We start from the raw sequence: 57,671 nt of genomic DNA on the forward strand, positions 1-57,671 counted from the left end.
CGGGAACATCCCGCCAGCCGAGGCAGAGGCCAACTTCTACGCGGCTCTGGAAACTGAGAACATGGCCGCGTAACTAGTCAAAATCAGCCTCCGGAAAAACCCGGCGCGGTTCACTGCGCAGGATCTGCGACGCACGTGGTCTCGGGCGGAGCGGCACTGTGGCGATGTGGATCACAAGGCCGATATGTATAAGAAACGCGACCCTGAGGCCGCGCAACTTTGTAGCAAATCCCGGGATGGGGCGAACAGCGGGCTGACCCTAGTCCTCATCCTCGTTCGAGACATCGGCAATCTCGTCCAGGGAAACGTCGCCGTCATCATCATCATCGTCCAGCAGATCATCATCGAGATCGCCGCTGTCGTTGTCGATGTCGTCATCTCCATCGAGATTGCCGGAATTCTTGGATGAATTCTTTTCGGCGACCAGAGTCTTGCCGCGCCCATCATTCAGGCTTTCCAGCGTGAACTGGTTGCCGCATGCCGGGCAGGCCATCGGATTGTTGTTCAGATCGTAGAAACGGGTTGAACAATGCGGGCACAGACGTTTCGTGCCCCATTCCTCTTTGGGCATGGTATTCTCCTTCCGCCGTGTTTAGGAAATTGGCGACCCCCTGCCACAGCGTTGGCGGGCTGTCAAAGGGTTTTGTAATTTGATGGGGCAGGGCGGCATGTCCGACAGCATCGTTCTGGGCAATGGAATCGAAGTGCGCTTGCGGCGTTCCTCGCGTGCCCGGCGCATGACCTTGCGGGTGCCGCGAGCCGGAGGAGAGGCGGTTTTGACCTTGCCGGACTCGGCCTCGCTGACGGATGGCCGTCGCTTTGCCGAGGAAAAGCGCGATTGGCTGCAATATGCGATCGCGCGGCGCCCGCTGGAACGCCGGGTCGCGCCTGGCGTCGCGGTGCCGGTGGCGGGCAGGCCGCGTGTCGTGACGCCCGCCGAATTGCCCTGTCCACGGCTTCAGGAGGACAGGCTGCTATGCCCCGCGCGCAAATCGGTTGGGCCAGTCGTAAGGGCCTTTCTGCGCCACTACGCACATCAGCAATTGCAGGGGGCCTGTGATCGCCATTCGGCGGCACTGGGGCGCGGCTATCGGGTGATCGCCCTGCGCGATACAAGATCGCGCTGGGGAAGCTGTTCGTCGGATGGCCGGTTGATGTTTTCCTGGCGGCTGGCCATGGCGCCGCCAGAGGTGCTGGATTATGTTGCTGCCCATGAGGTCGCACATCTGGCGCATATGGATCACTCGGCCCGGTTCTGGGCGCAGGTCGCGGCGCTGATGCCGGATTTCCAGGCCAGTCGCAGCTGGTTGCGCAATCATGGCAATGATCTGATGATCTGGAAATTCCGAGATTGACGGGCGCCGGATTTGTGATCACGTAAGGGCCATGACCACCACCAGATCCACGGACCCCGCCGCGCATGAGCGCCTGTATCGCAACCTGCGAAGCCGTATCATGCTGGGCGAGCTGTCGCCGGGGGTTGCGCTGACCTTGCGGGGGCTGGCGCAGGAATATCACATGTCCATGACCCCCGCGCGCGAGGCTGTGCGGCGGCTGGTGGCGGAAGGCGCGCTGACCCTGTCCGGTTCGGGACGCGTGTCGACGCCCGAATTGTCGGATGAACGGATCGAAGAGCTTGCCGCGCTCAGGGCGCTGATTGAACCGGAACTGGCGGCCCGCGCTTTGCCTCGGGCGCATTTCGCGCTGATCGAGCGTTTGGCGCAGATGAACGCACGGATTGCGGATGCGGTCGAACGTCATGATGCCGTTGGCTATATCCGCTGCAATCTGGAATTTCATCGCATGCTGTATCTGCGTGCGCAGGCACCGGCGATGTTGGCGATGTTGGAAACCATCTGGCTGCAACTGGGGCCAACGATGCGCGCCTTGTATGGTCGCGTGAAACGCAATGAGCCGCCACGTCATCACCGGATGATTCTGGCGGCCCTGAGGGCGGGGGACGAACCCGCCTTGCGTCTGGCTGTCCGGGCCGATGTCACGCATGGTTTGCGGCATTTGACATCGGCCTGACTGTATCTGCGGTGATGCTGTCGGGTGGTGGGCTTTACGGTGCCAGGTTCGACGGGATGACTCGGGCATATTTGGTGCCCTCGATCGAAGCGCCGGCCATCAGACCGGACTGGCCGAAGATCATTGCGACCACCGGATACTGAGCGGTGATCGAATCCGCGCCGACATTCAGGCCGCCACGCGGAATGGCGTAATAGGCATCCGCCCCCGCAACCCAGCCCGATGCTGCGCGGAAGGACGCAAGCGCCTGATCGGTCTGGAACACCAGCACATGGGAATATTGCTGCGCGCCGGCCTGAAAGCCGAAGGTCGCCTGCGTGGCCGAGTAATAATCGACGGTCGCGCCATTGATGCGCAACGCGCCCTGACCATATGCGCCACCCACGCCAAGTGCCGCTTCGGTCATCAGCGGCATGTACAACACGCCCTTGGAGTTCTGGATCAAGGATTCAGAGTTTGGGTAATTCTGCAAAAGGAACTGATGTGTCTGGTCGACGCGGGCGTCAAGGCGCGATGCTGCGTTATTGCCCACACCATTGCTGCAGCCCGCAAGGGCCAGTGCCGCGCCACCCGAAGCCAGCAGCGTGCGCCGGTTCATCATGTTGTATTTGCTCATTTTGTTGCCTCATACTCAGGAATGGGTTCTGCGGACCCTTTGGCGCGCAAGATACGCCAGCTTGCCATATCATGCCAGCATTTCGGCGACCGCAGGCGCGAAATAGCTGAGGATGCCGTCACAACCCGCCCGCCGGAACGACAACAGGCTTTCAAACATCGCGTCCCGCGACAGCCAGCCATTGCGGATCGCACCTTCCAGCATCGCGTATTCTCCGCTGACCTGATAGGCGAAGGTCGGCGCACCGAATTCGTCTTTGACGGCCCGGCAGATATCCAGATAGGGTTGGCCGGGCTTGACCATGACCATGTCCGCCCCCTCGGCCAGATCGCGCGCGACACAGCGCAGCGCCTCGCCGCGATTGGCGGGATTGATCTGATAAGTTTTCTTGTCGCCGACCAGTCGCCCCGAGGCCCCGACCGCATCGCGAAACGGGCCATAGAAGGCGCTGGCGAACTTGGCCGCATAGGAAAGAATGGCGACATCCTTGTGTCCGTCGGCTTCCAGCGCCATGCGTAGCGCCATGATGCGCCCGTCCATCATGTCCGACGGCCCCAGGATGTCAGCGCCGGATTCAGCCTGAACCAGCGCCATTTTCACCAATGCCTCGACAGTTTCGTCGTTCAGGATCTGGCCGTCCTTGACGATGCCGTCATGTCCGTTGGCGTTATAGGGGTCCAGTGCGATATCGGTCATGACGGCGAGGTCAGGCACGGCCTGCTTGATCGCGCGGATGGCGCGGTTGCCGATATTCTCGGGGTCCCATGCACGTTCGCAAGCCTCAGTCCTGAGGCCCTGATCCGAATGCGGAAAGACGCAGATCGCGGGAATACCCAGCCGCGCGGCCCGTTCGGCCGCCCGTTGCACGCCGTCCAGCGTCACACGTTCAACACCCGGCATCGACGCGATCTCGCCTTCGGCGCCGGCGACTTCGGTGACGAAAACCGGCCAGATCAGATTGGCGGCTGTCAGGTTCACTTCGCTGACCATCGCGCGCAGGTTTTCGGTGCGCCGCAACCGGCGCAGGCGTGTGGCGGGGAAGGGGGCGATGATCGGGCTGGCCATGTGGGCATCCTTTCGCGGCAGATATGGGAATGCGGCTGGTGCTTTCCCTTGGCGTGCTGTCGTTCTAAGGTCGTGCGCGATCAAGAACAAGGAACTGCCTCGTGCCTGAATTTGACGGTTGGATCCGACTGCTGGACAGTCGTTCGTTCGGGACGATCTGGTTCTGGCTTGCGCTGCTTGGCATGTGGTCGGCGACCGGGCGCAATGTGCTGGGCGTGCCGAGCGAAGTATTGCAGCAGGCGCGGCGGGCCCAATCCGCCGGCGAACCGGAACATCCGGCCGTGATCACTCTGCTGGACTGGCTGTCGCTGACTTTGCCGCGCTGGCTGCTGGGCGCGCAAGAGGGAACGTTTTTCCTGGCCGTGACCTCTTTCCTGATGACAAGCATCGCGATCCTTGGTTTTGGCTATGGTCTTGAATTGGCCCAGGCATTGACGTTGCTGCTGTTGCCATTCCTGATTCTGTTCTGGTTGCGGGTGCGTCTGGCGCGCAGCCTTGCTCCCTTGCTGGAATCCGGGCAATCCGGCGACCGGCCATTGTCCGGGGTCGCCGCGGATGCCGCACAGCGCATGACCCGCCATCGCAGGCTGGTTTCGATGATGTCGGTGCTTTCGGTCGCACTGACGGCGGCATGGGGTACTTTGTGGGCTTTGACCCATCCCAACGGGCTGTAACGCTTGACACCGGCGCGGTTGGCTTTACCTCAACCGTCATGGCAGACCAATTGATCCTCTCCGGTGCCCCCGAAGGCTATGATGCGGCCCTGATCGCGAATGAGGCCGCCCGCGGCCAGCCGGTCATACATATCGCCCGCGATGATCGTCGCATGGCGGCGATGCGCGCGGCACTGGGTTTCCTTGCGCCATCTCTGGCGGTGCTCGACTTTCCGTCATGGGATACCACGCCCTATGACCGTGTTTCACCCGCCCCCGAGGTTCAGGCCGCGCGGATGGCCACGCTTGCGGGTTTGGCGCAGGGTGTCATCAAGGGACCATTTGTCCTGTTGACCACGTTGAACGGCGCAATGCAGCGGGTGCCGGCCCGAAATCTGGTTACGGGGGCAAGTTTCGCGGCAAGGGTCGGTGATCGCATTGATGAATCCGGCCTGCGATCCTTTCTGGTGCGGATGGGTTTTGTACAGTCGCCCACGGTGACCGAACCCGGCGATTATGCCGTGCGGGGCGGGATCATCGACATCTATCCCCCCGGCGAAGCGGGACCGGTGCGGTTGGATCTGTTCGGCGATGTTCTGGACGGGGCGCGCCGATTTGATCCGGTGACGCAGCGCACCACGGAAAAACTGTCGCGTGTCGAAATCGCCCCAATGTCCGAGGTGATTCTGGACGAACCGGCCATCACACGGTTTCGCCAGAATTATCGGGCGGAATATGGCGGTGGCACCAATGACCCGCTGTACGAAGGCGTCAGTGCCGGCCAGAAAATGGCCGGGATGGAGCATTGGTTGCCCTGGTTTCATGAGCAGATGGAAAGCCTGTTCGACTACCTGCCCGACGCGTCCGTCGTTCTGGATGACCACGTCAATCAGGTCATCACCGCGCGCCGTGAGATGATCGAAGAGCAATATGGCGCGCGCCGTGCTGCCATGGCCGCCAAAGGGCGCAATGATACAGTGTACAAGCCGGTTCCGCCGGATCAGATGTTCCCGCCGGAAGATGAATGGCAGGCGTGGCTGGCCAATCATCGCCGCCTCAGGCTGTCGGTTCTGGCCCAGCCGCCGGGGCCGGCGGTTCTGGACGCCGGTGGGCGACCGGGACGAAATTTCGCCCCTGAACGACAGGCGGAATCAATCAACCTGTTCAAAGAATTATCTGATCATATTAAGGCAGTTTCAAAGGACGGGCGGGTCGTCATCGCCAGCTTTTCCGAAGGTGCCAGAGACAGGCTGAGCGGATTGCTGGCCGATGAGGGGCTTGGGGGGCTTCGGAAGATTTCCGATATTCGCGACCTTCCCGACGCACCCGGCAGTATCGGGTTGTCGGTCTGGCCGCTTGAAGAAGGTTTTGTCGCTTCGGGACGGGCGCTTGGCAGGATCGCGGTGATTTCCGAACAGGATGTTCTGGGCGATCGCTTGATCCGTGGCGCCAGAAAACGCCGCCGCGCCGAGAACTTCCTTCAAGACACGACCAGCCTGACACCTGGCGATCTGGTCGTTCATGTCGAACATGGGATCGGTCGCTATAACGGGTTGGAGACGATCACGGCGGCTGGTGTGCCCCATGATTGCGTTGCGCTGGAATATGCCGGAGGGGACAGGCTGTTCCTGCCGGTCGAAAATATCGAACTGCTCAGCCGATATGGACATGAAGCGGGGCTGTTGGACAAGCTTGGCGGCGGTGCGTGGCAGGCTCGCAAGGCCCGGCTGAAGGAACGCATCCGCCTGATTGCCGACAAGCTGATGCGGGTCGCCGCCGAACGCCTGTTGCGCCCCGCGCCGGTGCTTGAACCCGAAGAACATGACTGGCAAGCGTTTTCCGCGCGCTTCCCATATAGTGAAACCGAAGATCAGGCCGCTGCGATCGAGGACGTCCTGGAAGATCTTTCTGTTGGGCGGCCGATGGACAGGCTGGTCGTGGGGGATGTGGGCTTTGGCAAGACCGAGGTCGCGATGCGCGCGGCTTTTGTCGCGGCGTCACAGGGCAAGCAGGTGGCGGTGGTCGCGCCAACGACCTTGTTGGCCCGGCAGCATTTCAAGTCATTCGCTGACCGTTTTCGCGGCACCGCCATCAATGTCCGTGCGTTGTCGCGATTCGTTCCGGCTAAGGAAGCTGCGCAAACCCGTGCGGGCCTGGCTGACGGTTCGGTAGATGTCGTTGTGGGCACGCATGCCGTGCTGGCCAAGCAGGTGCGTTTCAAGGATCTGGGCCTGCTGGTCATCGACGAAGAGCAGCATTTCGGGGTTGCCCACAAGGAACGGCTCAAGGAGTTGCGCAGCGATATTCACGTTCTGACCCTGACGGCGACCCCGATCCCGCGAACATTGCAACTGTCGTTGACCGGCGTGCGCGATCTTTCGGTCATCGGCACACCTCCGGTCGATCGATTGGCAATTCGCACCTATTCCAGTGAATACGATTCGGTCACCATCCGCGAGGCCCTGCTGCGCGAGAAGTTTCGCGGTGGGCAAAGCTTCTTCGTGGTTCCCCGTCTGTCGGATCTGCCAGAGGTTCAGGACTGGCTGGCCGAGAACGTGCCCGAGGTCAGCTTTATCGTTGCCCATGGCCAGCTGGCCGCCGGTGATCTGGATCAGCGGATGAACGCGTTCTACGATGGCAGCCATGATGTGTTGCTGGCCACGACGATTGTCGAATCGGGGCTGGATATTCCGACTGCGAACACAATGGTCGTCTGGCGCGCCGATATGTTCGGTCTGTCGCAACTGTATCAGATTCGCGGTCGGGTCGGGCGTTCGAAAACGCGTGCTTATTGCTACCTGACGACAAAGCCGCGCAGCCCGTTGACGCCGCAGGCCATTCGGCGGCTGAAATTCCTGGGATCGATTGACGGTCTGGGCGCAGGGTTCAATCTGGCTTCGCAGGATCTTGATCTGCGCGGGGCAGGGAACCTGTTGGGCGAGGAACAGTCGGGCCATATTAAGGAGGTCGGTTTCGAACTGTATCAGGCCATGCTTGAGGAAACGATTGCCAAGCTGAAATCGGGTGAAATCGAAGGCACGCCCGAAGATGAATGGGCACCTCAGCTGAATCTGGGCGTTCCGGTGACGATCCCGGAAAGCTTTGTTCCGGATCTGGATGTCCGGCTTGGCCTGTATCGGCGGCTGGCCGAGTTGACCACCAAGGTCGAGCTGGAAGGCTTCGCCGCCGAATTGATCGACCGCTTTGGCGCATTGCCAAAAGAGGTCAATACCTTGTTGCTGGTGATCAGGATCAAGGCGATGGCCAAGCGTGCCTGTATTGCGCGGTTGGATGCTGGGCCGAAGGGGGCGACAATTCAGTTCCACGGCGATAAGTTCCCCAATCCTGCGGGCCTGGTCGAGTTTCTGACCGATCAGCGCGGACAGGCGAAGGTGACCGACAACAAGATCGTTGTGCGCCGCGATTGGGCAACGGATGCAGATCGGATCAAGGGGGCGTTTGCTATTGCACGCGATCTGGCGGTCAAGGCCAAGGGCAAGGGCAAGGCGAAGGCAAAAACGTGAGCGGGCTTATCCGGTTCGATCGGGGACCATTGCCCGAGGGCAGTGAGTTCGTCGCCCCTCAGGCGATCATCCGCGCCGATACCCCGGCGGGCGTCCTGCCGGCCCTTGCCGCCATGGAAGCCGCGCAGGCAAGAGGGGCCTGGCTGGCGGGATATCTGTCTTACGAACTGGGATACACGCTTTCGCCCAAGCTTGCCCATCTGATGCCACCGGCCAATGACATGCCGTTGATTCTGATGGGGGTGTTTGATGGCCCGCGGGCGGCATCCGTCTTGCCGTCGCCACAAAAGGTTCGGATTGGTCCGGCGACTCCGACCTGGTCGCGCGCCCGATATGACAGTGCGATTGCACAGGTGCATCGCTATATCGAGGCCGGTGATACCTATCAGATCAACCTGACCTTCCCGATGACGGCCAAGGTCCACGGTGCGCCGCTGGCGATTTATGCGGCCCTGGGCGCGCGGCAGCCGGTGGGCGAGGGCGCATATATCGATCTGGGCGGGCCGATCGTGCTGTCACGCAGTCCGGAACTGTTCTTTTCGGTGGACGATCAACGCCGTATTCGCACGCGCCCGATGAAAGGTACGGCAGCACGCGGAACCACACCCGCGTCTGACCTTGCTGCCGCCCAGGCGCTTGCGTCCTCGGAAAAGGACCGGGCCGAGAATCTGATGATCGTGGATCTGCTGCGCAATGATATCAGCCGCGTCTGCGAACCCGGCAGCGTGCGGGTGCCATCGCTGTTTCGCATCGAAAAATACGCGACTGTCCATCAGATGACATCGACGGTCGAGGGGCAATTGACGCATAGCGCAACCTTGATTGATATTTTGCGGGCGTTGTTTCCTTGCGGCTCTATCACGGGGGCACCAAAAATCAGGTCGATGCAGATCATCGCCGAGTTGGAACAACAGCCGCGCGGGGTGTATTGTGGGGCAATCGGTTGGGTGGATCCGGCCGGACCCATGCGGTTCAGCGTCGCGATCAGGACACCTGTGCTTTCTGGCGATGGGGTATTGCGCCTGAATGTCGGTGGCGGGATAACCCATGACAGCGCTGCCGGTTCCGAATGGAGTGAAGCATTGTGCAAATCGCAATTCCTGAACCTGTCCCCGAATCCCTGACAATCATAGAGACGATGCGAGGAGAGCCGGATGGTTCGATCCGCTTACTTGATCTGCATCTGGCCCGATTGCAACATGGCTGTTCCTCGGTCGACTTTCCGCTGGATATGGCAGATTTGCATGCGGCGATCGCCGCAAATCCGTGGACATGCCTGTCGCGCGTGCGTCTGACCGTGGACATCACGGGCCGAATCGAGATTTCGGTGCAGCCATTGCCGGACAATCCGCCCGTGTGGCATGTCGCGATCTCTTCCCATCGGTTGAACAGTGCAGATCCCTGGCTGCGCATCAAATCCAGTCAACGACCGGTTTATGATGCGGCGCGGCGGGACATGGACGGCAACATTCACGAGGTTCTGTTGCTTAACGAACATGGCGAAATCTGTGAAGGCAGCATCACCAACCTGTTCGTGTGTCGCGGCGATGAATTTCTGACCCCACCCGTAAGATGCGGGCTGTTGCCCGGCGTGCTGCGACAATCACTTTTGCGGCGTGGACTGGTCCGCGAAGCGGTTCTGCGGCCCGAGGATCTGCAGGCGGGTTTTTATGTCGGGAATGCATTGCGCGGTCTGATCGCCGCAAAATTGCACAGCTGAAGAAACTGGAACCCGCCCTGATTTTTTGGGCGGGTTCCGTACAGTCAGTCAGCGGTCAGCAATGGGGTGTTCGATTTGCCGATCCGGGGGGCGTCCGGGCCCGAGATATCGAAGACGGGCTTGTCATCCTTGATCATCACGCGCACGACACCGCCTTTCGTCAAGCGCCCGAACAGAAGCTCCTCGGCCAGCGGTTTCTTGATGTTTTCCTGAATCACGCGGCCAAGCGGACGCGCACCCATTCGGTCATCATAGCCTTTTTCCGCCAGCCAGTCGGCCGCTTCGGGTGTAAGCTCGATATGGACATTTCGGTCCATGAGCTGCGCTTCAAGTTGCAGGACGAATTTCTCGACCACGTGGATGACAATATCGCGCGACAGTGGCGCAAAGCTGATGATCGCATCTAGCCGGTTGCGAAATTCCGGTGTGAACGTCCGTTCGATCGCTGCGGTATCTTCTCCCTCGCGCTTGTCACGCCCGAAGCCGATTGCCGCTTTTTGCATATCCGAAGCGCCGGCATTCGAGGTCATGATCAGGATGACATTTCGGAAATCGACTTGCCGTCCGTTGTGGTCGGTCAGGCGACCGTGATCCATGACCTGAAGCAGGATGTTGAAAACATCGGGATGCGCCTTTTCGATCTCATCCAACAGCAGCACGCAGTGAGGATGCTGATCCACGCCATCGGTCAAGAGACCGCCCTGGTCAAAGCCGACATATCCCGGCGGCGCACCGATCAGGCGGCTGACTGCGTGCTTTTCCATGTATTCCGACATGTCAAAGCGCAGCAGTTCCACACCAAGTGTCGCGGCAAGTTGCTTGGCGACTTCTGTCTTGCCCACACCGGTTGGACCAGCAAACAGATAATTGCCGATCGGCTTCTCGGGCTCGCGCAGACCGGCGCGGGACAGCTTGATCGCCGAGGCCAGCGCGGTAATCGCGGTATCCTGCCCAAAGACGACGCGTTGCAACGTCTTTTCTAGGTCGCGCAACACTTCAGCATCGCTCTTGCTGACATTCTTTGGTGGAATACGGGCGATTTTTGCAACCACCGACTCGATTTCCCTGGGGCTGATCGTCTTGCGCCGTTTGCTTTCCGCAACAAGATGTTGTGCCGCGCCCGCTTCGTCGATCACGTCAATGGCGCTGTCCGGCAGCTTGCGGTCATTGATATAGCGGCTGGCCAGTTCGACGGCGGATTTGATGGCATCATTGGTATAGCGCAGTTCGTGATGTTTTTCGAAATGCGGCTTCAAACCCATCAGGATCTTGACCGCATCCGGCACCGACGGTTCGTTCACGTCAATTTTCTGGAACCGGCGCGACAGGGCGCGGTCCTTTTCGAAATGTTGGCGGTATTCCTTGTAGGTCGTCGATCCCATGCAGCGCAGCTTGCCCCCGGCAAGAGCGGGTTTCAGCAGATTTGATGCATCCATCGCCCCGCCCGAGGTGGCCCCCGCGCCGATCACGGTATGGATTTCATCAATGAACAGGATAGCGTCGGGGTGCTGTTCCAGTTCCTTGACCACGGCCTTGAGGCGCTCTTCGAAATCCCCGCGATAGCGCGTTCCGGCCAGCAATGCGCCCATATCAAGAGAAAAGATGGTTGCGTCGGACAGGACGTCGGGGGTTTGCCCCTCGACAATTTTCTTGGCCAGCCCTTCGGCGATTGCAGTTTTGCCGACGCCCGGATCGCCGACCAGCAGCGGATTGTTCTTGCGCCGCCGGCACAGGACCTGAACCGCCCGTTCGACTTCGCTTTCGCGCCCGATCAGGGGGTCGACATCGCCCTTTTTCGACTTGGCGTTCAGGTCGACACAATATTTGCCAAGCGCGGTTTCCTCCTTGGCTTCCTGCACCGGTTCGGCCTGAGCGGATTCATCCGCCGGATCGTCGGAGCCCAAAACCTTGCGGTTTTCGTTGAATGACGGGTTCTTGGCGACGCCGTGGGCAATGAAATTCACCGCGTCATATCGCGTCATATCCAGCTCTTGCAGGAAGAAGGCGGCATTCGATTCGCGTTCGGCGAAGATTGCGACCAGCACATTCGCGCCGGTTACCTCTTGGCGGCCCGAACTTTGAACATGGATGGCCGCGCGCTGGATGACGCGCTGAAAGGCCGCTGTCGGCACCGCCTCGGAACCTTCGACATCAGTGACCAATGTCGAAAGGTCGTCCTCGATGAAATCGACAAGCAGTTTGCGCAATTCTTCCAGATCAACATTGCAGGCACGCATGACCTGAACCGCGTCAGGTTCCTCGGTCAGGGCCAGCAACAGATGTTCCAGCGTTGCAAGTTCGTGTCGTTGTTCGTTCGCCAGCGCAAGCGCCTGGTGAATGGCCTGTTCCAGGGTGTTCGAGAAACTTGGCACGGTCGTCTCCTGTCAGTCGGCTGGCGGTATGGGCAGATTTAGCGGCCCACCTGCCCAGACTGTCACGATACAGTTAAGATTTGGTGGAATTCATCCAGCATCAAGTGCTTTTTGGCCCTTGACGCCGATTTTTCCCGATTCAGATGCAGATGTGATGTCGTGTGAGGCAGATTTCAACCCTGATACACCCCGGTTGGTGCGCATGAACCGGGGTGCGTGCCAGCCATGTCGCGTCGAGGTCAGAACTCGTCCTTCATCTTGCGCAGGCGTGCAAAGACCTCGGGATCGCTTGCGCCCTGCATGTTCAGAAGCGGGCGTAACTCATTGACGCGCAAGAACGGATTGGTTGCCCGTTCCTGTTCGAGCGAGGCCGGGGCGCATGGCGCCTGCGATGCGGCCACGGCCTCCAACCTGTCTTTCAGCGCCATGTTCTCGGGGTCGACCGACAATGCGAAAGCGCCGTTGCCCCGGCAATAGTCATGCCCGGAACAGATCAAGGTCTCGCCGGGCAGAGCATTCAGCCGGGTAAGGCTTTGCCACATCATTCCGGGATCACCTTCGAACAACCTGCCGCACCCCATCGCCATCAGGCTGTCTGCCGTGAAGGCCAGCGAAGACTGGGGAAAGTGAAAGGCGATATGGCCGATTGTATGCCCGGACACGTCAAGAACGTCGACTGTTTCACCCAGAACTTCGAAACTTTCACCGGGGTTGAGCTGACGATCCAGCGGTGGCAGACGATGGCTGTCGCAAGCGGCCCCGATCACCTTGGCGCCGGTTTCGGCGACCAGTTCGGGTACGGCCTGGATATGGTCGGCGTGATGATGTGTCAGCAGGATCGCGTCCAGCGTCCAGCCGCGTGCGTCCAGTTCGGTCAGGACAGGCAGGGCCTCGGGGGCATCCACCAACGCGGTTCCGTGTTCACCATGCAGCAAATATGCGTAATTGTCCTGCAGGCAGCGCAATGTGACCAGTTCCAGTGGCATTGGCAAATCCCTTTCTCTGTGATGATGTCGAAACTGACAAAGGCAGGCGCGGGGTGCAATGCATCACGACATCGACGATCTTCGGCGGTTCTATTACCAGCGCTCTTTGGGGCGGGTGGTCCAACGTATATTGCGTGACAGGCTTTCTGCCAGATGGCAGCCGTCCTCCGGCACGGGGATGACGGTGGCGGGTTTCGGGTTCGCGGTACCGATGCTGCGGCCCTATCTGGCCGAATCGCGCCGCGTGACGGCGCTTATGCCGGGGCCGCAGGGGGTCATGGCTTGGCCTGCGGGTATGGCCAATCACAGCGTGCTTTGTGACGAAACGGCCTGGCCGATCGAGACGGGCAGCGTTGACCGGCTGGTGATGCTGCACGGGCTAGAGACCAGCGATCACCCGGCGGCCTTGCTGGCCGAGGCCTGGCGGGTGCTGGGCCCGGGAGGGCGGATGATGATCATGGTGCCCAATCGCGCCGGGCTATGGGCGGCATCGGATCGGACACCTTTCGGATATGGCCGCAGCTATACCGCCGGACAGATCGAGGCACAGACCCGAGCCGCCGGTTTCGTCACCGAGTGGCAGGGCTCGGCGGTGTATATCCCGCCGTCCGATCGGCGATTCTGGCTGCGCAGCGCACAGATGTGGGAAAGGACGGGGGCCAGGATCAGTCGTGTGCTGATTGCGGGGGTCGCCCTTGTCGAACTGTCCAAGCAGGCGCGCGCGCCCGTCGGACCAACGTTGAAAGTGCATGTTCCCAACCCCTTGGAGATCCTTGACGGGGTGGGGCTGGGCCGCCCGATCGGCACACCGACTCGGCGCGATATGCCGCCCGCACAACGTTGGTTGCGGCGCTGAACGTGCTACTGCGACCTATTCGACACAGTTCCCAAACCTGTCCATAAGGTGATGTATGAGATAGGCGGAAAATCGCCTATACTGACCGAGTGGTAAGTTTTTAAACGGTGTAGTGTCATGTGTGCAGTTTGCGTTTCGCCGGTATCGGAAAGCTGGCCGATCTTCATTCTTTGCGATGCCGGGGTTCAGCGTCGCGAAGGTCAACTAACCGAGACCCTGCGATCCCATCGAATTCCGTTTCGTGTATTGGAGACGGTGCGGGGGGCTTCTCCGGTCGGGGGCCGGGCCCGTTTGCATAGACGGGCCTGGCGGGCGATCCGGGGCGATGATCTGCCCGGAGCGATCATCATCGAGGACGGGGCGCGCCTGTCCCCGGATTTTGTGAATTTCATGTCTTGTGGCGGATATCTTCACGCTGATCTGACCCAGCTTTGTCACGGCAATGGGCGTGTCTGGCGGTGGGGTGGCTGCAATGCGGCTGACGGGGTCAGACTGCGTCCATTGGCGGCCAGCACTGGGCTGGCATCGGGTTATGCCCTGTCGCGTCGGGGTGCCGCGCATCTGTTGCGCGCCTACCGGGCCAGCGCGGATGTCGCCGGTCATGAAGAAACCGCGGCGCAGGCGCTGACCGCCGACTGGCCTTGCGATGTGTCGCGAATGGGGGCGCTGGTTTCCGTGCCTGCGCTTGTCGAGGCGCCGCAATGGCTGGCCGAGGCATCGCCCAGGCCCGAACCGCGCAGGGCTGTCGCCTCGGGTCAGTGGAACGATGCAGTTAACGCACGAGCCTCGGCCCCAGTCGCGCGTCACGCCCGGACAACTGGTGGTCTGCGGGCCCTGGCGCGCGAGACATTTTCGCGGGAAATGACACAGGGTATCTGAACGGGGCATTTCAGGCCCGAATCTGCCCCCGACGGATCGTCTCCATGGCAGTGGTGGCGATCCGTTTTCATACGTACCTGCGACAGCCTGCCGCACCCCCGGCTGCGAAGGGTGGACCTAATGCGCGACATTCACATGAAAAAACGATGTCACAGTTCGACAATCGCTCTCATTTCCGTGTGCTTGACTGTTGCCCGAGCTGAAATCACCTGCTAGAGACGCCGCAGAATTCAGGACGGCCCTCCAAAAGCCGTGCGACCGCGACCCGCTCCCCGCGACTGACCGGACATAAGCCCGGCCCGCCAGCGGGGATTGCGCTAACCGTAAAGGATGACCGTGGCCAACTCCATTTCCATGTCCCAGAGCATCGCCGGGCGTTATGCACAGGCTGTCTTTGACATCGTGAATGACGAAGGAGGGCTGGATACGCTGGCCCAACAGCTTGATGACCTCGATGTTGCGCTGAATGACAGTGCAGATCTGCGTAACCTTATCTCTTCACCTTTGTATACGCGCCAGCAACAAGGTGATGCGATTGCCGCCATCGTGGGTAAAATGCAGCTTTCGTCGACCCTGGCGAATACGCTGAAGCTTATGGCGCAGAACCGCCGCCTGTTCGTGCTGCCTCAGCTGGTCAAGGGCCTGCAGGGCCTGATCGCCGAGCATCGCGGGGAAGTTGTTGCCGATGTCACCAGCGCCATCGAATTGAGCAAGGAACAGCAGGGCCGCCTGCGCGACACGCTTGCCGAAAAGACCGGCAAGACGGTCAAACTGAATACCCGCGTCGATGAGGCACTTATCGGCGGGATGATTGTCAAGATGGGCTCGCAGATGATCGACAGTTCGGTCCGCTCGAAGCTCGCCTCCCTCCAGAATGCTATGAAAGAGGTCGGATAATGGGAATCCAGGCAGCCGAAATTTCGGCGATCCTCAAGGATCAGATCAAGAATTTCGGTCAGGAGGCCGAGGTGGCCGAAGTTGGCCAGGTTCTTTCCGTAGGGGACGGTATTGCCCGCGTCTATGGTCTGGACAAGGTTCAGGCCGGTGAAATGGTTGAATTTCCGGGCGGCGTCCGGGGCATGGTGCTGAACCTCGAAACCGACAATGTCGGTGTCGTGATCTTCGGCGATGACCGTTCGATCAAGGAAGGCGATACGGTCAAGCGCACCCGCTCGATCGTGGACGTTCCGGTTGGCAAGGCTCTGCTCGGCCGCGTCGTCGACGCCCTGGGCAACCCGATCGACGGCAAAGGCCCGATCGAAACCGAAACCCGCGCCGTCGCAGACGTAAAGGCACCGGGCATCATGCCGCGGAAATCGGTTCATGAACCGATGGCGACCGGCATGAAAGCCATCGACGCCATGATCCCCGTCGGTCGTGGCCAGCGCGAGCTGATCATTGGTGACCGTCAGACCGGCAAGACCGCGATCGCGCTCGACACCATCCTGAACCAAAAGAACTATAACGGTCGCGAAGAAGACGGCATGAAGTCGCTGTATTGCGTCTATGTCGCCGTTGGACAAAAGCGTTCGACCGTTGCACAGCTGGTGAAGAAGCTGGAAGAAACCGGCGCGATGGAATACTCGATCGTCGTCGCCGCAACCGCATCGGACCCCGCGCCGATGCAGTTCCTGGCACCCTATTCGGCAACTGCCATGGGCGAATATTTCCGTGACAACGGCATGGACGCGCTGATGATCTATGACGACCTGTCCAAGCAGGCCGTTGCCTATCGCCAGATGTCGCTGCTGCTGCGCCGTCCGCCCGGCCGCGAAGCTTACCCGGGTGACGTTTTCTACCTGCACTCGCGTCTGCTGGAACGTTCGGCAAAGCTGAACGAGGAATATGGCGCTGGCTCGCTGACGGCTCTGCCGATCATCGAAACTCAGGGCGGCGACGTCTCGGCCTTTATTCCGACCAACGTGATCTCGATCACCGACGGCCAGATCTTCCTTGAGACCGAACTGTTCTTCCAGGGCATCCGCCCGGCCGTGAATACCGGTCTGTCGGTCAGCCGCGTGGGTTCGTCGGCACAGACCAAGGCGATGAAATCGGTCGCAGGTCCGGTCAAGCTGGAACTGGCGCAGTATCGCGAAATGGCGGCCTTTGCCCAATTCGGTTCGGATCTTGATGCCGCGACCCAGCGTCTTTTGAACCGTGGTGCGCGCCTGACCGAGCTGATGAAACAGCCGCAGTATCGCCCGCTGACCAACGCTGAAATCGTGATCGTGATCTATGCCGGTACCAAAGGCTATATCGACAACGTTCCGGTTCGCGAGGTCGTCGCGTGGGAAGATGGCTTGCTGCAGTTCCTGCGCAACCAGAAATCGGATCTTCTGGACGATATGACCAAGAATGACCGCAAGGTCGCCGGTGATCTGGAAGACGCAATCAAGGCCGCGTTGGACGAATACAACAACGCACGCGCCTGAGAGGGGGAATAGATGCCCAGTCTCAAGGATCTTAAAAACCGGATCGGAAGCGTCAAGAACACGCGGAAGATCACCAAGGCGATGCAAATGGTCGCTGCGGCCAAACTGCGCCGTGCGCAGGAGGCCGCAGAGGCCGCGCGTCCCTATGCGGACCGTATGGCCGCGGTGATGGCCGGTCTGACCGCGAATGCGGCCGGATCGGAAAGCGCACCGCGTCTTCTGGCCGGAACCGGTGCGGATCAGAAACACTTGCTTGTCGTCATGACCGCCGAACGCGGTCTTGCCGGTGGCTTCAACAGCTCGATCGTCAAGCTGGCACGCCAGCACGCCGAAAAGCTGCGGGGGCAGGGCAAGGATGTCACGATCCTGACCGTCGGCAAGAAGGGCCGCGAACAGTTGAAGCGCGATTACGGCGATGCGTTCGTCAATCACGTCGATCTGTCCGAGGTGAAGCGGGTTGGCTATGAGAACGCGCGCGCAATCGCGGACGAGGTTCTGGACCGGTTCGAAGCGGGCGAATTTGATATCGCTACGATCTTCTACAACCGTTTCGAATCGGTGATCAGCCAGATCCCGACGGCACGTCAGGTCATTCCTGCCGAGGCCCCGCAGGCTGACGCGGTCGATGTGTCCGCGCTGTATGATTACGAGCCCGGCGAAGAGGCCCTGTTGGCCGATTTGCTGCCGCGCTCGGTTGCGACGCAGATCTTCGCGGCGCTTCTGGAAAATGCGGCGTCCGAACAGGGCGCGCGGATGAGTGCAATGGACAACGCCACGCGCAACGCTGGCGACATGATCGACAGGCTGACGACCGAATACAACCGGACACGTCAAGCAGCGATCACCAAGGAACTCATCGAAATCATTTCGGGCGCCGAGGCGCTCTGACCGTAACGCAGAGGTGACAACATGGCAGAGGCCACTGGTAAAATCACGCAGGTGATCGGCGCCGTCGTAGACGTGCAGTTCGAAAACAGCCTGCCGGCGATTCTGAACGCGCTGGTAACCGACAACAACGGCAAGAAGCTGGTGATGGAAGTTGCTCAGCATCTTGGCGAAAACACCGTTCGCGCCATTGCAATGGACTCGACCGAAGGTCTGGTTCGTGGCGAGGGCGTGACCGATACCGGCGGACCGATCAACGTTCCCGTCGGTGACGCGACCCTGGGCCGCATCATCAACGTCGTCGGGGAACCCGTCGACGAAGGCGCTGCGATCGAAAGCAGCGAAACCCGCGCTATCCACCAGCCCGCCCCCGATTTCGCGGCGCAGGCGACCAGCTCGGAAATCCTGGTGACCGGCATCAAGGTTATCGACCTGCTGGCGCCTTATTCCAAGGGCGGCAAGATCGGGCTGTTCGGCGGTGCTGGCGTCGGCAAGACCGTTCTGATCATGGAACTGATCAACAACATCGCAAAAGTGCACTCGGGTTATTCGGTGTTCGCGGGTGTCGGTGAACGGACCCGTGAAGGAAACGACCTCTATCACGAGATGGTCGAATCCGGCGTTATCAAACCCGACAATCTGCCGGAATCGCAGGTTGCGCTGGTGTACGGTCAGATGAACGAACCTCCGGGTGCGCGTATGCGTGTCGCCCTGACCGGTCTGACCCTGGCCGAGCAGTTCCGTGACACGACCGGGACCGACGTTCTGTTCTTCGTGGACAACATCTTCCGCTTTACGCAGGCGGGTTCCGAGGTGTCGGCACTTCTGGGCCGTATTCCTTCGGCCGTGGGTTACCAGCCGACGCTGGCCACCGACATGGGTGCGATGCAGGAACGCATCACCTCGACCAAGAACGGCTCGATCACCTCGATCCAGGCCGTTTACGTTCCGGCCGATGACTTGACCGACCCGGCACCGGCAACGACCTTTGCCCACCTTGACGCCACGACCGTTCTGTCGCGTGCGATTTCGGAACTGGGCATCTATCCGGCCGTTGACCCGCTGGACTCGAACAGCCGGATCCTTGATCCCGGCGTTGTCGGTGAAGAGCATTATCAGGTGGCGCGCGACGTGCAGGGCATCCTGCAGAAATACAAGTCGCTGCAGGACATCATCGCCATTCTGGGCATGGACGAACTGTCGGAAGAAGACAAACTGACCGTGGCCCGCGCGCGCAAGATCCAGCGCTTCCTGTCGCAACCTTTCGACGTTGCGAAGGTCTTCACCGGTTCGGATGGTGTTCAGGTTCCGCTGGAAAAAACCATCGCTTCGTTCAAGGCAGTCGTGGCCGGTGAATATGACCACCTGCCGGAATCGGCCTTCTACATGGTCGGTGACATCGACGATGTGAAAGCCAAAGCCGAGCGTCTCGCGGCAGAAGCCGCGTAAGGGGGCAAAATGGCCGATACCATGCAGTTCGACCTCGTGTCGCCCGAACGGAGCCTTGTCTCCGTTCAGGTGCGCGAGGTGCGCCTGCCGGGCACTGACGGCGATCTGACCGCCATGCCGGGCCATGCGCCGACGATCGTGACCCTGCGCCCGGGCATCGTGACGGTTCTTGCCAGTGACGGCAATGCGACCGAATATGCGGTGACCGGCGGCTTTGCAGAGATCAATCACGGGTCTGTCAGCCTGTTGGCCGAGCGCGGGCACCCGCGCGAGGAAATGACGCAAGAGGTCTTCAACGACATGATGGCTGATGCGCACCGCAAGAAAAAAGCGGTCGAGCAAAAGCACGAGAGCGTCGGAGAAGAGATCGTGACAGCAGCTGTCAAGCTGCTGGCCGACATGGAAGCCCTTGGCACCCATGTCGGGCTGGACCCCAATCAGGCCAGCGTTCCCGACTGATCGCGATCTTTAGGTCTGATTTTCATGAACTCATTGCCCCGGCACGCGTGCCGGGGCTTTTGCGTATGGGCCAAGCTATTATATCCTTCCGGGCAGGAGGAACCCGATGCAGCAATTCAGCCATAGCGCGGTCGCCGTGACACAGGGCAGCGTGATGATGTTCAGTGCCTTTGAGGATGGTGGCATCATGTGGAGCGGCAGCGGCCCCCGGATAGAGCGTAGCAAAGTGGTTTTCTCAAGGCCGTTCATTTCGCGTCCGGTGGTTCATGTCTCATTGGGGATGTGGGACATCGACGGCGCGCAGAACCAGCGCGCCGATATTTCTGCCGAGAATATAGAGGCAACCGGGTTCGAAATCGTTTTTCGCACCTGGGGTGATACCCGGGTCGCGCGGGTGCGTGCCGAATGGCTGGCCATCGGGGCGATGCGCCACGAAGACGATTTCGATCTTTGACGATGCGGATCAGGCCTGAAGGTCAGGCGCGATCCAGGTTCAGGTTGATCAGCCCCGCTACTTCGTCAGCATGGGTGATGGGCAGCATATGTCCCGCGTTCGGCACCGAGGCCCTGCCGACATCGGGCAGGCGTGCAGCCAGGGAATCCGCGATTGCGTGAATCACCGGCGGAGAGTTTTCACCCGAAATGAACAGGACAGGGGCGTCAATTCCCTCGAGGCCGTCGGGGCGCAGGATATTGGCATTGTCATGGGACAGGGTCTGTCCAGCGGCATGAACAAGATGGATACGTTCCTGCATTTGGTCCTGCATCCGGGCAGGCAATTGATCATAACCCTGCGCGCCCCAAGTCGCCAGAAATGAGCGGGTCGCCTGCTCGGTGTTTCCGGATGCAATCAACCGATCCATTTCAGCGTCCCGGACGGCCTGTTGAGCATCCGAGGCGGCCGCGAACAGGACCGGTTCGATAAGGGTCAGGCTTCGGACCGCTTCGGGTGCGGCAACGGCAATACGCAATGCTATGGTTGCGCCCATGCTGTGGCCGATCAGGTCCAGCGGTCGCTCAATGAAGCTGGCCGCGATGCGCGTTGCTGCCGTATGATAATCGGGGTCGTCGGCACCCGGTTGCCAATCGTCGCTGTTCCCGTGGCCTGGCAGGTCGAAACCTTGCATATCCACGCGCCCGTCGAGGCGCTTGGCGATTGCCCCCCAATAGCTGCCACTTGCCAGCATGCAATGCAGCGCAAGTGCCGGTCGATCGGGGTCGCCGGCCCAGTGTCGTGTGTGAATGCCGGTCATAGGTTGCCCAGATGCCTGTCCAGCAGGTCAAGCCGGTCTTGTCCCCAGAAACGCTGTCCGCTTTCACGAACGACATAGAAAGGGGCTCCGAACGCGCCATCCTCGACGGCCTGTTCCAGATTGCGTTCATAGGTTTCGGCGCCGACCAATAGCCCCGTATCCGCCAGTTGCGGATCATAGCCGTTGGCTGACAGGATCTCGCGAATCACCTGATCATCGCTGATATCGCGCTGCTCTGCCCAAACCGCTTTCAGAAAACCTTGAACCAGAGCGCCGGTATTCGTGGGATCGGCTTTCTGCGCGGCGATGACCGCATAGGATGACGGCGCTGCATTCACGGGCCAGAACGCGGGTTTCAGATGGAAGGGCATTTGCAGGACTTCCGCCCACCGGGTCAATTCCTGTGCGCGATACTCCAGCCGGCTCGGGTGCCGGTCGGCAGGTGGCGTGCCACCGGTGCGTGAGAACAGCTGCAACAGGTCCACGGGTTTGTAGTTGACCTTCGCGCCATGCCTGGCGGCGAGTTCTTCGAGCCGGTTCGCCGCCAAATAGCAATATGGGCTGATTGTCCCCAGATAATAGTCGATGTTAGCCATAACGACAGTCCTTGTTCATTTGCCCGCAGGCTACCCGGGTGCTAATGGCTGTGCAATCCGACGAATCCTGCCAAAGGCCTGCCACATGCCCGTCATGACCGAACCCAAGCTGATTTCAGGAAATGCGAACAAGGCGCTTGCCGCGTCTATCGCCCGACGCATGTCGATGCACCGGGGGATGAATGTCAGCCTGTGCGATGCGCGGGTCGAGCGTTTCAACGATCAGGAAATCTTTGTCGAAGTGTACGAGAATGTGCGCGGAGAAGACATGTATATCATTCAGCCGACTTCGAACCCGGCGAATGACAACCTTATGGAACTTTTGATCATGGCCGATGCGCTGAAACGGTCGTCGGCCGCGCGCATCACGGCGGTGATTCCCTATTTTGGTTACGCGCGCCAGGACCGTCGGGCCAAGGCGCGCACCCCGATCAGCGCCAAGCTGGTCGCGAATCTTCTGACCGAGGCTGGCATCGACCGCATTCTGACCCTGGATCTGCACGCGGCGCAGATTCAGGGCTTTTTCGATATTCCCGTCGACAACCTCTATGCGGCACCGGTTTTCGCGCTTGATATTCAGCATCACTTCAAGGGGCGCATGGATGATCTGATGGTCGTTTCTCCCGATGTGGGCGGTGTTGCCCGTGCGCGTGAACTGGCTGCCCGGATCGGCGCACCGCTGTCGATCGTGGACAAGCGCCGTGAAAAGGCTGGTGAGGTCGCCGAGATGACCGTGATCGGTGATGTTTCGGGCAAAGCCTGCATTATCGTTGACGATATGTGCGATACCGCCGGCACGCTGTGCAAGGCCGCGCAGGTCTTGACCGATAGCGGCGCGACCGAGGTTCATGCCTATATCACCCATGGCGTTCTGTCTGGCCCGGCGGTCGAGCGGGTGTCGAAATCGGTGATGAAATCTTTGGTGATCACCGATTCAATTCATCCGACCGAGGCGGTCAAGGCCGCTCCGAATATTCGCATCGTGCCAAGCGCACCGATGTTCACGCAGGCGATTCTGAATATCTGGAATGGCACGTCGGTCAGCTCGCTTTTCGAAACCGACACGCTGCTGCCGATATACGAAGGGCTGTATTCAACCACCTAGGTTGACGTGGCTGACGAGGCCAGACGGGGCAGGGGCATTGGTCCGCTGCCCCTTTTTCATAGGTGTCAACGCGATGCGCCATACCAAATTTTGTGGAAAAGGGTGAGAGGCTGGACAGCGACCCAAGCGGGGCTCGTTGCGGCTGCTTCCTTCCGGACCTGACCGGGTTGGCGAGGCGCCTGCCCGCGCCAACCTCTCGCGGGGACAGATAGGACGGCGCGCGCCGCGATGCAACCCCTTCGCGCAATTACAGATGAAGCCGTAACGATTGAAATCCGTCGGGGGTGGTGCCCAGGGTCTCGATGGGGCGACCATGATGTGCGGTCAGCGTGTCGATATGTTTCAGAACACCCGGCCCGGTGTGAAACAGCGCCGTTGCACCCGGCATTTCCGCAAAGCGCCAGTTGGCCTTTTGCATCAGGCTAAGATGACGCCTGCGCCGCACATAGTTGCGCAGGACATCGGTCATCAACGCGCGGCCTTCGCAGATCACCTCGCATTCCGCCGCGAGTGTTTCGAACAAGCCGCAGCCTGAGAGACGAAAGGAATTCGTCGCCAGGATGAAATCATCAGCTTTGCTAATGGCATGCCCGCGATGGCACAGATTCGTTATGCGCCTGGCGTGGGGATGCGCCAAGCGTCCGTCCGGGTGGTAACGGGGCGGGGCGGATAAATTGACCTGCCAGGTCACGCCGGAAACCAGATCGAAATTATAGGCCGGAAAGGCCGGGTCGATCAGCTCTGCGTCCTGGGATTCGGCGGGGATATGGTTGAACATCGACGCCGTGCGTTCCAGCCAATCGGCAAGTTGTTCGCCGGTGATGTGCAGCGCACAGATGTGATTGGGAAAACAATAGAGGTCCGAGAGGTTGCGCACCCGCAGGGGGCCGGCGGCGATGTCGGTATAGAAACCGGGGCCGCCACGCCCCCCGGCCCGATAGGGGGCGGCGGCCGAAAGGACAGGAAGATCGCGTAGGCGACTCTGGCCCAGTTTCTGCCGGATGAACCAGCGCTGTGCCATGTTGATCAACTGCGAACCGGGGTCCGCGCCGATCAACGCTCCATGACTGAATATATCGGACGTGCAGTGCCCGACGCGGTCGCCCAGATGGCGGCGGGTGGCGCGATGGGCGCGGTTGGCCATTGCGGTGACGCGTTGATCCGAGGGCGTGGCCGTATCTATGGGTTCCGCCAGGGAATGAAACCGGCGGACCCGCCACGTCCCGGTTTCGTCCAACCCAAGCTGCAGGTCGATGATGCCCAGATGCGACCCGCCATAACCGGCCATGACCGCCGGCTTTCCTGCAATTGTTCCGTTGTGCGGGGCAACGTCAGGCGTTGCAGGGATGTCGGGTCCGGGAAAGATCTGGTGAGCATGACCGGCGATCAAGGCGTCGATTCCGGGCACGTGGGCCAGCAGAGCGGTCGCATTTTCGCTGTCCCGACCGATGCCGCTATGGGCCAGCGCAATAATGATATCGGCCCCGTCCGCCTTCATGCGCGGCACGGTCTGATATGCAGTCCGAACAATATCGCTGCAGCTTGCCTGTTGGGCCAGGCGCTTGTCCCAGATCGCTGTTTGTGGGGGCAAAAAACCGATGACGCCGATGCAGAGGCTGCGTCTGATCCCGAATGTATCGATCATCTCGCGATGCAGCAGCACATAGGGCTTGAAACCCGGACCGTCACGAAAATGCATGTTTGCGGCCAGAAAGGGAAATTCGGCCTTTCCGGTGACCTGCCGCAAGAAGCGCAGCCCGTAATTGAAATCATGATTGCCAAGGGCCGCTGCGTCATAGCCCATCAGGTTCATGGCTTCGATTGCCGGATGGGCGATGTCGGGGCGCATATTCGCCAGCACATCGCCCATTGGTGTTCCCTGCAGGGTGTCGCCATTGTCAAACAGCAATGTGTTGCGTGTTTCCTGACGATGCCGTGCGATCGTGGTGGCGAGCTTTGCGAAACCCGGATGATGGCCCGGAGCATCGGCATAATAGTCATATGCCAGCACGTTCATGTGCAGATCAGTCGTCGCAAGTATGCGCAGATCGAGACGGCTGATGGGAAAGAAGTTTGGCGCCAAAGTGATTCTCATGTCGCCACGACCGTCGGGCATGCGTTTTATCCTCCGGCAGTGCCAGGTTGAAAACATTCATCAATTGCGCGCGTTCCTTGAAAACTTTAGGCATATCCCCGTCAGTAAGCAACTATAGGTTGCACAACCTTGGTGATTACATGCAGATGTGTTGCCCAGATTTATTGACCAAAAGGACAGGATCTCAGATCGGCAAGTTTCTGCCATAAGGTGGATGTGTAAAGAGTGTTTCCCGTGATGCTTGCGACTTGGTTGAACAGTTCTTGGTCTTTGGATTATGAGCATGCACATGCGGCTCATCGTCATGTTAGGGTGAGCGTCGGTAACGGGTTTTTTCCAATGAAGTTTTCAGCGCGCTTTGATGTCGATAGCACGGCACAGGAATTATTCGACATGATTGGGGATTTTCCCCGGTTTGAACGGATGTTGATGCGTCGTGGCGCCAATGTTTCCCGGATTGATCCGGCCCAAGAGCCGGGAACAGGGATGGGGTGGCATATCGGCTTCAACTGGCGGGGGCGCAATCGCGACATCCGCCTTGAGGTGACGCGCCATGACAGACCTGAAAAGCTGTCACTGGCCGGAAGCTCTGAGTCGCTGGATATCAGCATCGACGCGACCGTGATCGCGCTTAGCCGATCGCGGTCGCGTCTGATTTTCGAAACCGATATTCGCCCACGCAACATGAAGGCACGCCTGATGTTGCAGACGGCCAAGTTGGGAAAACCTCAGCTTGACCGCAAGTTCGAACGCCGCATCGCCGAATTTCTCGACGATATGCAGGCCGCCAGCTAAGTCTGTCAGACCCCGCCGTTTTCCTTTTGCCGGGCACGCAATGGATCGGCGGGATAGACGCCAAGGATATTCAGCTTCGACGTGAAATATCCAAGTTCGTCCAGGGCCAGCTTTACGTTGGAGTCTTCGGGATGGCCTTCGATATCGGCATAGAACTGGGTCGCGGTGAATACGCCGTCGACCATATAGCTTTCAAGCTTGGTCATGTTCACGCCATTGGTCGCAAAGCCGCCCATCGCCTTGTAAAGCGCGGCCGGGATGTTGCGCACCCGAAAGACAAAACTTGTCAGCATCCGTTCGGCGCGGCGGCTGAGATCGGGCTGCCGAGCCATCAGCAGGAAACGCGTGGTGTTGTTCTGGCGATCCTCGATCTCATCGGCCAGCCGATCGAGGCCGTATATCTCGCCGGCCAACGGTGCTGCCAACGCAGCCAGTGACGTCTTGCCGCGGGCGGCCACTTCCTTGGCTGATCCGGCCGTATCCGCGCCCGTGATCGCGCGAATGCCGTGTTCGCGCAGAAAACCGCGACATTGCCCCAACAGGACCGTGTGGCTCATGGCATCGGTGATGTCCGCCAGTGATGCGCCGCGCACGGCCAGAAGGCTGATGTGAACGCGCACAAATGCTTCGTCCACGATATGCAGCCCGGATTCGGGTAACAGGTGATGGATATCGGCAACGCGGCCATAGGTGGAGTTTTCGACCGGCAGCATCGCCATATCGGCCTTGCCACTGCGCACCGCATCGATCACGTCTTCGAAGGTTCGGCAGGGCAGGGGCTCCATGTCGGGACGGGCATTGCGGCAGGCCTGATGGCTGTAAGCGCCCGGCTCACCCTGAAATGCGATCCGATTTTCTGACATGGTGCGCCCTCGACCTTCGAAATTTAGATGCAGATCGGTAACTATACCTTGATCACCGAAAGCGAAAGCGGATAGATACGGCGCGAATTGACGAGCTTACCAGAGCGGGGACCGCACGCGATGTTCAACACGATGACCGTGACCAAGGCCGCAGGTGCGCTGATTGGCGCGCTGCTGTTTCTTTTGCTGGCCAATTGGGCGGCCAGCGGCCTGTATACCGTCGGGTCAAGCCATCATGGTGGCGAAGACGAAGAGCATGCTCAGGCATATTCGATTCCGGTCGAGGAAAGCAGTGGCGGCGCCGAAGAAGAAGAAGTGCAGATCGACTTCGCTGCGCTGATGGCCGAGGCTGACGCTGCCGCCGGTGAAAAGGGTTTCGGCAAGTGCAAGGCCTGCCACAAACTTGACGGCAGCGACGGTGTCGGGCCGCATCTGAATGGCGTTGTCGGACGCGACGTCGCAGGGATCGCCGGATTCGCCTATTCCGACGCCATGGTCGAGCACGCGGCCGAGGCCCCGCAATGGACGCCCGAAGCCCTGCAAGAGTTTCTGGAAAATCCCAAGGGCGTCGTGAAGGGCACCAAGATGTCCTTTGCGGGCCTGAAAAAACCCGAAGATCGCGCAGATCTGATCGCATATCTTGAATCGCAACAGTAAACTGACGGCGATCATGCAAACGAGAAAGGGGCGTGGCCGGTGGTCGCGCCCTTTTTCCGTGCGTCCCGTTCACGAAAACGCGGCTTGATCGCCCCCGTCCGGCTGGCCTAGCGTGAGCGAACCTGAATCTGACCGGAGGTTGCCGATGCGCCGTTTCGCCCTGATCGCTGTTCTTGCCGCATTTTCCGGGGCACCGGCCCTGGCGCAAGAGAAGACGATCACCGCACATGGGATCGGTGTCTTTGACGATCTGAAGCTGCCGGCGGATTTCGACCATCTTCCCTATGTCAATCCTCAGGCACCCAAGGGCGGCGAGATGTCCGAGGCGATCCCCAATTCGACGGGTTTCGACAATTACAATCCGTTTACCTTTCGCGGGCGGGCTGCGGTTCTGTCTTCCTCCATGCTCGAGTCGATTCTGACGGGCACCGCAGACGAGGTCGGGGCGGCCTATTGCCTGCTATGCGAATCGCTGGAATATCCGGAAGATCGCGATTGGGTGATTTTCCATCTACGGCCCGAGGCCAGGTTCAGCGATGGCACGCCCTTGACCGCGCATGATGTGCTGTTCAGCTATGAAACCCTGCGCGACAAGGGGCTGTCTTCATTCCGGGTCGTGATCGGGCAACAGGTCGCGAAGGCCGAAGTGATCGATGATCATGCGATCAAGTTCATTTTCACGCCTGACTATCCGCGTCGTGATGTCATTCAGTCAGTCGGATCATTGCCGGTTTTCAGTCGCAAGGATTTCGCGGACAACAACCGCGATCTCGAGGCGCCGATGGACAAGGCCCTGATCGGGTCGGGACCGTATATGTTCGACAGCGCCGATATCAATCGCAAGGTCGTCTATCGGCGCAACCCGGACTATTGGGGGAAAGATCTGCCGATCAATCGCGGACGGCACAATTTTGATCGCATACGGTTCGAATATTTTTCAGATTACGATGCCGCATTCGAGGCGTTCAAGGCGGGCGAATATGCGTTCAGGCGTGAGGTTAGCAGCATTATCTGGGCGACGCGTTACGACTTTCCCGCGCTTGAAAAGGGGTGGGTCATCAAGGAAACCTTGCCGGATGGGCAAATCGCGTCGGGACAGGCCTGGGTTCTGAACATGCGGCGGCCGGATTGGCAGGATATCCGCGTGCGCCAGGCGATCGGCCTGATGTTCAACTTTGAATGGTCAAATGACGCCCTGTTCTATGGGTTGTATGATCGCGTCGACAGCTTCTGGGACAACAGCCATCTTGAGGCGACGGGAACGCCGGATGAGGGTGAGGTCGCGTTGCTGGAACCCTTGGCCGCAGATCTGCCGGAAGGGATCTTGACCGATGAGGTGGCCACGGCGCCCATGAGTGGCAAACGGCAGCTCGATCGCGCGAACCAGCGCAAGGCTTCGCAGCTGTTGGATGCGGCGGGTTGGACCGTGGCAGATGACGGCAAGAGGCGCAATTCCGAAGGCCGTCAGCTTGCCCTTGAAATTCTGAATGATAGCCAGACTTTTGATCGGGTTATCAACCCTTTGGTTCAAAATCTTCAAGCATTGGGTGTAGACGCCCGAAACGTTCGCGTGGACAATGCGGAATATGAAAACCGCAAGCGCAGCCATGATTTCGATCTGATCTCTGACCATCTGGGTCAGGATGAAATCCCCGGATCGGGATTGCAGCAATATTTCGGTTCGGCCAATGTCGGTGATGTGTTCAATCCGATGGGCCTGGCAAATCCTGCGATCGATGCGTTGATTTCAAAGGTCGAGGCGGCCGCAACCCCCGAAGAATTGACGACCCGCGTTCACGCGCTTGATCGGGCCTTGCGCAGCTTGCATTTCTGGATTCCCCAGTGGTTCAACGCAAATCATCTGGTCGCCTATTACGATCAATACGGTCGGCCGGAAACAATGCCTCCATATGCCTTGGGCGAGATGGATTTCTGGTGGTATGACGCGGAAAAGGGCAAGGCACTGCGTGATGCGGGTGCGCTGCGTTAAGGCAAATGTCTTGATTTCCGCTGTCGGATTGCCGACAAGGCGGATCAATCGAACAGGACCGCCAAGGTCCGCAACGTCCCCAGGGGCGGGCAGAAGGACAGGCTGATGGGCGCCTATATCTTGCGGCGTTTGCTGCTGATCATCCCCACGTTGATCGGTATCATGCTGGTCAATTTCACGCTGACGCAATTCGTGCCGGGCGGCCCGATCGAACAGATCGCTGCCCAGATTCAGGGCGAGGGCGACGCATTCCGAAATATTGCCGGCGGCGGCGCCGAGGCCGGCGGCGGATCGGGCAGCGAACAATATCAGGGTGCAAGGGGATTGCCGCCCGAATTCATTGCTCAACTTGAAAAAGAGTTCGGCTTTGACAAGCCCCCGGTCGAGCGTTTCCTGACCATGCTTGCGAACTATCTGCGCTTTGATTTCGGCAGCAGTTGGTTCAGGTCGGTCAGCGTCGTCGATCTGGTGATCGAGAAGATGCCGGTCTCGATCACGCTGGGGCTGTGGTCGACCCTTCTGGCTTATCTGATCTCGATCCCGCTGGGGATCCGAAAGGCGGTGCGCGACGGTTCGCGTTTCGATACATGGACTTCGGGCGTGATCATCATGGGATACGCGATCCCGGCCTTCCTGTTTGCAGTGCTGCTGATGGTGCTGTTCGCGGGCGGCAGCTATTGGAAGATCTTTCCGTTGCGCGGTCTGGTCAGCGACAATTTCGACAGCCTGTCCACCTGGGGCCAGATCAAGGATTACGCCTGGCACGTGACCCTGCCGGTGATCGCCTCGACGATTTCTAGCTTTGCGACATTGACCCTGCTGACCAAGAACAGCTTTCTGGACGAGATCAACAAGCAATATGTCATGACGGCGCGCGCCAAGGGCCTGACCGAGCGGCGGGTGCTGTATGGCCATGTCTTCCGCAACGCGATGCTGATCGTGATCGCGGGCTTTCCGGCGATGTTTCTGGGCGTGTTCTTCGGTGCGTCGATCCTGATCGAGACGATCTTCTCGCTGGACGGGCTGGGGCGTCTGGGATTCGAGGCGGCGGTGCAACGTGACTATCCGGTGATCTTCGGCACGCTTTACGTCTTTGGCCTGATGAGCCTGATCGTCGGCATCCTGTCGGATCTGATGTATGTCTTTGTCGATCCGCGCATCGACTTTGAATCGAGGGCGGGCTGATGGCGATCTCGGAACTGAACAAGCGGCGTTGGCGCAATTTCCGGCGCAACGGGCGGGCCTTCTGGTCGCTGATCATCTTTGCGATCCTGTTCGTGGTCGCCATGCTGGCCGAGGTGGTGGCCAATGACAAACCCATCGTCGTCAGCTATCGCGGCGAGTTGTTCTTCCCTGCCTACAAATTCTATCCCGAAACCGCCTTCGGGGGGGATTTCGGGACCGAGGCGATCTATCGCGACGAGGCCGTGCAATGCCTGATCGTGACCGGTGGACGTCAGGAATGCTGGGATGATCCGGAAGAACTGATCCGGTCTGTAAAGGCCGGCAATAGTGATATTCCCGAAGATGAACAGGGCTGGATGATCTGGCCACCGATCCCCTATCACTACAAGACCATCAACAATGTGGGCACGGCCCCCAGCGCACCGGATGGCGATCACTGGCTGGGCACCGACGATACGGCCCGTGATGTGTTGGCACGGGTGATCTATGGGTTCCGGTTGTCGATCCTGTTCACGCTGATCGTGACGGTGGTGGCATCCTCGATCGGGATCGCGGCGGGCGCTGTGCAGGGCTATTTCGGCGGGCGGACCGATCTGGTCTTTCAACGGGTTCTGGAAATCTGGGCCTCGACGCCGGGTCTGTATGTCATCATCATTCTGTTCGCCATTCTGGGGCGCAGCTTCTGGCTGCTGGTCTTTGTGACGATCCTGTTCGGCTGGCCTGCGTTGGTGGGTGTGGTTCGCGCGGAATTCCTGCGGGCGCGGAACCTCGAATATGTCCGCGCGGCGCGGGCCTTGGGGGTCAGTGACCGCAAGATCATGTTCCGCCACATCCTGCCCAATGCGATGGTCGCCACGCTGACCATGATGCCCTTTGTCGTCACAGGCACCATCAGCGGCCTGGCTGCGCTGGACTATCTGGGGTATGGGCTGCCTGCTTCCGCACCTTCTCTGGGTGAGCTGGCCTTGCAGGCCAAGCAGAACCTTCAGGCGCCCTGGCTGGCATTCACGGCCTTCTTTACCTTTGCCATCATGCTGTCATTGCTGGTCTTCGTCTTCGAAGGCGTGCGCGATGCATTTGACCCGCGAAAGACCTTCAAATGAGTTTGGATCAGGAACAGGCCGTGTTGCACGGGGATTCTCAGCACGCGAATACGGTGCTGGATGTTCGCGATCTGACGATCGGTTTTCGACAGGAAGGGCAGATCATTCCCGCGGTCAAGGGCGTCAGTTTCCGAATCGGACGCGGTGAAACCGTTGCGCTGGTGGGGGAATCGGGGTCGGGAAAATCGGTCACCGCGCTATCGTCGGTAAGGTTGTTGGGCGATTCCGCAGTTGTCGATGGTTCGATCCGATATGATGGGCAACAGATGGTCGGGGCGTCGGATGCGCTGCTGCGTGACATTCGCGGCAATGACATCAGCTTCATTTTCCAAGAGCCGATGACATCGCTGAACCCGCTGCATACGCTTGAAAAACAGCTCAGTGAAAGCCTGGCCCTGCACCAGGGGCTGACGGGGGGTGCCGCACGGCAGCGGATTATCGAATTGTTGAACCGGGTCGGAATCCGCGACCCCGAAAGCAGGCTGGCCGATTATCCGCATCAGCTTTCGGGGGGGCAACGTCAACGGGTGATGATCGCGATGGCATTGGCCAATGGCCCGGATCTGCTGATCGCCGATGAACCCACGACCGCGCTGGATGTCACCATTCAGGCCCAGATCCTCGATCTGCTGCGCGAACTGAAAGAGGCCGAAGGGCTTTCGATGCTGTTCATCAGTCACGATCTTGGCATTGTTCGGCGGATCGCCGACCGTGTTTGCGTGATGAAGGATGGCATTATCGTGGAACAGGGCCCGACCGAGCAGATCTTTGCCGCGCCCCGGCACGAATATACCCGGATGCTGCTGGAGGCGGAACCGACCGGCGAGGCCGAGCCGGTGCCCGATGATGCCGAGTTGCTGGTGGAGACCCGCGATCTCAAGGTGTGGTTTCCGATCCAGCGCGGTCTGATGCGGCGGACCGTGGGGCATATCAAGGCCGTGAATGGCGCCACGCTTGGGGTTCGTGCGGGGGAAACACTGGGCATTGTCGGGGAATCTGGCAGCGGCAAGACCACGCTTGCGTTGGCGATCATGCGGTTGATCGAAAGCGATGGGCCAATTCTGTTCATGGGGCAGGACATCGCGGGTTGGGGCGGCAAGCAATTGCGTCGTTTGCGCCGCGACATGCAGATCGTGTTTCAGGATCCCTATGGCAGCCTGTCGCCGCGTATGACCGTCGAGCAGATCATTGCCGAAGGTCTGGGGGTGCATGGCGTTCAGAAAGAGGCCGACCGCCGCCAGATGGTCAGCGACATCATGACCGAGGTCGGGCTGAAGCCAGAAATGATGCATCGCTACCCACACGAGTTCAGCGGTGGCCAGAGACAGCGAATCGCAATTGCCCGTGCCATGATATTGCGCCCGAAGGTGGTGGTTCTGGACGAGCCGACATCCGCATTGGACATGACGGTTCAGGTCCAGATCGTACAATTGCTGCGCGGTCTGCAACGCAAATATGGCCTGGCGTTTCTGTTCATCAGCCACGATTTGCGCGTCGTGCGGGCCATGTCGCACCAGATCATGGTGATGCGTGCGGGTGAGGTGGTCGAGCAGGGCGCGGCCGCCGAGATATTCAATGCGCCCTCCAGCGGGTATACTCGGGATCTGTTGAAAGCTGCGTTTCTCGATCGGTCATGAAAATCCTTTTTGTTCATCAGAACTTTCCCGGCCAGTTCCCGCATCTCGCGCCTGCACTGGCCATGCGCGGGCACGAGGTTCTGGCGATGACGGACGAAAAGAACCAGCGACCAAGCCCGGTCAAGACGGTGCGCTACAAGGCCCCCGAGCCAGTCGAGACGAATGGTGTCCTTGGACGTAGCTATTCCGATTTTGCCGAGCGTGGGTTGCTGGCGGCCCGTGGCGCGCGCGCGCTGCGCGACCGCCACGGTTATGTGCCTGATGTGATTATCGGGCATACGGGCTGGGGCGAGACGCTGTTTTTACAGGAAATCTGGCCATCTGCGCGATTGCTGGTCTATGCAGAGCTGATGTATCGCACGCAGGGGCATGATGTCGGTTTCGACCCGGAAATGCATCCCGACAGCGATGAGGGGCGTTTCCTGACCGTTTCGCGTTCGGCGCATTTGTTGCAGGGGATCGTGCAGGCCGACGGTGCCATTTCTCCGACCCGCTATCAGGCCGATAGTTTTCCACCTGAATTGCAGGGCAAGATCAGTGTCATCCATGACGGAATCGACACGGCGCGGGTATGCCCGAACCGCGAAGCCTGGATAGAGCTTCCGGGCGGAAAGCGGCTGACCAGCGGCGATGAGGTGCTAAGTTTCGTGTCGCGGTCGCTGGAACCCTATCGCGGGTTTCACATCTTCATGCGTGCCTTGCCCGAGGTTCTGGCCGCACGGCCGGATGCGCATGTCGTGCTGGTCGGTGGCGAGGATGTCAGCTATGGCTCGCGTCCGCGGGATGGTCGCAGCTGGAAGGATATCCTGCTGGACGAAATCGGTGATCGTCTGGACCATAGTCGTGTTCATTTTGTGGGGCGGTTGCCCTATGCACATTATCTGTCGCTGATCCAGCTGACGCGGGTTCATTGTTACCTGACCTATCCGTTCGTGTTGTCATGGTCCCTGACCGAGGCCATGTCCGCGGGCGGCTATGTCGTCGCCTCGAACACCGCACCGGTTCGGGAACTGATCCGCGACGGCGAGAATGGTCGCCTGGTGCCGTTTTTCGATGTGGCGGCGCTGTCAGAGGCCCTGATACGGGGGTTGGCAGGGGATGCTGATGCGCCGCGCCTGCGCCAAGCCGCGCGGCGCACCATTCTTTCCGGCTATGACCTGCACCGGCTAAGTCTGCCGCGTCAGATTGAATGGGTGGAAAGCTTTGGGCCGATGCGGTAAGTCGCTGTGACTTTATAACAGAGGCGCATCATGGTCGACATCCGGCTGACAAATACCCGCACCCGCAAGAAGGAAAGCTTTCAGCCGCTGGATGCGCGCAATGTCAGGCTGTATCTGTGTGGCCCCACGGTCTATGACCGTGCCCATCTGGGCAATGCGCGCCCGGTCCTGGTGTTCGACGTTCTGGTGCGGCTGTTGCGCCATGTTTATGGCGAAAGCCATGTGACCTATGTGCGCAATTTCACCGATGTCGATGACAAGATCAACGCGCGTGCCGCACAATCGGGGCGCGACATTCGCGACATCACCGAGGAAACGATCGGCTGGTACCATGCCGATATGGACGCTTTGGGGGCTGATCGCCCCGATCATGAACCGCGTGCGACCGATTATATCACGCAGATGATCGCGATGATCGAAAACCTGATCACGCGCCGTCACGCCTATGTCGCGGAAGGACATGTATTGTTTGATGTCCGATCCTACGGTGAATATGGTCGCCTGTCAGGCCGTACCGTCGATGACATGATCGCAGGCGCGCGGGTCGAGGTTGCGCCGTTCAAGCGCGATCCGATGGATTTCGTGTTGTGGAAGCCTTCGGGCGAAGGGCAGCCGGGATGGGACAGCCCCTGGGGCAACGGGCGCCCGGGCTGGCATATCGAATGCTCGGCCATGGCAGCGGCTTTGCTGGGGCCCAGCTTTGACATTCATGGCGGAGGCATGGATTTGCAATTCCCGCATCATGAAAACGAGGTCGCGCAAAGTTGCTGCGCCCATCCCGACGGAGAGTTTGCGCGGTTCTGGCTGCACAACGAAATGTTGCAGGTCGAGGGCAAGAAGATGTCCAAATCCCTGGGCAATTTCTTTACGGTGCGCGATCTTCTGGACAAGGGTGTGCCGGGTGAAGTGATCCGTTTCGTGATGTTGTCAACGCATTATCGCAAGCCGATGGACTGGACCGAGGCGAAGGCGGCGGATGCCGAGGCGGTGCTTCGGCGGTGGCGGGGGCTTGTGGCGGGCATCGAACCCGCCACAAGCCCGGCACCCGCGGTGATCGATGCGCTGCGTGACGATCTGAACACGGCGGGTGCCATTGCCGCCCTGCACGATCTGGCGAACAGGGAGGATCTTCCGGTGTTCCTGGCATCCGCGCAGATGATGGGGTTGATGTTGCCCGAGATGGGAAGCTGGGCCGAGGCGGGTGATGATGCGGCTGCCATGATCGAGGCGCTGCTGACCGCAAGGGCCGATGCGCGCAAGTCCCGCGATTTTGCGCGTGCCGATGCGATCCGTGACGGATTCGCGGCGGCAGGGGTCGAAGTCAAGGATACGGCGCAAGGCGCAGAATGGTCGCTGGCCGCGGGGTTTGACGAAGAACGGCTTGCGGAACTGGCACGGGCCTATTCGGCATGACCCTCGAGGCCTGCACGGAACTGTTGCGACAGCAAGACCCGGACCGCTTTGGCGCGGTGCTGGTTGCCGACGCGCCGCAACGTCCCGCGCTGGTTTCTTTATATGCGCTGAACCTTGAGGTCGCGCGCGCACCGTTTCAATCCAATGAGCCGATGCTGGCCGAAATGCGTCTGCAATGGTGGGTGGATCGACTGACCGAAATGCGCAGGGGGATCGAGCCGCCATTGCACGACGTTTTGTCCCCCTTGTGGTCCGAATGGGGCGCGGATGCGGGCGAATTGGCGGCTTTGGCCCAAGCGCGGCGCCGGGATTGTCAGCGAGAACCGTTTCTCAACCCCGAAGCGGTGGTCAGCTATATCGATGCCACGACCGGGGCGCTGATGTGGTTCGCGGCCCGGAGACTGGGTGCGGCTGGCGCGGCGCATCGGGTCATCGCCGATCATGCACTGGGAAGCGGTATAGCTGCTTGGTTGCGGGCGTTGCCAAAGTTGCAACCACTGGGCTTGGGGCTGGAAGCGCCTGATGCCGGGGCAGTGGACAAGCTGGCCGAGATCGGACAGGAAGCGCTGCGCCGTGCAGCGCGCGGGCACCGGGCCGTGCCGGTCGCTGCGGCGGCGGCATTGTATCCCGGACCGCGCGTTCCCCGTTTTCTGGATGAGGTCAGGCGCGGGAATATCGACTGTTTTGTGGAAACACCTGCGATTTCTCCGTTTCAGCGGCGGGCGTCGCTGGCCCGGCTGGCCCTGACCAAGAGGTGGTGGCGCTGAGGGTGCAAACCCTCTTTTCATCGACACGGCTCTGTGGAAATACTGGTCCCAAGCTCCGCCGATTGCGGGTGACATTCGGGACAGTAGAATGACGAAGCGCATCTTCGACGCCGAGGCCAGACAGGGCTATTCCCTTATTGCGCCACCATTTGTCTATGCGCTGCTGATTCTGGCGGCGCCGCTTCTGACCATCCTGGCCTATAGTTTTCTGACCGATGGCTACCTGGAGGTGGTCAAGGAGTTCACCCTTGAAAACTATGCGCAGGTGTTCAGCGATCCGATCGTGCGCAAGATCATGCTGCGCTCGTTGCTGGTTGCAGGGCTGGTCACGCTTGTCACCGTGGTTCTGGCCTTTCCCGTGGCCTATTATGTCAGTTTCATGGTCCGACCCGAACGCAAGTCGATGTGGTTGTTTCTGATCACCATTCCATTCTGGACCAGCTATCTGATCCGGGTTTTCCTATGGAAGGTCATTCTTGGATATAACGGGGTGATCAACTCGACATTGACGGGTCTGGGCATCATCGACGAGCCGCTGACATTCATTCTTTACAATGTGAATTCCATCGTGCTGACGCTGGCGCATGCCTATGCGCCCTTTGCGATCCTGCCGATATTCGTGGCGCTGGAAAAGATCGACCGCTCATTGCTTGAGGCAGGGCGGGATCTTGGGGAAAGCCGGGTCATGACCTTTTGGCGGGTGACCTTGCCCCTTGCGATGCCCGGCGTCATTGCCGCGACCCTGATCGTGTTCATTCCCACCATCGGGGATTACGTCACGCCCGAACTGATCGGCGGCGGCAAGATCCCGATGATTGCGAACCTGATCCAGGTGCAGATGCTGGCGCTGGACAACCGTCCGCTGGGATCGGCGCTTGCGGTGACCGCGATGTCGATCGTGGCCGTGGTCAGCCTGATCTTCCTGTTCCTGAACCGTCGTTTCCTGAAGGTGCGCCAATGAGTCAGCGTTCCGTCGAAGGCAGCGGTCTGCGCATTTACGCGATCCTGTATCTGCTGTTTCTGTATGCGCCCATCGCGTTGCTGCCGGTCTTTGCGTTCAATTCGGGCACGATCATCGCCTTTCCGCTGCAAGGGTTCACCACCGACTGGTTCGTGCAGATGTGGGCCAATGCGACCTTGCGGCGGGCATTGACGAATTCGCTGATCATTGCGGTGTCGTCTTCGCTGCTGGCGACCTGCCTGGCGATATTTGCAGCGCGCGCCTCGACCCGGTTCGAATTTCCCGGCAAGGGTGGGATCATGGGCTTTATCATGCTGCCGATGGTGCTGCCCGAGATTATCGTGGCGATGTCCTTGTTGGTGGTGTTGCTGGGCAGCGGGCTGAGCCTGTCGGTGCTGACGGTGATTGTCGGGCATACGCTGATCTGCATGCCCTACGGGATCGCCATCCTGTCGACGGCATTTTCCAGTCTGGACAAATCGCTTGAGGAAGCGGCCTATGATCTGGGTGAAACCAAATGGAGCGCGTTTCGCCTGGTGACCTTGCCCCTTGTCATGCCGGGGATCATAAGTTCGCTGTTGATTTCCTTTACGATCAGTCTGGACGAATTCATCATCGCGTTCTTTCTGGCCGGGAACGAGCCGACACTTCCCACCTATATTTTCAGCCAGCTTCGTTTCCCCAAGCAGATCCCGATGATCATGGCGCTTGGCACGGTGCTGGTGGCGTTGTCGATTGTCCTGTTGGCGGTCGGTGAATATTTCCGCCGGCGTGGAATTGCGCGCATCGGCGGCAAGGACAACGGAGGCTTTCTGTGAGCGACGGGCCCAAGGCAATGATCGAATGCCAGGACATCCACAAATATTATGGCGATTATCACGCGCTTCGCGGGATTGATCTGACCATCCGCGAAGGCGAGTTCTTTTCGCTGTTGGGGCCATCTGGTTGCGGCAAGACGACGCTGTTGCGCACCATTGCCGGGTTCGAGGATATCTCGTCGGGTGCCGTGCTGATCGACGGCAAGCATATGGAGGATGTTCCCGCCAACCAGCGGCCCACGAACATGGTCTTTCAGTCCTATGCGATTTTTCCGCATCTGAGCGTGGCCCAGAACGTTGCCTTTGGCTTGCGGCGCGATCCGCGCGGCAAGGCGGAGAAGGCGGCTCTGGTCGAGGAGGCCTTGGGCATGGTTGGCCTGAAGGGGTATGGCAACCGAGCGGCCCATGCGCTTTCGGGCGGGCAGCGCCAGCGCGTCGCGTTGGCGCGCGCGCTGATCCTCAAGCCCAAGGTGCTTTTGCTGGATGAGCCACTTTCGGCGCTGGACCGCAAGATGCGCGAACAGATGCAGGTCGAACTGATCAAGCTGCAACGCCAGGTCGGAATCACCTTTGTTCTGGTCACTCATGATCAGGAAGAGGCACTGGTCATGAGCGATCGTATCGCAGTGATGTTCGAAGGGGGCATCGCCCAGCTTGACGAACCCGAAGCCCTTTATGCCCGACCAAGGGATCGAAGGGTGGCGGATTTCATCGGGGTCATGAACTTCCTGCCCGCGCAGATCATTGGGGAAACCGACAGTCATGTCACAGTTCAGGTTGGCGGGCTTGGGCAGGTCGATCTGCCGCATTCGCAGATCAGCCGCGCCAATCCGGATGATCCCGAACCGACCATCGGCTTTCGGCCTGAAACCATGACCCTGATCGGACCTTCGCAACCCCACACCCAGGCGCGCGAAACCGAGGCCGTGATCGATGAAGTGGTCTATTACGGCGACATGACCTATTACGATCTGCGGCTTGAAAACGTGCCCGAACCGGTTCGAATTTCCATGCGCAACGTGTTTGGTCGCGATGTCCAGGCGGTCGGGACGCGGACCCGTCTTGCGTGGTCGCCGGGATCCTTGGTGCTGTTTCGCTGAGCCTAGCTCTGACGGCGGGTCAGGCGCAGCCTGATCCCGTCACGTCCGCGCACCGTCAGCCGCGCGACGGGGACAGGGGTCTGGGCGGTCGGTGTCAGGTGATAGGCTGCGGTGATCCGTGACAGCATCAGCACGGCTTCCAGCATTGCGAAACCTGCACCGGGGCAGACACGTTGTCCGGCGGAAAAGGGAATATAGGCTTTGCTGGCGCTTGCCTTTCCGGCATCGCTGTCCCAACGGGCCGGGTCGAATGTATCCGGACGGTCCCACAGGCGTTCATGCCGGTGCAGATGCCAGGGCGACAAGACCAGCTGTGCGCCCTTGGGTATGTCTCGGTCACGAAAAACCTCGGGCTGCCGGGGTTGGCGAACCATCATCGGCACAGGCGGATACAGCCGCAGCGTCTCGCGAAACACGGCACGGGTGGCGCGCAACTGGCCGAGCGCGGAAAAATCACGCGTCAGTGCGGCACCTTCCGCGGCAACGCGATCCTGCCAATCAGGGTGGGCCGCCAGAAGCCACAGCGCCCAGGCCATCGCCGAGGCGCTGGTTTCGTGACCGGCAAGAAAAAAGATCGCGACCTGATCGACCATTTCAGGTCCGGAAAAACACTGGCCGGTTTCCGGGTCGGGGGTTGTCATGATCTTGGTGGCCAGATCGTCGGGCGCCGTGCCCTCGCGGATGGCATCCAGCCGTTTGGCGACCAGCGCCTCGATCAACCCGCGAATTTCGGCTGCGGTTGCGCGGGTTCTGCGCGAATGAAACCGTGGCACCCAATCGGGCAGGGGTAGCAATGCGGCCGGGTTGACGATGGGCTGGGCATCCTGATGGGCACGAAAGGCGCGAAACACGCGATCCGCGATTTCGTGTTCGATCGGTAAAGAAAACAGGGTTCTGAAAATCGCATCCGCGGCGGCGTAGCTTGTGATCGGTTCGATATCCGTTTCGCCGGGTCCGAGCCGTGCGAGGGTTGCGTCCGTCGCGGCCCAGAGCGCAGCGAAGCTTTCGCGCAGGCGTCCTCCTTCGAATGCGGGATCGATGATCCGCCGTTGATGCGCCCATTCGGCACCGTTCGTAACGAAAACCGAATTGCCCAACAGCGGTGCCAGACCTTCCTTGAGCCGGTTCGATTTGGGAAAGTCGTCAGGTCTTTCGCGCAGGATCAGACGAACCAGAGCTGGATCGTTGCAGACGAAGCTGTGAATCAGCGGGCTACGATATTCCGCCATCCAGGCGCGATAAAGTCGTGCCGGCAGGGCCGAAAGCAGATCCCGTCGAAACGCCCGCGCCAGCCGGATGACCGAGCTGCGCCCCTCGGCGCTTGGGGGTTTGGGTGGGATCACGACGCCAGTCCCCGTCCTGCCGGAATCGTGATGCGACCCGGAGAATGATCGCGACTCTGAAAACGCTGTGCAAGGGTTTGCGGCCCCGCCGTGATCGCGAAGTAATCATAGTCATTGGGTCGGTCGAAGGCGCACAGATACTGAAAATGCAGCCTGAACCAACGATAGCGCAACTTGCGCAGGGTTTCCGGTGAGAGGGTCTGTGTAAACGCGGCCGATATGACCAGCGGCCATTTCTGGTTCGGGGCATCGACACCGGTGACGGCGACCGGATCGCACAGGCCGAAACAGCAGGCATCCCCCGGCGCCGTAACATCCAGCCAGAACAGCTGCGGCGATTGCGACAGCCAGCTCAGATCGCCACGCAGGCGGTGCGAATTGGGCAGGAAAGACGCCATGGGAACCACGTGGCCAAGGGTCAGCAAGGCCAGTTTTGGGCCGTCCGGCGGCACAGGGCGGCGGCGCAGTGTATCGGCCAAAAGCGATACGGCAAGATAGGCCCCCGAGCTGTGGCCAACCACAAGAACCTCATCCAGATCTTCGTTCAGACATTGTTCAAGATGTCGGGAAAACTCTGCCAGTCGTTTTTCCAGCATGGGGGGATACGCACCACGGTTCTGGGCGGTAAAGGCATAGTCATGCATCAGGTAATAAGCAAAGATCCGGTTGTCGAGGCGACGAAAGCCCGCAAGGGTCAGCCACAAGACCGCCATGCCGATCGCAAGACCCAGCCACCATCCCATCCAGATGCCCGGATACCAACCCGCCACCAGCCCCGCGATCAGGCCGAGCAGCAATTGCACCAGCAGCACCGCTATCGGATATAGTGCAGCCAGCACCGGGCCACGGCGCAGCTTCATAAGACGCCACAATGCGCCCGAGGCAATATAGGTCCAGGAAGTCGTGACCAGTTGAACATAGGTTCCCAAAATGCCGCGACGCATCGAGTGTTGCACCAGATCGTCCCAGACCAGCACGTCGAAGCGGCTTTGCGCGATTTCGCTCCCGAAACTGCCGGTGCAGTCCCAACCGAACTTCCTGCCCGCCGCCCCCTTGGGACTCATATTTATGCGATAATCAGATATGCGGCCTTGCTTTGCGGATTCGCGCCGGAACAATTCGCGATAGCGGCGGGGTGGGATCGGATCGAACCCTGGAATGTAAAGAATCTTGCGACGAAACGAATGCGACATTACCGGGCCCTTTTGCCGGGTCGCAGGATAGGACAAATGCCGCTGAGAACAAGGCGTTAATCCGAGGCCCAACGCCTTTCATTGGCTTCTATCGCCGCGATGCGCCGCGGCGTCGGCGGGTGAGACAACAACCAGGCCGGCGTGGCATTGCTGCGCTGCTGGCTAAGACGATCCAGTTTCTCGAACAGCGACTTCTGGGGGGCAGTGCCATAGCCCGCCTTGATCATCAGTGCCGAAGCAAAACGGTCGGCTTCGAATTCATCCTGTCGTGACAGTCGCGCAGAGACCGCGCTGGCGATCAGGTTGGCGATCCATGCGCCCAGTCCGGGGATGAGCCGCCCCAGAATTGCCGACAGCGCCAACCTGATCGCATTCTGGCCCGCGAAATCGATCATGCGGCGGCGCGAATGCCCATGGGCCACATGCCCCAATTCATGTGCGATGACGCTGCCCAGTTCTTCGGGTGTCACCTCGCAGGCATCCAGCTTGCGGATGAAGCCGCGGGTTAGAAAGATACGTCCATCCGGTGCCGCCAGACCGTTGACGGGTTCGACTTCGTAGATATGCGCCTTGACCGGCGGCAGATCCATTGCCTGACCCAGTTGCATCAACACATCGTTAAGGCGCGGATGGTCCAATCGCGTCGAGTTTTCGTCAAGGTCGCGCCTCAGCCGCCATGCCGAAAAGAACCACATGGCGGCCAGATAGGCGATCAGCAACAAAAGGGGTAGCAGCTTCAACATGACATGTAAGATGGGGACGGCGGATCAGTTCTGCCAGCACATCGCTTGTTGAAATTGATTAGGCACAGATCGTTCTATTTTCTCGATCCGGCATCCGCTTTTGCCGAGTTTTGCGGTATAGGTCTGTTGTCGACAGTCAGAGGCACCTTCCGGATAGGGAATCGCTGAGCGAAAGACATGTTCGGACCAGCACAATCGATTATGGTCGAAGGGCGGCAGTCCGACGGTGCTTGCGTCCTGCCACTGTAACATATCGCACCATCAGTCATTCATGTTGCCCACGGCACCACGATTTGCACGGAGGTCCGGATAGGCGGAATGCGCGAAATGGCCTTGGTTATCGTCACCCTGCTGCCTTCGGTCTGCAACAATCGCCAGCAGCACACAGAAAGCAGGTCAGTTGTGCGATGCTGCTGCGGACAACCAAGGCTGTCCTGCTCTTTCAGTCGCGGGGGTCGGGTTCAGACCTATTTTCCAGGCGTTCCTGAACCAAAGGGTTCGGCTTGCTGCAAGCAAATGAACCTGTTGTTTCTTTATAAACACCCCACCAACCCCGGAGGAGTTCTAAGGCCTGTAGAATGTTGACCCCGAGGGCCGCCTTCGGCCCCTCTGGTTCCGAGACCGGCGCTCTGCCTCACCCCGCATATCTTGTGAAAACAATGAAATAATCTCATACGAGGCGGCTTGGAGTAACACTTCTTCGACAGGAAAAATGGCGGAGGGGAGGTGATACGCAGAAACTCCGCTCAGCGGGCAGGCTCAAATTCCGACCACCTGCCACGTTTCTCTGGGAATAGCGTCCGATACACTTGCTTGCTCTCGCTCTCGCCGACCGGTCCAGCGTCGCGGCCTTGTGCGAACACCCATGACGAAAGTTCCCTAAGTGCCAAGGGCAACTGACCCTGGTTTGCGTTCACCGTCGCAGTCGGGGTTTCTTTTCGGTTGCAGCGATTTGGGGCGTCTCGACCGCTGCGATTGCAAGCTGTGCGACCGACGGCGGGAAATCACCTTTCTTCGCCTTGCCTTCGACAAACGTTGTTGAAACCAGACGCATCCCAGTATTCTAATCAGTGCTGGCCAATATAGATGTCTACGATGGTCTTTTCGTCAATGGCCGCCCCCGCTTCAATCATTTCATAGATGATCGTATGGGCTTCGTTGAAAACGTGGAAGTAGCCCTTGGGCGCAGACTGATAGTTGAGCGCGATCCGCTCATGCCATTTGTCGAACCGCTTTGCCCCGGTGGGATCGTAGCCGACCTGTGCGTAGATCATTTCCCGCGCTTCTGGCTGACAGTTCGTTCCAGCGTCGAATGCGTAGTATTCCAAGACAGCAAGGCAAACTTCGGCGGGATAACAGTAGTGAGCCGTCCCTTTATGCTTCACCTAGAAATGCGCCGCGACGAGAACGTTGGCGACTTTTCCAAGCATAGCCTTGATGTTCTGGATACGTGGCTTGGCCGGGTCTTCGTTCCAATGTGCGCGGATGTAACCAATATGAGCGTTTTGCACGCCGCAGCGTGCGGCAAGGCCGCGCTGATTCACGTAGGGCGTCCCATCTGAAAGGACGCCCATCCCGATTTACTTTGCCCCATGTTCCGCGCCTAATTAATGATGCGGCAGCAACACCGGAGGCGTCGGAAGAACATAACGAGAATATACAACAATCTCGCGTTGCGACCAAGCGTCCCATCGCATTTCTAAAAGGTAGTTTACTTGGAGGCATTCAACCGCAGAGAAAGCGCAAAACAGCGCCTGAAAATCGTCAGCAGAATATCAGTAGATTTGGCGATTTGCCGAATTTCTCAATGAAATCAAAGATAAATGGCGGAGAGACAGGGATTCGAACCCTGGGAACCCGTGAAGGCTCAACGGTTTTCGAGACCGCCCCGTTCGACCACTCCGGCACCTCTCCGCGCTTTGGTGTGGTGAGGCGGGGATTTAGAGGGGAAGGGGTTGAAGTGCAAGAGGGTTTCAAGGAAAAAAGTGCGAAAATACGAAAGGCCTTGTTATGTTCAGGTTCATGGCTGTGCTTGCGGTTGCACTGGCCGGGGTTTTGACCGGTCCCGGACGATCCGCGGCGGTCCCATTGACGCGTGTCGAGGTCCAGTCCCCGGCGCAGTTGGAACGGATCTGGCAGGATCTGGACATGACGGCGCTGATGCCTATTCTGCATGATGAGGCGTTGGTCGAAGCCGAACTGATGCAGCAGGACATGAGCGGGCGTACAGACAGCGCGCGCTGGCTTGAGATTGTGTCCCGGATACATGCGCCGCAACGACTGAAACAGCATTTCTTTGTGGGGGCGACGCAAGCCCTGGATACACGCCCGCGCGACGATGACGATATAGAGCGGGCTCTTGCATTCTATGAAACCGAGTTGGGGCAGCGCATCATCGGGTTGGAAACAGCCGCAAGGCTGGCCATGCTGGACCCGGGCGCTGAATCTGCCGCGCGCGACGCGTTTCTGGATGCGGCCAGTCACGGACATCCGCGTGTGGGACAGATCGCACGCTTGATCGACGATGCGGATCTTGTTGGGCCGAACGTGGCTGGCGGCATGAACGCTTTGATGGCGTTTTCACGTGGGTTCGCCGAAGGTGACGGCTTTGACATGGCGATGACGGAACAACAGATCCTGTCAGATGCATGGGCACAAGAGCCTGAAATCCGCGCCCAGACTTTGGGCTGGATGGAGGCATATCTTTTGTTGGCCTATTCACCGCTGAGTGACCGTGAGCTGGAAGAATATATCGACTTTGCGGGTTCGCCCGAGGGCAGGGCGCTTTCCTCGGTGTTGTTTGCGGGCTTTGATGCCCTGTTTCAGCAGACATCATGGAATCTGGGATTTGCGGCCGCCGGGCATTTGCAAGGTCGCGACCTGTGAATGACGAAATCTATCTGGTCGGGTTGCTGGCCGAACCGGCGATGTTGTCGGTGTTCGGCCTGGTGGCTTTGGGCCAGGACCGCAGGTTGCATGGCAGGCTGGGTGCAGCCCCGCAGGCCGGGCTCAACTTGAATGGATGGCCGGAATTGCACGCCGATGAAGCCGTGCTGCCATATGTCCGGGTTCACGGGAATGACGCGCTGCAAAGATATGCCTCAGTCATGGGGTTGGTGCCGGTAAACTGGCAGGGCGTGTCGATACTGGGCGTCAAGGGGTGTCAGGAAGACCGAGTTGGTGGCAACGCTCCCCAGATCGATCTGGCGGTCGCTGTGGCACAAGAAATACTGGAGGCGGGAAATCACCTGTCGGCGCGCGATATTGCGGGGCGTTTGCCGATGATTGCCGTCTGGGCAGACAGCCGGTTGCGCGCTGTCAATGGGCCAATCTCAGGCGGGAATGTCGTGGCCGGGCGAGACGCGCAAGATATTCAGGTCCGCGCGCGCGCCCAAGTCTATGCGGGATTTTTTGCGGTCGAGAAACAAACCCTGTCGCATCGCACCCACGAGGGTGGGTTTACACCTGAAATGACGCGTGAAGCCTTTGTGATGGGTGACGCTGTGGTCGTGTTGCCCTGGGACCCGATCCGCGACCGTGTGTTGTTGATCGAACAGTTCCGCTTTGCCCCGGCGATCCGCCATGATCGCCAGCCCTGGCTGCTTGAGGCCGTCGCCGGTCGCATTGACGCCGGCGAAAGTCCGGAACAGGCGGCCCGCCGCGAGGCGCAGGAAGAGGCGGGGCTGGAACTGGGCCGGATGTTCGCCGCGTTTCATCATTATCCAAGCCCCGGCGCCGCCGCGGAATTTCTTTACATGTATGTCGGTATCGCGGATCTGCCTGATGACAGCGCCGGCATTCACGGCCTTGATGGCGAGGTCGAGGACATTCGCGGCCATATCCTTGAATGTGATCGGCTGATCGACATGGTTCTGGCCAATGAAATCACCAATGGTCCGCTGGCGGGGTTGGCATTGTGGTTGCAACATCGCAAACCCGATCTCAGGCAGCAGCTGATGTCGTGCGGGGCGGGGTTGCCCCTGCGTGACCCTGCCGTGTAGGAATGCGGAAACGAATGAACTGTATGAAGGTCGATCGCCATGCGCATCTGCTCTGACTTGTCCAACGCGATCGGCAATACGCCCCTGATTCGCCTGAACCGCGCCAGCGATGAGACGGGTTGCGAAATTCTGGGCAAGGCCGAATTTCTTAACCCGGGGCAGTCCGTGAAGGATCGCGCCGCGCTTTATATCATCAAGGATGCCGTGGAACGCGGTGCATTGAAACCTGGCGGCACCATCGTCGAGGGTACGGCGGGGAATACCGGTATTGGTCTTGCCTTGGTTGGCGCCTCGTTGGGGTTCAAATCGGTGATCGTCATTCCCGAGACACAAAGCCAGGAAAAAAAGGACATGCTGCGCCTTGCAGGTGCAACCCTGGTCGAAGTTCCCGCGGCCCCTTATCGCAATCCCAACAATTATGTCCGTTATTCCGGGCGGTTGGCCGAAGCGCTGGCCCAGACCGAACCGAACGGCGCGATATGGGCCAATCAATTCGACAACACGGCCAACCGACAAGCGCATGTCGAAACGACCGGCCCCGAGATCTGGCAGCAGACCGACGGCAAGGTCGATGGCTTTACCTGCGCCGTTGGTTCCGGGGGGACCCTTGCCGGGGTCGCGATGGCGTTGCAACCGAAAGGTGTCAAGATCGGGCTGGCCGACCCTGAGGGGGCGGCGTTGCATTCCTTCTATACGACCGGCGAATTTGACAGCCCGGGCAGTTCGATCACCGAGGGTATCGGACAAGGGCGGATCACGGCCAATCTTGAAGGATTCACGCCGGATTTCAGCTGGCGTATTCCTGATGCCGAAGCCTTGCCGATCATTTTTGACCTGCTCGAATTCGAAGGGCTGTGCCTTGGCGGATCGTCAGGTATCAATGTTGCTGGTGCGATGCGCATGGCCCGCGAAATGGGCCCGGGTCACACGATCGTGACGGTGCTCTGTGACTATGGCAACCGGTATCAAACCAAGCTTTTCAATCCGGAATTCCTGAAAGCCAAGGGGCTGCCGGTGCCGCAATGGATGTCGCGCGGGGCGCCGGAACTTCCGGAAGTTTTCGAGGACTGAATCTGAATGCCACATGCCCTTCTTGCGATCCTGCTGACAGGATTGATCCTGCTGGCCACGCCGATCTCAGCACAGGAAGACAAAGGGCTGGACTACGCGTCTTGGGAAACCGAGGCGCGCCAGGCCGAGCAATTGCTGGATGATCCTGATTCCACAAATGCCGAGTTGCGCGACATGCGCGCCGAGCTTGTGGATTGGCGCAAGCAGTTCAGCGACGGTGAGACGGTCAATGAGGCGCGGATCTCGACGGTCAACGAACAGCTGAACGCACTTGGGCCTGCGCCCGCCGAAGGCGAAACCGAAAGCGAAGAGGTCGCGCGCCGCCGTTCCCAGTTGCAGGAGCAATTGGCCAGGTTGCAGGCGCCCCAATTGTCGGCCGTCGAGGCTTTCAGCCGTGCCGACGCGTTGATCCATGAGATCGACAAACTGGCAGATACACGGCAGGCGGTGGCGCTTGCGCAACTGTCGCCATCGCCATTGGCACCGTCGAGTTGGGCCGTCGCCTGGAAAGACGGGATTGCGCTGATCGAAGGGATCGGCGCCGAAGCCATCGAGATCGGCAAGAACAGCACTTGGACCAATCTGTCGCAGAAACTGCCTCAGGTTCTGGCCTATCTGATCTCGGCCGTGATCCTGTTGACCTATGGGCGTCTCTGGATCGGGTCGCTGCCGTCGCGACTGTCTATCCATGCATCCGAATATTCGCGTGCGGTCGTGGTTTTTGTCGTTTCGCTGGGACAGATCGTGCTGCCGATGATCGGGATTTACCTGGCGATCAATGCAGTGCGAGCCACCGGACTGACAGGCCCATGGATCACCCCGGTTCTGGATGCATTGCCGCGTGCCTTTATCATCTTCTTTTCATTTGGCTGGCTTGCCCGGCAACTGTTCCCGAAACAGGCGATCATGTATGATTCGCTTCGCATGGATAAGGCGCAGCGCAATCGCGCACGTCGCATGCTGTCCGCGTTGGGCGTCATGTTCGCGATCCACCACGTCGTGTCATCCGCGTTGCTTCCATTGGGCGGAATCTACGAACGGATCGGCGACACGGTCAATCGCGTTCCGGCGGATATGTCCGCCGCGGCGTCTTCGGTGGGGCATTTCACGATCTTGGTTCTGGCGGGGCTGGCGTTGTTCCGGTTGGGATCGACGCTGCGCAAGCTGGATACACATGACAGTTTTCACGGGAATATCTACCGGCATACGGTCCTGAAATATACCGGGATGTTTGCCAGGCTGGTGGTCGTGTTCGCGGTGCTCTTTGGTGCCATGGGCTTCATCAATTTCGCCAATACCCTGTTCTGGCCGTCGACACTGACGCTGGTGCTGATCTGTGTTCTTGTGCTGCTTCAGGATTTTGTGGCCGATGTCTATGCCATGTTGAAGCGTGGCGAGGACGGGGCGCGCGACGGATTGGTTCCGTTGGCGGTTGGGTTGTTGCTGATCCTGGCGTCGATCCCGCTGTTCCTGGTGATCTGGGGCGCGCGGCGTGCCGAGCTGGCTGAAATCTGGATCACGTTCACGAATGGAATGAGTGTCGGCGGTGTCAACCTGTCGCCCGGCGTTGTGCTGACATTTCTCATCGTCTTTGCGATCGGCTATTCGGTTACGCGCGGATTGCAGGGGGCCTTGCGCAATTCCATCCTGCCAAAGACCAAGCTGAATTCCGGCGGTCAGACGGCCGTTATTTCGGGGGTCGGATATGTCGGGATCTTTCTGGCTTCGGTGATCGCGATCGTGTCTGCCGGGATCGATCTCAGTTCGATCGCAATCGTGGCTGGTGCGCTGTCGGTCGGTATCGGTTTTGGCCTGCAAAATATCGTGTCGAACTTTGTGTCAGGTATCATCCTACTGATTGAACGCCCGGTCAGCGTCGGGGACTGGATCAGCGCCGGAGGGCAACAAGGGATCGTCAAGAGCATCTCGGTGCGCTCGACGCAGGTCGAGACCTTTGATCAGACCGAGGTGATCGTTCCAAACAGCGACCTGATCAGTCAGCCGGTCACCAACTGGACCCGTCACAACCAGACCGGACGGATCATCATTCCGGTGCGGGTCGCCTATGGCAGTGATACGCGCCGGGTTGAACAGATTCTGCGTGAGATCATCGAAGATCAGCCCGTGGTCACGATCGATCCGCCGCCCTCGGTCCTGTTCCGTGGGTTCGGTGACAGCTATCTGAACTTTGAGGTGCGCGCCATTCTCAGTGACGTGATGGCCGGACTGGGTGTCACCTCGGAAGTCTGCCATCTGATCGCCGAACGCTTTGCCGAAGAAGGCATCGAGATGCCCTTCCCGCAGCAAGGTGTCTGGATACGCAATCCAGAGGCGTTGCACGGCGGGAGCGATCCAAAGCCGGCGGAACGGCAGAAACAGGCCAGCCCAAAGCAATATCCGAAATCCGTGAATGATCCACGAATTGCCTTTGACGATCCCGATGCAGATGGGGCCGGCGATGCGGATTCCGGTGATGCAGGGGGCGGTGGTGATGGAGACCGGTAGCTGACGCAAGCCCGGTTTTCAGGCGGCCAGGGATGGCGGCGGTGCTTTTGCATTGTCGCTGCTGCCATCATCGGGCAGCCCCTCGCGCGACAACAGCACCGCGACGGGACGCAGCCATGGAATATGTGCGCAAACGATCATCAGCGCAACCATGATGGGCACGGCCAGAAACATGCCCGGCACGCCCCACACAGCGCCCCAGAACGCCAGGCTGAGAATGATGCCAAAGCTGGAAAGACGCAGCGTTTGCCCCAGCAGCATCGGATCGAGGACATTTCCGATGATGAATTGCACAAGGCTGCATGCCGTGCCGACCAACAGGGTCAGCGTGGTGTCACCGCTCAGCACAAAGACGAGAACGGCGGCAATCGCGGTAGCGATGATCGATCCGACCGAAGGCACAAAGTTCAGAACAAAGGTCAACAGGGCAACTGGTCCCGCCAGTTCCAGATCGGCAAGGTGAAAGATCATCCAGACGGCAATTGCCGTGACGCCACTGACGGCGGTCTTGACGACCAGATAGCGGTTCACACGGTGCATGATCGAGGAAATGATCTGACGCACATGCAAAGCCTTGGTGGGATCATTTGTCAGACGCTCGACCTTGATGGGAAACCAGACCTGTTCGGCAAACATGAAGCCGACGAACAGAATGACCAGAACGCTGCCTGACAGCACCCCGGACGCCTGACCGGCCAGAGATCTGATCCACCCGGTGATGTTGAAGTTCGACAAGGCGGTCAGAACGCGTTCCTGCGCGTCGGGGCCAAGCCATTCTGTCAACCCGGGCAGGGCCGCCTGCGCCTGTTCGGCATAGGCGATGGCCGTCACCACGACCTCGTTCACCTGGGTGACAATCGTGGTCGAAACCCACAACAGCCCCAGGGCAATGCCAATAAGCGCCAGGGTTGTCGCCAGCCAGTTCGGAACCTTGAGCCGCGACGAGATCGCGAAGATCGCGTCGGAGGTCAGGGAAAACAGGATAATCGCGATGGCTAGGGAGATCAGAAGAAAGCGGGCCTGAACCAGCATGAACAACAACAGGCTGAAGGCGATGATGCCCAGAAAACCTGTCTGAAGCCTCTCTCGAAGAACTGCCTCGCCCGAACGCTGATCCAATCCTTACCTCGTTCCTGATTGTCCATGCCGGGCAGGGTGTTTGCACTGCCCGGCGAATTTGATCCTAGATGTCTTCGGCGCCGTCTTCATCACTTTCGGTGTCGCCTTGTTCTGCGATGCGGGCAACCGATACAACCTTTTCCCCGGCTGCGGTGTTGAACACCCGGACCCCGCCTGCGCTGCGCGAGCGGAAGCTGATGCCTTCGACCGGAACCCGGATCGATTGCCCCGTCGATGTCGCCAGCATGATCTGGTCGTCCGGTTCGATCGGGAAGCTGGCAACCAGAGGTCCACCGCGCATTGCCTTGTCCATCGCCATGACGCCCTGGCCACCGCGACCGCGGACAGGATAACCGTGGCTGGAGCTGGTCTTGCCAGAGCCATTGGCCGTGATGGTCAGGATCAAATCCTCGGCCGCAGACATTTCGGCATAGCGTTCTTGGGTGATCGAGCCTTCCGCGACGTTATCTTCGTCATCATCGGCTTCGGCACCATCGTCCAGTGCCCCCGCAACCGCGCGGCGCATCTTGAGATAGGCGACCCGTTCGGCCGGATCCGCCTCGAAATGACGAATGACCGACATGCTGACAACCCCGTCGCCTTCGGCCAGACGGATGCCACGGACGCCGGTTGAATCGCGGCCCTTGAAAACCCGCACGGCGGTGGTCGGGAACCTGATGGCGCGACCATGTTCAGTGAACAGCATCACATCATCATCAATCGTGGCCATACGAACCCCGATCAGGCTGACGCCTTCGGGCAACTTCATCGCGATCTTGCCGTTGGATTTGACATTGGTGAAATCCGACAACGCGTTGCGGCGCACATCGCCCTGCGAGGTAGCAAAGACGATCTGATAGCTTTCCCATTCGGTTTCCGGCGCATCGACAGGCATCAAAGCCGCGATAGAAACCCCTGAATCAATTGGCAGAATATTGACGATGGCCTTGCCCTTGGCTGTGCGCCCACCCAGTGGCAAGCGCCAGGTTTTCAACCGATAGACCATGCCGTCGGTCGTGAAGAACAGCAATTCGGTATGGGTGTTGGCCACGAACAATGTCGTGACGACATCATCCTCTTTGGTGGCCATGCCCGAAAGCCCCTTGCCGCCACGCCGCTGCGCGCGGAATTCGGCCAGCGCCGTTCGTTTGATATATCCGCCCGAGGTGATGGTGACGACCATATCCTCGCGTTCGATAAGATCTTCGTCCAGCATGTCACCGGACCATTCGGTAATCTCGGTGCGGCGAGGCACGGCAAACTGGTCGCGAACCTCTTGCAGCTCGTTCGAGATGATCTCCAGAATACGTTCGCGCGATGCAAGGATCGCCAGGTAATCCCGGATTGCGGCGGCCAGTTGCTGCAATTCGTCCGTGACTTCCTTGACGCCGATGTGGGTCAGGCGCTGAAGTCGCAGTTCAAGAATGGCGCGGGCCTGCGTTTCCGACAGGTAGTAGGTGCCGTCATCATTCATCGGATGCAGCGGGTCGTCGATCAGGCGCAGATATTCTTCGATTTCATGGGCCGGCCAGCGGCGCTTCATCAGGCGCTCGCGTGCTTCGGCGGCATCGGCGCTGCTGCGGATGGTGGCGACGACCTCATCGACATTGCTGACGGCAACGGCCAGACCGCACAGGATATGGCTGCGCTCCCGCGCCTTGCGCAGTTCATAGGCGGTGCGTCTGGCAACAACTTCTTCGCGGAAACTTATGAAATGTGTCAGAAAATCGCGCAGCTTCAACTGTTCCGGCCGGCCACCGTTCAGCGCTAGCATGTTGCAGCCAAAGCTGGTTTGCAGCTGGGTAAAGCGGAATAGCTGATTCAACACCACCTCGGGTGTGGCATCGCGTTTCAGTTCGACGACGACGCGCACACCCTGACGATCGGATTCATCCTGGACGCTGGAAATACCCTCGACCTTCTTTTCCTTGGCCAGTTCGGCAATCCGTTCGATCAGGCTGGATTTGTTGACCTGATAGGGGATTTCGTCGACGACGATGGCAAAGCGGTCCTTGCGCGGCTCCTCGATATGGGTCTTGGAGCGAATGATGACGCTGCCGCGCCCTTCGAGGTAAGCCTTGCGCGCCCCCGACCGCCCCAGAATCAGCCCGCCGGTCGGAAAATCGGGGCCGGGAATGATTTCCATGACACGTTCGGTCGGCAGATCGGGGTTCTCGATCAGCGCCAGCGTTGCATCAACGACCTCACCAAGGTTGTGTGGCGGAATATTGGTGGCCATGCCAACCGCGATGCCGCCGGCGCCATTGACCAGCATGTTCGGGAAGCGCGCGGGCAGGACCGTGGGTTCACGATCCTTGCCATCATAGTTGTCCTGGAAATCAACCGTGTCCTTGTCGATATCCTTCAGCAGGAAATCCGCAGGTTTGTCCATGCGCACTTCGGTATAGCGCATCGCGGCAGGCGGGTCGCCATCCATCGATCCGAAGTTCCCTTGCCCGTCCAGCAGGGGAAGCGACATCGAGAAATCCTGTGCCATCCGCACCAGCGCGTCATAAATCGCGGCATCGCCATGGGGGTGATACTTACCCATGACATCGCCGACCGGACGGGCGGATTTGCGATAGGGCTTGTCGGCGGTGTTTCCGCTTTCCTGCATTGCGTAAAGGATGCGGCGGTGAACAGGTTTCAACCCATCGCGCAGGTCCGGGATCGCACGGCTGACGATGACCGACATGGCGTAATCCAGATAGGATGTCCGCATCTCGGATGAGATATCGATCACCGGTCCGTCATGGGGCATGACAGATCGTTTTTCGGCGGTGTCGTCCTGTTCGGACTGTGGCGTTTCGGGCAAGTCGTCTTCGGGGGTGTCGGCCACGGAAATTCCTCAACATCTTGTTGAGGTTCGGTATAGCCGACACGGTTTCTGGGGGCAATCTTGCCCCCCTTCAATTTGCCGTTTTGCCGCCATTTTGGCCGCGCATTGCGGCGATCGACCAGATCACAAGCAAAACAGCGGAACAAATCGCGTTCCAGCTGGCCATGGAAAGGCCCAGAAAACGCCATGACACCTCGTCACAGCGGGTCACGGGGGCTGCCTGCAGCTTGGTCAACAGGTCCTGTGGTGACATCTGCGCAATATTTCCGACCCCGCCAGAACAATGGGCGGGTCCGGCCCACCATGCCATTTCGACGCCGCTGTGATAGATTGCCAGCCCCATGGCAATCGCCGCGGCCGCCATGCCCAGAACGGCCAGAAGGCGAACCTGACCGGTCAGCCAGATCAGCGCGGCGATGATGGCGGCGGCCAGATGCGGCCATCGCTGCAGGATGCACAATTCGCATGGCGCATAACCGGCGGCTTGAAATCCAAGCGCGGCCAGCAGCAATGCCGCCGAACCGGCACCAGCCAGCAAACTCAGTTTTAGCGGGGTCATAGATACCTCAGGGCAACGAACCCGCCGACCAGACAGATCATGAAGATCGTAAAGACAAGGCCAAGCCGGTTCTCGATGAAATCACGAATGGGCGGGCCGAAGCGCCACAACAGACCGGCAACGACGAAGAACCGTGCCGCGCGCCCAAGGACGGATGTCAGGATAAACAGCGGCAATGACAAGCCAACGGCGCCTGAAAAGATCGTGATAACCTTGAAGGGAAACGGCGTCAGTGCCGCGAAAAGCACCGCCCAGCCGCCATATTCGTTGAACCGGGTGGTCAGCGTTTCATAGGCTTCCTGCTTGCCATAGGCGCTGAGAACCCACTGGCCAACGCTGTCCATCAGAACCGCGCCGATCCAATAGCCCAGAAGCGCGCCCAGAACCGACCCGAAGGTTGCGACAAACGCGATGGCCAGTGCCCGTGCGCGCCGTGCAAGGACCATCGGGATCATCAGCACATCCGGCGGAATCGGAAAGACCGAGCTTTCGATGAAACTCACGCCGAACAAGGCGGGCATGGCGTGACGATGTGCCGCCAGCCCCATGGTCCAGTCATAAAGCTTTCGCAGCATCACGGTCCCTTCCATTTTTGTGGATGTGGATGGACCGGCATCGAAACGGGGTCAAGCGTCTTGCGCCGCTTTCGCGTCCCTGTGATCATGTTCAACATGGCGTAGTGATGCCGCGCAGCGGGTTTGGCAGGATCTGGCGCTCTGGGATGGGGCGTTCCGAAATGGGTAACAAGGGGCGAATAGATGCAATGGCGAGGCAGACGGGGCAGCCGCAACATAGATGACAGGCGCAGCATGGGCGCCCGCGGGGCAGGGGGTGTCGGGATCGTCGGGATGCTGGTTGTGTTGGCATTCGGATATTTCTTCGGGGTCGATATTTCCCCGATTGTCAGCGAACTGGATCAACGCCCTGCTGCGACGGGGCAACCGCTTTCCGAGCGCGATCAGGTTTATGGTGAATTTGTATCGGTGATTCTGGCCGATACAGAAGAGGTTTGGGCCAGTGTCCTGCTTGAACAGGCGAACGTCGCCTATCGCGATCCAACGCTGGTCCTGTTCCGTGGGCAGGTGCAATCTGCATGTGGCGGGGCCTCGGCTGCCATGGGGCCGTTTTATTGTCCCAATGATCACAAGGTGTATCTGGACACGGATTTCTTCGATCTGATGCAGCAGAAGATGCAGGCTGGCGGTGATGCGGCCTTTGCCTATGTTATCGCGCATGAGGTCGGGCATCACGTCCAGAACTTGGTGGGGACGCTTGGTCAGGTGAATGCGCTTCGCAGCCGGTCGAGCCAGGCGGATTCCAATGCGCTTTCGGTCCTGATCGAGTTGCAGGCCGATTGTTATGCCGGGATCTGGGCGCGACAGGCCCATGAACGTTTCGACCTGCTGGAAGCCGGGGACCTGCAGGAAGCCATGGACGCCGCGCATGCCGTGGGTGACGATGTTATCCAGTCCGGGGCGGGCAGAACGCCGATGCCCGACAGCTTTACCCACGGATCTGCCCAGCAACGGCAGCATTGGCTGATGCGCGGCTATAATTCTGGTCAGATGGCGCAATGCGACACATTCGGCGCTGCGGGACTTTGAGGGCCTGTGCCTAGCGCGGCAGGCGCGGGGCGCGCCCTTCGGACAGCCGCGCCCAGTCCGGCCACAGGCCCAGCTTTTCCAGCGCGACGATCACGATTGCCACGCCAATCACCGCCAGAACCAGCCTGACACGGGATTTTCCGGGTGGGTTCCGAGCCCATTTTGATGCCCGAAGCAGCCAGATCAGGTTGTTCATGGTCCGGACTCCCTGTTAATGCCGGGGGCGAACACATCAGCTGTGCGCCACGAACACAAGAGATTACCTTGCCGCATCATCAGGACAGCCGCGATCTTCCCTATACCGCCACCCAGATGTTCGGCCTTGTCGCCGATGTCGAGAAATATCCCGAATTCCTGCCGTGGAACAGCGCGGCCAGAATCCGGTCGCGCAAGACCCGCGATGACGGGGCCGAAGAAATCGCCGCCGATCTCGTCATCAGCTTCAAGGTGTTTCGCGAACGATTTGGCAGCCGGGTGGTACTGTGGCCCGCCGATCCCGCCTCGGGTGCCCTGAAGATCGATACCGAATATCTGGACGGCCCGTTCAAATACATGCGCAGCGGATGGGTGTTCACCGATCGCGCGGAAGGCGGCTGCCATGTCGAATTCTATGTCGATTTCGAGTTTCGCAACGCGATCCTGCAGCGTTTGATCGGGGTGGTCTTCCACGAGGCCATGTCGCGTATCGTAAAAGCCTTTGAAGATCGCGCACGGGCGCTTTACGGTTAGCACTGACAACTCAACTGGAAACGGGAACGAACATGACGCTTCCCAAAAGTTCGGGGCAGCCCGACATGACCCAGGCCAAGATCATCTATGGCCTCTTCGCCATTGGCTATATCCTGGTTGTGACTGCGCTTGCGGGGGTGGTCTATGCCTATCTTTCGCGCGGCAGGGATGCCGTTCTGGACAGTCATTTGACCTTTCAGATCAGGACGTTCTGGATCAGCCTGGGTATTGGCATGCTGGCGCTGATCACCTCGGTGATCGGGATCGGATTCCTGATCTGGGCATTTCTGGCGGTTTGGGGCGCGATTCGGGTCATTTCCGGATTCTTGCTGGCCAATGAGGGCAAACCCCTTTCGGGCACGCGGCATTGGGGGATGATGGCCTATTGAGGTTATCGGAGCTCGCATAAAAAAACGGGGCGCTCTGGCCCCGTTTTCCTAGCTGATGGCGGAACGCAGCGCATCGGCCCGATCCGTGCGT

54 protein-coding genes, 1 tRNA gene and 1 other RNA gene (1 of these 56 running past the window's edge) are annotated in these 57,671 nt (G+C 59.7%); 34 read left to right on the top strand and 22 right to left on the bottom strand.

Features of this window, described 5'->3' with window-relative positions; all coding sequences use genetic code 11:
- Positions 1-259: 259 nt before the first annotated feature.
- Positions 260-571 carry a TIGR02300 family protein gene (locus PAF17_RS15040; protein ID WP_271889926.1) on the bottom strand — a complete coding sequence of 104 codons (312 nt, stop codon included), beginning with the start codon at positions 569-571 and terminating at the stop codon, positions 260-262.
- Between the two features lie 97 nt (positions 572-668).
- Here PAF17_RS15040 and PAF17_RS15045 point away from each other — a divergent pair, with 97 nt between their 5' ends.
- Positions 669-1,355, top strand: a complete 687-nt coding sequence (locus tag PAF17_RS15045) for a M48 family metallopeptidase (protein ID WP_271889927.1) — start codon at positions 669-671, stop codon at positions 1,353-1,355.
- 31 nt (positions 1,356-1,386) lie between these two features.
- Positions 1,387-2,031: a GntR family transcriptional regulator gene (locus tag PAF17_RS15050; protein WP_271889928.1), complete on the top strand. Its 645-nt coding sequence runs from the start codon at positions 1,387-1,389 to the stop codon at positions 2,029-2,031.
- A gap of 34 nt (positions 2,032-2,065) precedes the next feature.
- On the opposite strand, the gene PAF17_RS15055 is transcribed toward PAF17_RS15050, so the two are convergent.
- Entirely contained in the window at positions 2,066-2,647 is a 582-nt protein-coding gene (locus tag PAF17_RS15055) for a lipid-binding SYLF domain-containing protein (protein ID WP_271889929.1), read from the bottom strand.
- Positions 2,648-2,716: 69 nt separating this feature from the next.
- A complete protein-coding gene (hemB, locus tag PAF17_RS15060; protein ID WP_271889930.1) occupies positions 2,717-3,712 on the bottom strand; it encodes a porphobilinogen synthase in 996 nt (331 codons plus the stop codon).
- A 101-nt stretch (positions 3,713-3,813) separates the two neighbouring features.
- On the opposite strand from hemB, the gene PAF17_RS15065 reads away from it, so the two are divergent.
- Genes PAF17_RS15065 through PAF17_RS15080 form a run of 4 tightly spaced genes read left to right on the top strand, consistent with a single transcriptional unit; the run spans position 3,814 to position 9,609 of the window.
- On the top strand, positions 3,814-4,386 hold the full coding sequence (locus tag PAF17_RS15065; RefSeq protein ID WP_271889931.1) for a hypothetical protein: 573 nt from the start codon (positions 3,814-3,816) through the stop codon (positions 4,384-4,386).
- Between the two features lie 38 nt (positions 4,387-4,424).
- A complete protein-coding gene (gene mfd, locus PAF17_RS15070; RefSeq protein ID WP_271889991.1) occupies positions 4,425-7,889 on the top strand; it encodes a transcription-repair coupling factor in 3,465 nt (1,154 codons plus the stop codon).
- Entirely contained in the window at positions 7,886-9,013 is a 1,128-nt protein-coding gene (locus tag PAF17_RS15075; RefSeq protein WP_271889932.1) for an aminodeoxychorismate synthase component I, read from the top strand. Before mfd ends, PAF17_RS15075 begins: the two co-directional genes overlap by 4 nt.
- A gap of 14 nt (positions 9,014-9,027) precedes the next feature.
- On the top strand, positions 9,028-9,609 hold the full coding sequence (locus PAF17_RS15080; protein ID WP_271889933.1) for an aminotransferase class IV: 582 nt from the start codon (positions 9,028-9,030) through the stop codon (positions 9,607-9,609).
- 44 nt (positions 9,610-9,653) lie between these two features.
- On the opposite strand, the gene clpA is transcribed toward PAF17_RS15080, so the two are convergent.
- Together clpA and gloB are read right to left on the bottom strand one after the other, a co-directional pair.
- Positions 9,654-11,981, bottom strand: coding sequence for an ATP-dependent Clp protease ATP-binding subunit ClpA (gene clpA / locus PAF17_RS15085; RefSeq protein ID WP_271889934.1), 2,328 nt, complete (start codon positions 11,979-11,981; stop codon positions 9,654-9,656).
- Positions 11,982-12,220: 239 nt separating this feature from the next.
- Complete coding sequence (gloB, locus tag PAF17_RS15090) at positions 12,221-12,967, bottom strand: hydroxyacylglutathione hydrolase (protein ID WP_271889935.1); 747 nt, start codon at positions 12,965-12,967, stop codon at positions 12,221-12,223.
- Between the two features lie 58 nt (positions 12,968-13,025).
- On the opposite strand from gloB, the gene PAF17_RS15095 reads away from it, so the two are divergent.
- From PAF17_RS15095 to PAF17_RS15130, 8 genes are all read left to right on the top strand, one after another.
- The gene (locus PAF17_RS15095; RefSeq protein ID WP_271889936.1) at positions 13,026-13,823 is read left to right on the top strand and encodes a class I SAM-dependent methyltransferase; all 798 of its coding nucleotides are present in this window, start codon (positions 13,026-13,028) and stop codon (positions 13,821-13,823) included.
- Positions 13,824-13,940: 117 nt separating this feature from the next.
- On the top strand, positions 13,941-14,702 hold the full coding sequence (locus tag PAF17_RS15100) for a glycosyltransferase family 25 protein (protein WP_271889937.1): 762 nt from the start codon (positions 13,941-13,943) through the stop codon (positions 14,700-14,702).
- Between the two features lie 330 nt (positions 14,703-15,032).
- Positions 15,033-15,599, top strand: coding sequence for a F0F1 ATP synthase subunit delta (locus PAF17_RS15105; RefSeq protein ID WP_271889938.1), 567 nt, complete (start codon positions 15,033-15,035; stop codon positions 15,597-15,599).
- Positions 15,599-17,134 (top strand): F0F1 ATP synthase subunit alpha, encoded by a 1,536-nt coding sequence (gene atpA / locus PAF17_RS15110; RefSeq protein ID WP_271889939.1) that lies wholly within the window; start codon positions 15,599-15,601, stop codon positions 17,132-17,134. Before PAF17_RS15105 ends, atpA begins: the two co-directional genes overlap by 1 nt.
- Before the next feature lie 12 nt (positions 17,135-17,146).
- Complete coding sequence (locus PAF17_RS15115) at positions 17,147-18,022, top strand: F0F1 ATP synthase subunit gamma (RefSeq protein ID WP_271889940.1); 876 nt, start codon at positions 17,147-17,149, stop codon at positions 18,020-18,022.
- A gap of 21 nt (positions 18,023-18,043) precedes the next feature.
- Entirely contained in the window at positions 18,044-19,468 is a 1,425-nt protein-coding gene (atpD, locus tag PAF17_RS15120) for a F0F1 ATP synthase subunit beta (protein ID WP_271889941.1), read from the top strand.
- A gap of 9 nt (positions 19,469-19,477) precedes the next feature.
- Entirely contained in the window at positions 19,478-19,927 is a 450-nt protein-coding gene (locus PAF17_RS15125) for a F0F1 ATP synthase subunit epsilon (RefSeq protein WP_271889942.1), read from the top strand.
- Positions 19,928-20,033: 106 nt separating this feature from the next.
- Entirely contained in the window at positions 20,034-20,381 is a 348-nt protein-coding gene (locus PAF17_RS15130; RefSeq protein WP_271889943.1) for an H-type lectin domain-containing protein, read from the top strand.
- A 22-nt stretch (positions 20,382-20,403) separates the two neighbouring features.
- Here PAF17_RS15130 and PAF17_RS15135 read toward each other — a convergent pair whose 3' ends face one another.
- Positions 20,404-21,180, bottom strand: coding sequence for an alpha/beta fold hydrolase (locus PAF17_RS15135; protein ID WP_271889944.1), 777 nt, complete (start codon positions 21,178-21,180; stop codon positions 20,404-20,406).
- On the bottom strand, positions 21,177-21,776 hold the full coding sequence (locus tag PAF17_RS15140; protein ID WP_271889945.1) for a 2-hydroxychromene-2-carboxylate isomerase: 600 nt from the start codon (positions 21,774-21,776) through the stop codon (positions 21,177-21,179). Before PAF17_RS15140 ends, PAF17_RS15135 begins: the two co-directional genes overlap by 4 nt.
- Positions 21,777-21,861: 85 nt before the next feature.
- Between PAF17_RS15140 and PAF17_RS15145 the strand changes: the two genes are divergently transcribed.
- Entirely contained in the window at positions 21,862-22,881 is a 1,020-nt protein-coding gene (locus PAF17_RS15145) for a ribose-phosphate pyrophosphokinase (RefSeq protein ID WP_271889946.1), read from the top strand.
- A gap of 101 nt (positions 22,882-22,982) precedes the next feature.
- Here PAF17_RS15145 and ffs read toward each other — a convergent pair.
- Positions 22,983-23,079: signal recognition particle sRNA small type (gene ffs, locus PAF17_RS15150), an RNA gene on the bottom strand.
- Positions 23,080-23,128: 49 nt separating this feature from the next.
- Entirely contained in the window at positions 23,129-24,976 is a 1,848-nt protein-coding gene (locus tag PAF17_RS15155; RefSeq protein ID WP_271889947.1) for a bifunctional 2',3'-cyclic-nucleotide 2'-phosphodiesterase/3'-nucleotidase, read from the bottom strand.
- 339 nt (positions 24,977-25,315) lie between these two features.
- Here PAF17_RS15155 and PAF17_RS15160 point away from each other — a divergent pair, with 339 nt between their 5' ends.
- The gene (locus tag PAF17_RS15160) at positions 25,316-25,771 is read left to right on the top strand and encodes a hypothetical protein (RefSeq protein WP_271889948.1); all 456 of its coding nucleotides are present in this window, start codon (positions 25,316-25,318) and stop codon (positions 25,769-25,771) included.
- A 5-nt stretch (positions 25,772-25,776) separates the two neighbouring features.
- Here PAF17_RS15160 and PAF17_RS15165 read toward each other — a convergent pair whose 3' ends face one another.
- Positions 25,777-26,634 (bottom strand): prephenate dehydratase, encoded by an 858-nt coding sequence (locus tag PAF17_RS15165; RefSeq protein WP_271889949.1) that lies wholly within the window; start codon positions 26,632-26,634, stop codon positions 25,777-25,779.
- Between the two features lie 120 nt (positions 26,635-26,754).
- On the opposite strand from PAF17_RS15165, the gene PAF17_RS15170 reads away from it, so the two are divergent.
- The 11 genes from PAF17_RS15170 (at position 26,755) to PAF17_RS15220 (ending at position 39,485) form a co-directional block, all read left to right on the top strand.
- Positions 26,755-27,291, top strand: a complete 537-nt coding sequence (locus PAF17_RS15170; protein WP_271889950.1) for a c-type cytochrome — start codon at positions 26,755-26,757, stop codon at positions 27,289-27,291.
- 145 nt (positions 27,292-27,436) lie between these two features.
- Positions 27,437-29,281: an extracellular solute-binding protein gene (locus PAF17_RS15175; RefSeq protein ID WP_271889951.1), complete on the top strand. Its 1,845-nt coding sequence runs from the start codon at positions 27,437-27,439 to the stop codon at positions 29,279-29,281.
- Positions 29,282-29,386: 105 nt separating this feature from the next.
- Positions 29,387-30,466 (top strand): microcin C ABC transporter permease YejB, encoded by a 1,080-nt coding sequence (locus tag PAF17_RS15180; RefSeq protein ID WP_271889952.1) that lies wholly within the window; start codon positions 29,387-29,389, stop codon positions 30,464-30,466.
- Entirely contained in the window at positions 30,466-31,569 is a 1,104-nt protein-coding gene (locus tag PAF17_RS15185) for an ABC transporter permease (RefSeq protein WP_271889953.1), read from the top strand. Before PAF17_RS15180 ends, PAF17_RS15185 begins: the two co-directional genes overlap by 1 nt.
- Positions 31,566-33,206 carry an ABC transporter ATP-binding protein gene (locus PAF17_RS15190; protein WP_271889954.1) on the top strand — a complete coding sequence of 547 codons (1,641 nt, stop codon included), beginning with the start codon at positions 31,566-31,568 and terminating at the stop codon, positions 33,204-33,206. Before PAF17_RS15185 ends, PAF17_RS15190 begins: the two co-directional genes overlap by 4 nt.
- Complete coding sequence (locus PAF17_RS15195; protein ID WP_271889955.1) at positions 33,203-34,426, top strand: glycosyltransferase; 1,224 nt, start codon at positions 33,203-33,205, stop codon at positions 34,424-34,426. The genes PAF17_RS15190 and PAF17_RS15195 overlap by 4 nt, the downstream gene beginning before the upstream one ends.
- 30 nt (positions 34,427-34,456) lie before the next feature.
- A complete protein-coding gene (gene cysS / locus PAF17_RS15200) occupies positions 34,457-35,839 on the top strand; it encodes a cysteine--tRNA ligase (protein ID WP_271889956.1) in 1,383 nt (460 codons plus the stop codon).
- A complete protein-coding gene (locus PAF17_RS15205; protein ID WP_271889957.1) occupies positions 35,836-36,606 on the top strand; it encodes a squalene/phytoene synthase family protein in 771 nt (256 codons plus the stop codon). The genes cysS and PAF17_RS15205 overlap by 4 nt, the downstream gene beginning before the upstream one ends.
- 88 nt (positions 36,607-36,694) lie before the next feature.
- Entirely contained in the window at positions 36,695-37,567 is an 873-nt protein-coding gene (locus PAF17_RS15210) for an ABC transporter permease (RefSeq protein ID WP_271889958.1), read from the top strand.
- On the top strand, positions 37,564-38,385 hold the full coding sequence (locus PAF17_RS15215; protein WP_271889959.1) for an ABC transporter permease: 822 nt from the start codon (positions 37,564-37,566) through the stop codon (positions 38,383-38,385). Before PAF17_RS15210 ends, PAF17_RS15215 begins: the two co-directional genes overlap by 4 nt.
- Positions 38,386-38,402: 17 nt before the next feature.
- Positions 38,403-39,485: an ABC transporter ATP-binding protein gene (locus PAF17_RS15220; protein ID WP_271889992.1), complete on the top strand. Its 1,083-nt coding sequence runs from the start codon at positions 38,403-38,405 to the stop codon at positions 39,483-39,485.
- Between the two features lie 2 nt (positions 39,486-39,487).
- Here the strand turns inward: PAF17_RS15220 and PAF17_RS15225 are convergent, their stop codons facing one another.
- From PAF17_RS15225 to PAF17_RS15250, 6 genes are all read right to left on the bottom strand, one after another.
- Positions 39,488-40,828, bottom strand: a complete 1,341-nt coding sequence (locus tag PAF17_RS15225; protein WP_271889960.1) for a cytochrome P450 — start codon at positions 40,826-40,828, stop codon at positions 39,488-39,490.
- Positions 40,825-42,021 (bottom strand): hypothetical protein, encoded by a 1,197-nt coding sequence (locus PAF17_RS15230; RefSeq protein ID WP_271889961.1) that lies wholly within the window; start codon positions 42,019-42,021, stop codon positions 40,825-40,827. Before PAF17_RS15230 ends, PAF17_RS15225 begins: the two co-directional genes overlap by 4 nt.
- Before the next feature lie 56 nt (positions 42,022-42,077).
- Entirely contained in the window at positions 42,078-42,764 is a 687-nt protein-coding gene (locus PAF17_RS15235; protein WP_271889962.1) for a M48 family metallopeptidase, read from the bottom strand.
- Between the two features lie 1,067 nt (positions 42,765-43,831).
- Positions 43,832-44,038 (bottom strand): hypothetical protein, encoded by a 207-nt coding sequence (locus PAF17_RS15240; protein WP_271889963.1) that lies wholly within the window; start codon positions 44,036-44,038, stop codon positions 43,832-43,834.
- A 111-nt stretch (positions 44,039-44,149) separates the two neighbouring features.
- On the bottom strand, positions 44,150-44,308 hold the full coding sequence (locus PAF17_RS15245; protein ID WP_271889964.1) for a hypothetical protein: 159 nt from the start codon (positions 44,306-44,308) through the stop codon (positions 44,150-44,152).
- Between the two features lie 280 nt (positions 44,309-44,588).
- Positions 44,589-44,678 (bottom strand) — tRNA-Ser (locus tag PAF17_RS15250).
- Positions 44,679-44,774: 96 nt separating this feature from the next.
- On the opposite strand from PAF17_RS15250, the gene PAF17_RS15255 reads away from it, so the two are divergent.
- From PAF17_RS15255 to PAF17_RS15270, 4 genes are read left to right on the top strand one after another with little or no spacing between them, the layout of a single operon-like run.
- Positions 44,775-45,650, top strand: a complete 876-nt coding sequence (locus PAF17_RS15255; protein ID WP_271889966.1) for a DUF2059 domain-containing protein — start codon at positions 44,775-44,777, stop codon at positions 45,648-45,650.
- Positions 45,647-46,765, top strand: coding sequence for an NUDIX domain-containing protein (locus PAF17_RS15260; RefSeq protein WP_271889967.1), 1,119 nt, complete (start codon positions 45,647-45,649; stop codon positions 46,763-46,765). The genes PAF17_RS15255 and PAF17_RS15260 overlap by 4 nt, the downstream gene beginning before the upstream one ends.
- A 39-nt stretch (positions 46,766-46,804) precedes the next feature.
- Positions 46,805-47,836: a cysteine synthase A gene (locus PAF17_RS15265; protein WP_271889968.1), complete on the top strand. Its 1,032-nt coding sequence runs from the start codon at positions 46,805-46,807 to the stop codon at positions 47,834-47,836.
- A 6-nt stretch (positions 47,837-47,842) separates the two neighbouring features.
- On the top strand, positions 47,843-50,341 hold the full coding sequence (locus tag PAF17_RS15270) for a DUF3772 domain-containing protein (protein WP_271889969.1): 2,499 nt from the start codon (positions 47,843-47,845) through the stop codon (positions 50,339-50,341).
- Between the two features lie 18 nt (positions 50,342-50,359).
- On the opposite strand, the gene PAF17_RS15275 is transcribed toward PAF17_RS15270, so the two are convergent.
- The 4 genes from PAF17_RS15275 to PAF17_RS15290 form a co-directional block, all read right to left on the bottom strand.
- Positions 50,360-51,460, bottom strand: coding sequence for an AI-2E family transporter (locus tag PAF17_RS15275; protein ID WP_271889970.1), 1,101 nt, complete (start codon positions 51,458-51,460; stop codon positions 50,360-50,362).
- 64 nt (positions 51,461-51,524) lie between these two features.
- The gene (gene gyrA / locus PAF17_RS15280; protein ID WP_408636435.1) at positions 51,525-54,275 is read right to left on the bottom strand and encodes a DNA gyrase subunit A; all 2,751 of its coding nucleotides are present in this window, start codon (positions 54,273-54,275) and stop codon (positions 51,525-51,527) included.
- Positions 54,276-54,369: 94 nt separating this feature from the next.
- A complete protein-coding gene (locus PAF17_RS15285; protein WP_271889971.1) occupies positions 54,370-54,858 on the bottom strand; it encodes a disulfide bond formation protein B in 489 nt (162 codons plus the stop codon).
- Positions 54,855-55,433: a YqaA family protein gene (locus tag PAF17_RS15290; protein WP_271889972.1), complete on the bottom strand. Its 579-nt coding sequence runs from the start codon at positions 55,431-55,433 to the stop codon at positions 54,855-54,857. The genes PAF17_RS15285 and PAF17_RS15290 overlap by 4 nt, the downstream gene beginning before the upstream one ends.
- Before the next feature lie 183 nt (positions 55,434-55,616).
- On the opposite strand from PAF17_RS15290, the gene ypfJ reads away from it, so the two are divergent.
- Positions 55,617-56,462: a KPN_02809 family neutral zinc metallopeptidase gene (gene ypfJ / locus PAF17_RS15295; RefSeq protein ID WP_271889973.1), complete on the top strand. Its 846-nt coding sequence runs from the start codon at positions 55,617-55,619 to the stop codon at positions 56,460-56,462.
- A 10-nt stretch (positions 56,463-56,472) separates the two neighbouring features.
- Here ypfJ and PAF17_RS15300 read toward each other — a convergent pair whose 3' ends face one another.
- Positions 56,473-56,658: a hypothetical protein gene (locus PAF17_RS15300; RefSeq protein WP_271889974.1), complete on the bottom strand. Its 186-nt coding sequence runs from the start codon at positions 56,656-56,658 to the stop codon at positions 56,473-56,475.
- 68 nt (positions 56,659-56,726) lie between these two features.
- Between PAF17_RS15300 and PAF17_RS15305 the strand changes: the two genes are divergently transcribed.
- Together PAF17_RS15305 and PAF17_RS15310 are read left to right on the top strand one after the other, a co-directional pair.
- The gene (locus PAF17_RS15305) at positions 56,727-57,191 is read left to right on the top strand and encodes a type II toxin-antitoxin system RatA family toxin (protein WP_271889975.1); all 465 of its coding nucleotides are present in this window, start codon (positions 56,727-56,729) and stop codon (positions 57,189-57,191) included.
- 32 nt (positions 57,192-57,223) lie between these two features.
- Entirely contained in the window at positions 57,224-57,580 is a 357-nt protein-coding gene (locus tag PAF17_RS15310; RefSeq protein ID WP_271889976.1) for a DUF4870 family protein, read from the top strand.
- A 48-nt stretch (positions 57,581-57,628) separates the two neighbouring features.
- Here PAF17_RS15310 and metK read toward each other — a convergent pair whose 3' ends face one another.
- Positions 57,629-57,671 carry the 3' end of a methionine adenosyltransferase gene (gene metK, locus PAF17_RS15315; protein WP_271889977.1) on the bottom strand. The gene runs 1,136 nt beyond the window's last position, so 43 of the gene's 1,179 nt are visible here — the last part of the coding sequence; its start codon lies beyond the right edge, outside the window; it ends in the stop codon at positions 57,629-57,631.

The sequence above is a fragment of the Paracoccus onchidii genome, assembly GCF_028294535.1.
GTDB lineage: Bacteria > Pseudomonadota > Alphaproteobacteria > Rhodobacterales > Rhodobacteraceae > Paracoccus > Paracoccus onchidii.

Bases quoted from the DNA above. Each gene is read 5' to 3' on its own strand.
- PAF17_RS15050 (WP_271889928.1), top strand. From the start codon at position 1,387: ATGACCACCACCAGATCCACGGACCCCGCCGCGCATGAGCGCCTGTAT.
- PAF17_RS15240 (WP_271889963.1), bottom strand. From the start codon at position 44,038: ATGATCTACGCACAGGTCGGCTACGATCCCACCGGGGCAAAGCGGTTC.
- PAF17_RS15040 (WP_271889926.1), bottom strand. From the start codon at position 571: ATGCCCAAAGAGGAATGGGGCACGAAACGTCTGTGCCCGCATTGTTCA.
- PAF17_RS15165 (WP_271889949.1), bottom strand. From the start codon at position 26,634: ATGTCAGAAAATCGGATCGCATTTCAGGGTGAGCCGGGCGCTTACAGC.
- atpA (WP_271889939.1), top strand. From the start codon at position 15,599: ATGGGAATCCAGGCAGCCGAAATTTCGGCGATCCTCAAGGATCAGATC.
- PAF17_RS15175 (WP_271889951.1), top strand. From the start codon at position 27,437: ATGCGCCGTTTCGCCCTGATCGCTGTTCTTGCCGCATTTTCCGGGGCA.
- PAF17_RS15080 (WP_271889933.1), top strand. From the start codon at position 9,028: ATGCGAGGAGAGCCGGATGGTTCGATCCGCTTACTTGATCTGCATCTG.
- PAF17_RS15215 (WP_271889959.1), top strand. From the start codon at position 37,564: ATGAGTCAGCGTTCCGTCGAAGGCAGCGGTCTGCGCATTTACGCGATC.
- PAF17_RS15220 (WP_271889992.1), top strand. From the start codon at position 38,403: ATGATCGAATGCCAGGACATCCACAAATATTATGGCGATTATCACGCG.
- PAF17_RS15230 (WP_271889961.1), bottom strand. From the start codon at position 42,021: ATGTCGCATTCGTTTCGTCGCAAGATTCTTTACATTCCAGGGTTCGAT.
- PAF17_RS15100 (WP_271889937.1), top strand. From the start codon at position 13,941: ATGTGTGCAGTTTGCGTTTCGCCGGTATCGGAAAGCTGGCCGATCTTC.
- PAF17_RS15125 (WP_271889942.1), top strand. From the start codon at position 19,478: ATGGCCGATACCATGCAGTTCGACCTCGTGTCGCCCGAACGGAGCCTT.
- PAF17_RS15170 (WP_271889950.1), top strand. From the start codon at position 26,755: ATGTTCAACACGATGACCGTGACCAAGGCCGCAGGTGCGCTGATTGGC.
- PAF17_RS15270 (WP_271889969.1), top strand. From the start codon at position 47,843: ATGCCACATGCCCTTCTTGCGATCCTGCTGACAGGATTGATCCTGCTG.
- PAF17_RS15235 (WP_271889962.1), bottom strand. From the start codon at position 42,764: ATGTTGAAGCTGCTACCCCTTTTGTTGCTGATCGCCTATCTGGCCGCC.
- PAF17_RS15185 (WP_271889953.1), top strand. From the start codon at position 30,466: ATGGCGATCTCGGAACTGAACAAGCGGCGTTGGCGCAATTTCCGGCGC.
- PAF17_RS15130 (WP_271889943.1), top strand. From the start codon at position 20,034: ATGCAGCAATTCAGCCATAGCGCGGTCGCCGTGACACAGGGCAGCGTG.
- PAF17_RS15205 (WP_271889957.1), top strand. From the start codon at position 35,836: ATGACCCTCGAGGCCTGCACGGAACTGTTGCGACAGCAAGACCCGGAC.
- hemB (WP_271889930.1), bottom strand. From the start codon at position 3,712: ATGGCCAGCCCGATCATCGCCCCCTTCCCCGCCACACGCCTGCGCCGG.
- cysS (WP_271889956.1), top strand. From the start codon at position 34,457: ATGGTCGACATCCGGCTGACAAATACCCGCACCCGCAAGAAGGAAAGC.
- gloB (WP_271889935.1), bottom strand. From the start codon at position 12,967: ATGCCACTGGAACTGGTCACATTGCGCTGCCTGCAGGACAATTACGCA.
- PAF17_RS15115 (WP_271889940.1), top strand. From the start codon at position 17,147: ATGCCCAGTCTCAAGGATCTTAAAAACCGGATCGGAAGCGTCAAGAAC.
- ypfJ (WP_271889973.1), top strand. From the start codon at position 55,617: ATGCAATGGCGAGGCAGACGGGGCAGCCGCAACATAGATGACAGGCGC.
- PAF17_RS15145 (WP_271889946.1), top strand. From the start codon at position 21,862: ATGCCCGTCATGACCGAACCCAAGCTGATTTCAGGAAATGCGAACAAG.
- PAF17_RS15155 (WP_271889947.1), bottom strand. From the start codon at position 24,976: ATGAGAATCACTTTGGCGCCAAACTTCTTTCCCATCAGCCGTCTCGAT.
- PAF17_RS15055 (WP_271889929.1), bottom strand. From the start codon at position 2,647: ATGAGCAAATACAACATGATGAACCGGCGCACGCTGCTGGCTTCGGGT.
- PAF17_RS15265 (WP_271889968.1), top strand. From the start codon at position 46,805: ATGCGCATCTGCTCTGACTTGTCCAACGCGATCGGCAATACGCCCCTG.
- PAF17_RS15290 (WP_271889972.1), bottom strand. From the start codon at position 55,433: ATGCTGCGAAAGCTTTATGACTGGACCATGGGGCTGGCGGCACATCGT.
- PAF17_RS15140 (WP_271889945.1), bottom strand. From the start codon at position 21,776: ATGGCTAACATCGACTATTATCTGGGGACAATCAGCCCATATTGCTAT.
- PAF17_RS15310 (WP_271889976.1), top strand. From the start codon at position 57,224: ATGACGCTTCCCAAAAGTTCGGGGCAGCCCGACATGACCCAGGCCAAG.
- mfd (WP_271889991.1), top strand. From the start codon at position 4,425: ATGGCAGACCAATTGATCCTCTCCGGTGCCCCCGAAGGCTATGATGCG.
- PAF17_RS15160 (WP_271889948.1), top strand. From the start codon at position 25,316: ATGAAGTTTTCAGCGCGCTTTGATGTCGATAGCACGGCACAGGAATTA.
- atpD (WP_271889941.1), top strand. From the start codon at position 18,044: ATGGCAGAGGCCACTGGTAAAATCACGCAGGTGATCGGCGCCGTCGTA.
- PAF17_RS15105 (WP_271889938.1), top strand. From the start codon at position 15,033: ATGACCGTGGCCAACTCCATTTCCATGTCCCAGAGCATCGCCGGGCGT.
- PAF17_RS15195 (WP_271889955.1), top strand. From the start codon at position 33,203: ATGAAAATCCTTTTTGTTCATCAGAACTTTCCCGGCCAGTTCCCGCAT.
- PAF17_RS15180 (WP_271889952.1), top strand. From the start codon at position 29,387: ATGGGCGCCTATATCTTGCGGCGTTTGCTGCTGATCATCCCCACGTTG.
- PAF17_RS15095 (WP_271889936.1), top strand. From the start codon at position 13,026: ATGCATCACGACATCGACGATCTTCGGCGGTTCTATTACCAGCGCTCT.
- PAF17_RS15300 (WP_271889974.1), bottom strand. From the start codon at position 56,658: ATGAACAACCTGATCTGGCTGCTTCGGGCATCAAAATGGGCTCGGAAC.
- PAF17_RS15135 (WP_271889944.1), bottom strand. From the start codon at position 21,180: ATGACCGGCATTCACACACGACACTGGGCCGGCGACCCCGATCGACCG.
- PAF17_RS15045 (WP_271889927.1), top strand. From the start codon at position 669: ATGTCCGACAGCATCGTTCTGGGCAATGGAATCGAAGTGCGCTTGCGG.
- PAF17_RS15285 (WP_271889971.1), bottom strand. From the start codon at position 54,858: ATGACCCCGCTAAAACTGAGTTTGCTGGCTGGTGCCGGTTCGGCGGCA.
- PAF17_RS15210 (WP_271889958.1), top strand. From the start codon at position 36,695: ATGACGAAGCGCATCTTCGACGCCGAGGCCAGACAGGGCTATTCCCTT.
- PAF17_RS15190 (WP_271889954.1), top strand. From the start codon at position 31,566: ATGAGTTTGGATCAGGAACAGGCCGTGTTGCACGGGGATTCTCAGCAC.
- PAF17_RS15255 (WP_271889966.1), top strand. From the start codon at position 44,775: ATGTTCAGGTTCATGGCTGTGCTTGCGGTTGCACTGGCCGGGGTTTTG.